General features: G+C 72.0%; 58 protein-coding genes, 1 tRNA gene and 1 riboswitch (2 of these 60 only partly in view). Of the genes, 15 read left to right on the top strand and 44 right to left on the bottom strand.

The features are described 5' to 3' along the window. On the bottom strand, positions 1-251 hold the start of the coding sequence (locus A4E84_RS35015; protein WP_062930395.1) for a cobalt-precorrin-6A reductase. The gene continues 490 nt to the left of window position 1, outside the view; the window shows 251 of its 741 coding nt (coding positions 1-251); it begins with the start codon at positions 249-251; its stop codon lies beyond the left edge, outside the window. Between the two features lie 108 nt (positions 252-359). On the opposite strand from A4E84_RS35015, the gene A4E84_RS35010 reads away from it, so the two are divergent. Then, the gene (locus A4E84_RS35010) at positions 360-1160 is read left to right on the top strand and encodes an HAD-IIA family hydrolase (RefSeq protein WP_062930394.1); all 801 of its coding nucleotides are present in this window, start codon (positions 360-362) and stop codon (positions 1158-1160) included. On the opposite strand, the gene A4E84_RS35005 is transcribed toward A4E84_RS35010, so the two are convergent. Both A4E84_RS35005 and A4E84_RS35000 read right to left on the bottom strand, forming a co-directional pair. Beyond that, positions 1146-1919, bottom strand: a complete 774-nt coding sequence (locus tag A4E84_RS35005; protein ID WP_062930393.1) for a sulfite exporter TauE/SafE family protein — start codon at positions 1917-1919, stop codon at positions 1146-1148. The two genes, A4E84_RS35010 and A4E84_RS35005, sit on opposite strands and share 15 nt — an antisense overlap. 73 nt (positions 1920-1992) lie before the next feature. Further along, positions 1993-3180 (bottom strand): thiolase family protein, encoded by a 1188-nt coding sequence (locus A4E84_RS35000; protein WP_062930392.1) that lies wholly within the window; start codon positions 3178-3180, stop codon positions 1993-1995. A gap of 144 nt (positions 3181-3324) precedes the next feature. Between A4E84_RS35000 and A4E84_RS34995 the strand changes: the two genes are divergently transcribed. From A4E84_RS34995 to A4E84_RS34980, 4 genes are read left to right on the top strand one after another with little or no spacing between them, the layout of a single operon-like run. Further along, entirely contained in the window at positions 3325-3621 is a 297-nt protein-coding gene (locus A4E84_RS34995) for a WhiB family transcriptional regulator (protein WP_062930391.1), read from the top strand. After that, on the top strand, positions 3618-4094 hold the full coding sequence (locus tag A4E84_RS34990; protein ID WP_062930390.1) for a Dps family protein: 477 nt from the start codon (positions 3618-3620) through the stop codon (positions 4092-4094). Before A4E84_RS34995 ends, A4E84_RS34990 begins: the two co-directional genes overlap by 4 nt. 53 nt (positions 4095-4147) lie before the next feature. Continuing rightward, positions 4148-4492: a DUF3140 domain-containing protein gene (locus A4E84_RS34985; protein WP_062930389.1), complete on the top strand. Its 345-nt coding sequence runs from the start codon at positions 4148-4150 to the stop codon at positions 4490-4492. Between the two features lie 3 nt (positions 4493-4495). Then, positions 4496-5143: an HhH-GDP family DNA glycosylase gene (locus tag A4E84_RS34980; RefSeq protein ID WP_062930388.1), complete on the top strand. Its 648-nt coding sequence runs from the start codon at positions 4496-4498 to the stop codon at positions 5141-5143. A gap of 24 nt (positions 5144-5167) precedes the next feature. Here the strand turns inward: A4E84_RS34980 and A4E84_RS34975 are convergent, their stop codons facing one another. From A4E84_RS34975 to A4E84_RS34945, 7 genes are read right to left on the bottom strand one after another with little or no spacing between them, the layout of a single operon-like run. Further along, complete coding sequence (locus A4E84_RS34975) at positions 5168-5857, bottom strand: SDR family oxidoreductase (protein WP_062930387.1); 690 nt, start codon at positions 5855-5857, stop codon at positions 5168-5170. Then, positions 5854-6735 carry a cupin domain-containing protein gene (locus tag A4E84_RS34970; protein ID WP_062930386.1) on the bottom strand — a complete coding sequence of 294 codons (882 nt, stop codon included), beginning with the start codon at positions 6733-6735 and terminating at the stop codon, positions 5854-5856. The genes A4E84_RS34975 and A4E84_RS34970 overlap by 4 nt, the downstream gene beginning before the upstream one ends. Next, positions 6732-8093, bottom strand: a complete 1362-nt coding sequence (locus A4E84_RS34965) for an amidohydrolase family protein (protein WP_062930385.1) — start codon at positions 8091-8093, stop codon at positions 6732-6734. Before A4E84_RS34965 ends, A4E84_RS34970 begins: the two co-directional genes overlap by 4 nt. Before the next feature lie 41 nt (positions 8094-8134). Next, positions 8135-9115, bottom strand: a complete 981-nt coding sequence (locus A4E84_RS34960; RefSeq protein WP_062930384.1) for an alpha-ketoacid dehydrogenase subunit beta — start codon at positions 9113-9115, stop codon at positions 8135-8137. Next, positions 9103-10080 (bottom strand): thiamine pyrophosphate-dependent dehydrogenase E1 component subunit alpha, encoded by a 978-nt coding sequence (locus A4E84_RS34955; protein ID WP_062930383.1) that lies wholly within the window; start codon positions 10078-10080, stop codon positions 9103-9105. The genes A4E84_RS34960 and A4E84_RS34955 overlap by 13 nt, the downstream gene beginning before the upstream one ends. Next, positions 10080-11477 (bottom strand): M24 family metallopeptidase, encoded by a 1398-nt coding sequence (locus A4E84_RS34950; RefSeq protein WP_062931733.1) that lies wholly within the window; start codon positions 11475-11477, stop codon positions 10080-10082. The genes A4E84_RS34955 and A4E84_RS34950 overlap by 1 nt, the downstream gene beginning before the upstream one ends. A 52-nt stretch (positions 11478-11529) precedes the next feature. After that, positions 11530-12171 (bottom strand): helix-turn-helix domain-containing protein, encoded by a 642-nt coding sequence (locus A4E84_RS34945; RefSeq protein WP_062930382.1) that lies wholly within the window; start codon positions 12169-12171, stop codon positions 11530-11532. Positions 12172-12634: 463 nt separating this feature from the next. Here A4E84_RS34945 and A4E84_RS34940 point away from each other — a divergent pair, with 463 nt between their 5' ends. The 5 genes from A4E84_RS34940 (at position 12635) to A4E84_RS34920 (ending at position 17003) form a co-directional block, all read left to right on the top strand. Continuing rightward, positions 12635-13450: a hypothetical protein gene (locus A4E84_RS34940; protein ID WP_062930381.1), complete on the top strand. Its 816-nt coding sequence runs from the start codon at positions 12635-12637 to the stop codon at positions 13448-13450. 148 nt (positions 13451-13598) lie between these two features. Beyond that, complete coding sequence (locus tag A4E84_RS34935; RefSeq protein ID WP_062930380.1) at positions 13599-14411, top strand: SAM-dependent methyltransferase; 813 nt, start codon at positions 13599-13601, stop codon at positions 14409-14411. A 47-nt stretch (positions 14412-14458) separates the two neighbouring features. Then, a complete protein-coding gene (locus A4E84_RS34930; protein WP_237305043.1) occupies positions 14459-15355 on the top strand; it encodes an amidohydrolase family protein in 897 nt (298 codons plus the stop codon). Between the two features lie 85 nt (positions 15356-15440). Further along, the gene (locus A4E84_RS34925; RefSeq protein ID WP_062931732.1) at positions 15441-15968 is read left to right on the top strand and encodes an NUDIX hydrolase family protein; all 528 of its coding nucleotides are present in this window, start codon (positions 15441-15443) and stop codon (positions 15966-15968) included. Positions 15969-16001: 33 nt separating this feature from the next. Further along, positions 16002-17003: a glycoside hydrolase family 43 protein gene (locus A4E84_RS34920; RefSeq protein WP_062930379.1), complete on the top strand. Its 1002-nt coding sequence runs from the start codon at positions 16002-16004 to the stop codon at positions 17001-17003. Between the two features lie 65 nt (positions 17004-17068). On the opposite strand, the gene A4E84_RS34915 is transcribed toward A4E84_RS34920, so the two are convergent. Further along, a tRNA-Pro gene (locus tag A4E84_RS34915) sits at positions 17069-17142 on the bottom strand. 135 nt (positions 17143-17277) lie between these two features. Here A4E84_RS34915 and A4E84_RS34910 point away from each other — a divergent pair. Continuing rightward, complete coding sequence (locus A4E84_RS34910) at positions 17278-17982, top strand: thiamine pyrophosphate-dependent enzyme (RefSeq protein ID WP_062930378.1); 705 nt, start codon at positions 17278-17280, stop codon at positions 17980-17982. A gap of 27 nt (positions 17983-18009) precedes the next feature. Continuing rightward, positions 18010-18921, top strand: a complete 912-nt coding sequence (locus A4E84_RS34905; protein ID WP_062930377.1) for a transketolase family protein — start codon at positions 18010-18012, stop codon at positions 18919-18921. Positions 18922-18934: 13 nt separating this feature from the next. Here A4E84_RS34905 and A4E84_RS34900 read toward each other — a convergent pair whose 3' ends face one another. The 12 genes from A4E84_RS34900 to A4E84_RS34845 all read right to left on the bottom strand — a co-directional run bounded on the left by A4E84_RS34900 (position 18935) and on the right by A4E84_RS34845 (position 30110). Beyond that, positions 18935-19291, bottom strand: coding sequence for an MmcQ/YjbR family DNA-binding protein (locus A4E84_RS34900; protein WP_062930376.1), 357 nt, complete (start codon positions 19289-19291; stop codon positions 18935-18937). Between the two features lie 30 nt (positions 19292-19321). Continuing rightward, positions 19322-19849, bottom strand: a complete 528-nt coding sequence (locus A4E84_RS34895) for a GNAT family N-acetyltransferase (RefSeq protein ID WP_062930375.1) — start codon at positions 19847-19849, stop codon at positions 19322-19324. Then, positions 19846-20418 carry a helix-turn-helix domain-containing protein gene (locus A4E84_RS34890; protein WP_062930374.1) on the bottom strand — a complete coding sequence of 191 codons (573 nt, stop codon included), beginning with the start codon at positions 20416-20418 and terminating at the stop codon, positions 19846-19848. The genes A4E84_RS34895 and A4E84_RS34890 overlap by 4 nt, the downstream gene beginning before the upstream one ends. 46 nt (positions 20419-20464) lie before the next feature. Beyond that, a complete protein-coding gene (locus tag A4E84_RS34885; protein ID WP_062930373.1) occupies positions 20465-21367 on the bottom strand; it encodes a LysR family transcriptional regulator in 903 nt (300 codons plus the stop codon). Positions 21368-21403: 36 nt separating this feature from the next. Continuing rightward, positions 21404-22597 (bottom strand): glycine C-acetyltransferase, encoded by a 1194-nt coding sequence (locus A4E84_RS34880; protein WP_062930372.1) that lies wholly within the window; start codon positions 22595-22597, stop codon positions 21404-21406. Between the two features lie 36 nt (positions 22598-22633). Continuing rightward, entirely contained in the window at positions 22634-23662 is a 1029-nt protein-coding gene (gene tdh / locus A4E84_RS34875; protein WP_062930371.1) for an L-threonine 3-dehydrogenase, read from the bottom strand. Between the two features lie 174 nt (positions 23663-23836). Continuing rightward, complete coding sequence (locus A4E84_RS34870) at positions 23837-24409, bottom strand: GAF domain-containing protein (protein WP_062930370.1); 573 nt, start codon at positions 24407-24409, stop codon at positions 23837-23839. Between the two features lie 61 nt (positions 24410-24470). Continuing rightward, positions 24471-25100 (bottom strand): GTP-binding protein, encoded by a 630-nt coding sequence (locus A4E84_RS34865; RefSeq protein ID WP_062930369.1) that lies wholly within the window; start codon positions 25098-25100, stop codon positions 24471-24473. Next, positions 25078-25449 (bottom strand): DUF742 domain-containing protein, encoded by a 372-nt coding sequence (locus tag A4E84_RS34860; RefSeq protein WP_062930368.1) that lies wholly within the window; start codon positions 25447-25449, stop codon positions 25078-25080. Before A4E84_RS34860 ends, A4E84_RS34865 begins: the two co-directional genes overlap by 23 nt. Before the next feature lie 2 nt (positions 25450-25451). After that, entirely contained in the window at positions 25452-25883 is a 432-nt protein-coding gene (locus A4E84_RS34855; protein WP_031135180.1) for a roadblock/LC7 domain-containing protein, read from the bottom strand. 68 nt (positions 25884-25951) lie between these two features. Further along, complete coding sequence (locus A4E84_RS34850; protein ID WP_062930367.1) at positions 25952-28210, bottom strand: ATP-binding protein; 2259 nt, start codon at positions 28208-28210, stop codon at positions 25952-25954. A 634-nt stretch (positions 28211-28844) separates the two neighbouring features. After that, positions 28845-30110, bottom strand: a complete 1266-nt coding sequence (locus tag A4E84_RS34845) for an MBL fold metallo-hydrolase (protein ID WP_062930366.1) — start codon at positions 30108-30110, stop codon at positions 28845-28847. A gap of 128 nt (positions 30111-30238) precedes the next feature. Between A4E84_RS34845 and A4E84_RS34840 the strand changes: the two genes are divergently transcribed. After that, positions 30239-31417 (top strand): Glu/Leu/Phe/Val dehydrogenase dimerization domain-containing protein, encoded by a 1179-nt coding sequence (locus A4E84_RS34840; protein ID WP_062930365.1) that lies wholly within the window; start codon positions 30239-30241, stop codon positions 31415-31417. A gap of 96 nt (positions 31418-31513) precedes the next feature. Then, positions 31514-32128 (top strand): TetR/AcrR family transcriptional regulator, encoded by a 615-nt coding sequence (locus A4E84_RS34835; protein WP_079129228.1) that lies wholly within the window; start codon positions 31514-31516, stop codon positions 32126-32128. 114 nt (positions 32129-32242) lie between these two features. On the opposite strand, the gene A4E84_RS34830 is transcribed toward A4E84_RS34835, so the two are convergent. The 4 genes from A4E84_RS34830 to A4E84_RS34815 all read right to left on the bottom strand — a co-directional run bounded on the left by A4E84_RS34830 (position 32243) and on the right by A4E84_RS34815 (position 37565). Further along, positions 32243-33028, bottom strand: a complete 786-nt coding sequence (locus tag A4E84_RS34830; protein WP_062930363.1) for an SGNH/GDSL hydrolase family protein — start codon at positions 33026-33028, stop codon at positions 32243-32245. Positions 33029-33173: 145 nt separating this feature from the next. Beyond that, a complete protein-coding gene (locus A4E84_RS34825) occupies positions 33174-33890 on the bottom strand; it encodes a DUF6250 domain-containing protein (RefSeq protein WP_062930362.1) in 717 nt (238 codons plus the stop codon). Between the two features lie 194 nt (positions 33891-34084). Then, positions 34085-35014 carry a LysM peptidoglycan-binding domain-containing M23 family metallopeptidase gene (locus tag A4E84_RS34820; RefSeq protein ID WP_062930361.1) on the bottom strand — a complete coding sequence of 310 codons (930 nt, stop codon included), beginning with the start codon at positions 35012-35014 and terminating at the stop codon, positions 34085-34087. A 4-nt stretch (positions 35015-35018) separates the two neighbouring features. Beyond that, a riboswitch (cyclic di-AMP (ydaO/yuaA leader) is annotated at positions 35019-35173 on the bottom strand. A 316-nt stretch (positions 35174-35489) separates the two neighbouring features. After that, positions 35490-37565, bottom strand: coding sequence for an alpha-galactosidase (locus A4E84_RS34815; protein ID WP_062931731.1), 2076 nt, complete (start codon positions 37563-37565; stop codon positions 35490-35492). 179 nt (positions 37566-37744) lie between these two features. Between A4E84_RS34815 and A4E84_RS34810 the strand changes: the two genes are divergently transcribed. Further along, positions 37745-38542, top strand: a complete 798-nt coding sequence (locus tag A4E84_RS34810) for a tyrosine-protein phosphatase (protein WP_062930360.1) — start codon at positions 37745-37747, stop codon at positions 38540-38542. An 18-nt stretch (positions 38543-38560) separates the two neighbouring features. Here the strand turns inward: A4E84_RS34810 and A4E84_RS34805 are convergent, their stop codons facing one another. The 17 genes from A4E84_RS34805 to A4E84_RS34730 form a co-directional block, all read right to left on the bottom strand. Next, positions 38561-38680 carry a DUF6126 family protein gene (locus tag A4E84_RS34805; protein ID WP_062930359.1) on the bottom strand — a complete coding sequence of 40 codons (120 nt, stop codon included), beginning with the start codon at positions 38678-38680 and terminating at the stop codon, positions 38561-38563. Then, positions 38677-39321, bottom strand: a complete 645-nt coding sequence (locus tag A4E84_RS34800; protein WP_062930358.1) for a helix-turn-helix domain-containing protein — start codon at positions 39319-39321, stop codon at positions 38677-38679. Before A4E84_RS34800 ends, A4E84_RS34805 begins: the two co-directional genes overlap by 4 nt. A gap of 64 nt (positions 39322-39385) precedes the next feature. Then, positions 39386-40801 (bottom strand): aspartate aminotransferase family protein, encoded by a 1416-nt coding sequence (locus A4E84_RS34795; protein WP_062930357.1) that lies wholly within the window; start codon positions 40799-40801, stop codon positions 39386-39388. Then, the gene (dxs, locus tag A4E84_RS34790; protein ID WP_062930356.1) at positions 40798-42693 is read right to left on the bottom strand and encodes a 1-deoxy-D-xylulose-5-phosphate synthase; all 1896 of its coding nucleotides are present in this window, start codon (positions 42691-42693) and stop codon (positions 40798-40800) included. The genes A4E84_RS34795 and dxs overlap by 4 nt, the downstream gene beginning before the upstream one ends. Positions 42694-42722: 29 nt before the next feature. After that, positions 42723-43880, bottom strand: a complete 1158-nt coding sequence (gene ispG / locus A4E84_RS34785) for a flavodoxin-dependent (E)-4-hydroxy-3-methylbut-2-enyl-diphosphate synthase (protein ID WP_062930355.1) — start codon at positions 43878-43880, stop codon at positions 42723-42725. Between the two features lie 4 nt (positions 43881-43884). Beyond that, entirely contained in the window at positions 43885-44907 is a 1023-nt protein-coding gene (hpnH, locus tag A4E84_RS34780; protein ID WP_062930354.1) for an adenosyl-hopene transferase HpnH, read from the bottom strand. Between the two features lie 5 nt (positions 44908-44912). Further along, positions 44913-45554, bottom strand: a complete 642-nt coding sequence (locus tag A4E84_RS34775) for a phosphorylase family protein (RefSeq protein ID WP_062930353.1) — start codon at positions 45552-45554, stop codon at positions 44913-44915. Next, positions 45554-47548 (bottom strand): squalene--hopene cyclase, encoded by a 1995-nt coding sequence (shc, locus tag A4E84_RS34770; protein ID WP_062930352.1) that lies wholly within the window; start codon positions 47546-47548, stop codon positions 45554-45556. Before shc ends, A4E84_RS34775 begins: the two co-directional genes overlap by 1 nt. Before the next feature lie 123 nt (positions 47549-47671). Next, positions 47672-48805: a polyprenyl synthetase family protein gene (locus A4E84_RS34765; protein ID WP_107308540.1), complete on the bottom strand. Its 1134-nt coding sequence runs from the start codon at positions 48803-48805 to the stop codon at positions 47672-47674. Beyond that, a complete protein-coding gene (gene hpnE, locus A4E84_RS34760; protein ID WP_062930350.1) occupies positions 48805-50217 on the bottom strand; it encodes a hydroxysqualene dehydroxylase HpnE in 1413 nt (470 codons plus the stop codon). The genes A4E84_RS34765 and hpnE overlap by 1 nt, the downstream gene beginning before the upstream one ends. Continuing rightward, a complete protein-coding gene (locus tag A4E84_RS45900) occupies positions 50214-50366 on the bottom strand; it encodes a DUF6380 family protein (RefSeq protein ID WP_418082276.1) in 153 nt (50 codons plus the stop codon). Before A4E84_RS45900 ends, hpnE begins: the two co-directional genes overlap by 4 nt. 35 nt (positions 50367-50401) lie before the next feature. Then, positions 50402-51352, bottom strand: a complete 951-nt coding sequence (gene hpnD, locus A4E84_RS34755) for a presqualene diphosphate synthase HpnD (RefSeq protein ID WP_062930349.1) — start codon at positions 51350-51352, stop codon at positions 50402-50404. After that, on the bottom strand, positions 51349-52251 hold the full coding sequence (hpnC, locus tag A4E84_RS34750; protein ID WP_062930348.1) for a squalene synthase HpnC: 903 nt from the start codon (positions 52249-52251) through the stop codon (positions 51349-51351). Before hpnC ends, hpnD begins: the two co-directional genes overlap by 4 nt. A 359-nt stretch (positions 52252-52610) precedes the next feature. Then, positions 52611-53390, bottom strand: coding sequence for an ABC transporter ATP-binding protein (locus A4E84_RS34745; protein ID WP_062930347.1), 780 nt, complete (start codon positions 53388-53390; stop codon positions 52611-52613). Beyond that, a complete protein-coding gene (locus tag A4E84_RS34740) occupies positions 53383-54312 on the bottom strand; it encodes an ABC transporter permease (protein WP_062930346.1) in 930 nt (309 codons plus the stop codon). Before A4E84_RS34740 ends, A4E84_RS34745 begins: the two co-directional genes overlap by 8 nt. A gap of 108 nt (positions 54313-54420) precedes the next feature. After that, entirely contained in the window at positions 54421-55293 is an 873-nt protein-coding gene (locus A4E84_RS34735; RefSeq protein ID WP_062930345.1) for a glycosyltransferase family 2 protein, read from the bottom strand. Between the two features lie 5 nt (positions 55294-55298). Further along, positions 55299-55328 carry the final stretch of a CDP-alcohol phosphatidyltransferase family protein gene (locus A4E84_RS34730; protein ID WP_079129424.1) on the bottom strand. It continues 750 nt past the right edge of the window, so 30 of the gene's 780 nt are visible here — the last part of the coding sequence; its start codon lies off the right edge, out of view — the gene reads right to left on this strand; it ends in the stop codon at positions 55299-55301.

The raw sequence follows: 55328 nt of genomic DNA, 5'->3' as shown, positions 1-55328 counted from the left end.
TTGGCCGTGATCGACTCGGCGAAGGGGTGCGTGGCGTCGACGAGCGCGTCCACGCCCTGCTCCCGTAGCCACCCGGCCAGTCCCCGGGCCCCGCCGAAGCCCCCGACGCGCACGTCCCCGTCGAGCACCCCCGGCCTCGCCGTACGCCCCGCGAGGGACGTCGTGACACGGACACCGGGGCGCTCGGCCAGCGCGGCGGCCAGGGCACGTGCCTCGGCCGTGCCGCCGAGGACCAGGACGTGAGGAGACACGACGTCGAGCGTACGAGGTGCCTCACGGCGGGCATGACGACGGGGGCCGACCGCCGGGGTGCCCGCGTCCGACCGGCGAGCGCGGCTCCCCCTGGCTATCGTCCTGGCATGGAGTCCGTGCGTGCCGTGCTCATCGACATCGACGGGGTGCTCACCGTCTCGTGGCGGCCGTTGCCCGGGGCCGTCGAGGCGTTGCGGGAGGTCAGGGAGGCCGGGTTCGCCGTCCTGCTGGTCACCAACACCACCTCCCGCACCCGGGCGTCGATCGCCGGGGCGCTGGCGGAGGCGGGGTTCCCGGTGTCCGCCGGGGACATCCTGACCGCGCCGGCCGCCACCGCCGCGTACCTCGCCGAGCACTGTCCCGGTGCCCGGTGCGCGCTGCTGAACAGCGGCGACATCGCGGAGGACCTCGACGGTGTCACGGTCGTCGAAGTGGGTGACACCGGGACCGTGCCGGAGGTCGTCCTGGTCGGCGGGGCCGGTCCCGAGTTCGGGTACGCGGAGCTCGACCGGGCCTTCGGGCATCTGCAGCGCGGGGCCCGGCTGGTGGCCATGCACCGCAACCTGTACTGGCGTACGTCCGAGGGGCTGCGGCTGGACTCCGGGGCGTTCCTGGCCGGGCTGGAGCGGGCCGCGCGGGTGGAGGCCGAGATCACCGGCAAGCCGTCGCGGGCGTTCTTCGCGTCGGCACTCGCCCTGCTCGGCGTCGGCGCACACGAGGCGGTGATGGTGGGGGACGACGTCGAGTCCGACGTGCTGGCGGCGCAGCGGGCCGGGGTGACCGGGGTGCTCGTGCGGACCGGGAAGTTCCAGCCGGAGACGCTGCGGGACGCCGACGGCACGCCCGACCACGTGATCGACTCCTTCGCGGACCTTCCGGCGCTGCTGCGGGGATCAGGGCAGCAGTAGCTGCAGGCCGCCCACGACGGTCGCCGCGATGACGAGCTGCTCGAACAGCCGCTGGTTGATCCGGTGCACGGCCCACTTGCCGAACAGCGCGCCGGGCACCACGAACGCCACGAGCGCCAGGTCCAGGAGCAGCGAACGGCCGTCGATCAACCCGAGGCCCGCGCTGAAGGGCAGCTTGGAGACGTTGACGATGAGGAAGAAGAAGGCCGAGGTGCCGAGGAAGCCGAGCTTGCGGAAGCCCGCGGAGAGCAGGTACATCGACATCACGGGGCCGCCCGCGTTGGCGACCATGGTGGTGAAGCCGCCGAGGACGCCGTAGGAGCGGGCCTTGAGGCGGCCCGGCCGGGTGGTGACCGACTCTGGTTCCTCCTCCTTGTCGGCCGTGCGCCGGCGCCACACCGTCACGGCCGCCATCAGCAGCAGGATCGCGCCGATCGAGGTCCGTACGACCGCGTCGTCCGCCCAGAGCAGGAACACCGTGCCGACGACGACACCCGCGGCGACCGCCGGGAACAGCCGCCACAGTGTGGGCCAGTGGGCGTGCCGCCGGTAGGTGGCGACGGCCAGGAGGTCTCCGGCGATCAGGATGGGCAGCAGCACGCCGGTGGAGGCGCGGGCGGGCAGCACCGCCGCGAAGATGGCGAGGCTGACCGTGTTGGCCCCGCTCACGGCGGTCTTCGAGAAGCCGACGAGCAGGGCCGCGAAGGCGAGGGCGGCGAACTCCCAGCCGGTGATGTGCCAGAGGGTCATGGTGTTCATGCGAACACTGATGCTATGTGCAACGAACAGATGCCCGTAAGCGCCGTCTCGCCTGGTGGGCCGTGCCGGGGCGTCAGGGCCGCTCGACCAGGACCGCGCTCCCCTGCCCGACCCCGACGCACATCGTGGCGAGCCCGCGCCCCGCCCCCGTACGCCGCATCCGGTGGAGCAGCGTCGTCAGGATGCGGGCGCCGGAGCAGCCGAGGGGGTGGCCCAGCGCGATGGCGCCGCCGCTGGGGTTGACCAGGTCGGGGTCGATGCCGAGCTGGTCCACGCAGGCCAGGGCCTGGGCGGCGAAGGCCTCGTTGAACTCGGCCTCCTCCAGGTCGCCGACGCTCCACCCGGCGCGGGTCAGCACCTTGCGGGTGGCGGGGACGGGGCCGATGCCCATGACGTCGGGGTGGACACCGGCGGAGCCGCCCGCGACATAGCGGCCCAGGGACTCCAGACCCAGTTCGTTCAGGGCCTCCTCGCTGACGAGGAGGAGGCCCGCTGCGCCGTCGTTCATCGGTGAGGCGTTGCCCGCGGTGACCGTGCCGCCGTCCCGGAAGACCGGCTTCAGCCGGGCCAGCTTCTCGACCGAGGTGTCCTCGCGGACGCACTCGTCGGTGTCGACGACCACGCCGTCGGGGCGCTCCACGGGGAGGAGTTCGTCGTCGAAGTGGCCGTAGTCGCGGGCCAGGGCGGCGCGCTGGTGACTGCGCAGGGCGAAGTCGTCCTGGCGTTCGCGCGGGATTCCGTACCGCGCGGCGACCTCCTCGGCGGTCTCGCCCATGGCCAGCAGGCCGTGCAGATCGCGCATCGCCGAGTTGACCAGTCGCCAGCCGAGGCGGGTGTCGGCGGTCTCCATGCGGTGCGGCAGGGCGTCGTCAGGGCGGGGCAGGACGAAGGGGGCGCGGCTCATCGACTCCGAGCCGCCCGCGATCACGATGTCCGCCTCACCGGCGGCGATGGTGCGGGCGGCCGTGGTCACGGCCTCCAGGCCCGAGGCGCAGAGGCGGTTGACGGTGGCGCCGGGCACGGAGTCGGGGAGGCCGGCGAGCAGCGCGGCCATGCGGGCGACGTTGCGGTTGTCCTCGCCGGCCTGGTTGGCGGCGCCCCAGTAGATGTCATCGATCCGGGCGGGGTCCAGGGCGGGCACGCCGGTGACCAGGGCGCGGACGACGGTCGCCGCGAGATCGTCGGGACGTACCGAGGAGAGGGATCCCCGCAGCTTGCCGATGGGGGTGCGGCGGGCGGCCGCGAAGTGGACGGGACGCACGAGAGGCTCCTCACGCCGCGCGCGAACGCGCATTAATTAGCACTGCTAGTTTCGGACTATAGCCCCTCGGCCCGCCGTCTGTGAAGATTCTGCGCCTTACAGACGTCCCGGCAGGTCATATCGCAGGCCGGACAACCTCGTGCGATGCGTTTGCACCAGGGCGCCCAGGGCACCCGCGCGTTCATGGAGTGGTTGCGGAGCGCCGCCTGCGTGGACGAGGACCCCGAGCTGTTCTTTCCGGTGGGCACCGCCGGACCCGCCCTGCGCGACGTGAGCGCCGCGAAGCGGGTGTGCGCCCGCTGCTCGGTGACCGACCAGTGTCTGGGTTTCGCGCTGAGCAGCGGTCAGGCCTCGGGCGTGTGGGGCGGCACCGGCGAGGAGGAACGCGACGCACTGCTCCGGACGACCAGGAACGACGCGAGAAGGAGAAGTGCCCTATGACGGCTGTGAGGAGCACACTGCCCGACGACGCCCGCAAGGTCTCCTGCGAGGCACTCCAGGACACCCTGGTGGATCTGCTCGGGCTCTCGCTGGTCGGGAAGCAGGCGCACTGGAACGTCGTCGGCCCCCGTTTCCGGTCCATCCACCTCCAGCTCGACGAGGTGGTCACGGCGGCACGGGACTTCGCCGACACCGTCGCGGAGCGGTCCGCGGCGCTGGGCGTCCCGCCGGACGGCCGGCCGGAGACCATCGCCAAGGCCTTCACGTTGCCCGCCCCGAAGGAGGGCTGGGTGCGCGACTCGGACGCCGTGCAGGTGATGGTGGAAGCGCTGCAGGACGCGGTCGGCCGGCTGCGCGAGCGCATCGACGCGACCGAGAAGGCGGACCCGGTCACCCAGGACCTGCTGATCAGCGTCACCGCGGAACTGGAGAAGCAGCGCTGGATGTTCGACGCCGAGAACTTCCCCCGCTGACCTGCGGGGCGACAGGCACAGGGCATCCGACGTACGTACGGAAGGGGCAGGCGATGACCGACGCCCTCGAACTCGACGCGCTGTGGGAGGACTTCCACCGCGTGGTGAACATGACCTCGCAGGAGCTCGCGGCCTGGCTGCGGGTCCGCGACGCCGACGAGGCCACCGAGCCGCTGCCGGACCAGGCCGGCTCGGCCACCGGGCAGCACGTCCTGGCGATCCTCCAGAAGCGGCGCACCGACCTGACCGAGGACGACCTGCGCGTGATGCGGAAGGTCGTGGACACGGTCACCGGCCAGGTGGACCTGGAGAACGAGCCCGAGCCGGAGGTGACGGCCGAGGACACCCGGCGCCGGCGCCGGCTGATGACGGTCGGGCACGACCCGCTGAAGGGGTAGACCGTGGGCCGCCCGGAGCGCGTCGTACGGGAACTCGTCGGCGCGCACGGCCGCACCTACGCCGAGGAGGCGGGCATCGGACTGAAGGACACCCCGCAGCCGCTGTACCGGCTGCTGGTGCTCTCCCACCTGCTCAGTGCCCGTATCCGCGGCTCGATCGCGCTGGCCACCGCCCGTGCCCTGCACGAGGCGGGGCTGCGCGATCCGCGGCGTATGGCGCAGGCCTCCTGGCAGCAGCGGGTCGACGCCCTGGGCCGGGGCGGTTACCGGCGCTACGACGAGCGCACGGCCACCCAGCTCGGCGACGCCGCCGGGCTGTTGAGCGAGCGATGGGGCGGCGATCTGCGGCGGCTGCGCCGGGAGGCGGACGGCGAGGTCTCCGAACTGCGCCGCCTCCTGAAGGAGTTCCCCGGAATCGGGCCTGCGGGTGCCGACATCTTCCTGCGCGAGGCGCAGGGCGTCTGGCCGGAGGTGGCCCCCTATCTGGACGCCAAGGCCCTCCAGGGCGCCGAGCGGCTGGACCTGCCGAAGGATCCGGAGCGCCTCACCGAACTGGCCGGTGACACCGACCCGGCCGTCCTCGCCGCCGCGTTGGTGCGGGCGGCGGTGGACAAGGAGGTCGCCGAGGACACGCTGCGGCGTGCCGGGTGACCGGCACCTTCGCCGGAAGGCCGCTCACCCGAGCAACCAGCCTCCGTCCACCGTCAGTTCGACGGCGTTGACCGACCGGTTGCGCAGCAGGAAGTCCACCGCGTCGACCACGTCCGCCATGGCGGCGAGCCGTCCCGTCGGGGTCTCGGTGCGCAGCGTGGCGAGCACCTTCTCCGGTTTGGCCTGCCAGTACGGGCTGTCGCCCACGATCCCGGGGTGCACGGTGTTGACCCGGACCGGAGCGAGTTCAACGGCCAGGGAGTTCATCAGGCCCCGCACCCCCGCGTTGACCGTCGCCACCGTCGTCGCGCCCGGGTAGGGGCGTTCCTTGGCCTGGCCGCCGAACAGCACGATGGAGCTGTCGTCGTGCAGCCGGCTCCGCAGCGTGTGCACCACCTCCGTGTAGCCGACCAGCTTCAGGGTGACCAGGCGCAGGGCGGCGTCGATGTCGTACTCGGTCACCTTGTTGTCGTCCCGGGTGACGCCCGCGATCACCAGATGGTCGACGCGCCCCAGGCCGGCCAGGGCCGCCGCGATCTCCAGCGGCCGGGCCAGGTCGAGGGCGAGTCCGCGGGCGCCGACCTCCTTCGCGATCGCTTCGGCCCGCCGGGTGTCGCGGCCGGTGAGGACGACGTCGTCTCCTTGCCCGGCCCGCGCCCGGGCGAACTCCAGCCCGATCCCGGACGTGCCGCCGACGACGAGCACACTGCTCATGACTTCTCCTCCAGTGCCGCGCGCAGGTAGTCCCAGTCCCGCGTGAACCGGTACGAGTGCCGTGACGGCGGTTGCGGCGCCTGTGTCTCCAGCCAGCGCAGTGTCCCCTGCCCCGCGTTGACGAATCCGTGCACGCATCCGGCGCCCGCCCAGGCCAGATCGCCGGGCTCCAGCCGGTACCGCTCGCCGTCCAGGGTGGCCTCGGCCACGCCCTCCAGGATCAGATAGGTCTCCTCGAAGGGATGGTCGTGGGTTCCGATGACCCCGTCGGACGCGTACTGCACCATGAACATCGTCGAGGCGACCGCGCCCAGATCGCCGTCGATCATCATCTTCACCGTGATCCCGCTGTAGACCAGCAGCGCCGTCCGCATGCTCGCCGTGACGGCCAGCAGATCCTGGGACTGCTTGCCGGGATCCATCTGGCCGGGCTCGAAGTGGCCGAAGAGGCGGGTGCGCGGGTCCCGGACGTCGACCCGGGCCGGCTCGCGCGCGGGCAGGTCCGGCACGGCCTGGGTGTCGTGCCCGTAGCGGGCGCGCGGCACCGGGGCCAGCATGTCGGCCCAGCGGCCGCCGGTACCCCCGGCCCCACGCCAGGCGTGCGGGACACCGGTCGGCAGCAGGCCGTAGTCGCCCGTCTCCAGCAGGTACGAGCCGTCCGGCAGGTCGAGGATCACGGCTCCGTCGAGGACGAAGAAGGTCTCCTCGTAGGAGTGCACATGGGCGGGCACCCGCCCGCCGAACCGCAGTTCGCACAGGCCGAAGCCGGTGTGGACGCTGCCGTCGTCCTCGCCGACCAGCGCCCGGCGCCGGTGACCGTGGCCGTCGCGGGGCGGCTCGGGCAGGTCGGCGGCGTGACGCACCAGGTGATTCGTCATGCCGGCGCCTTCGCCGCCTTGGCCTCCTTCGCGGCGAGGAGCCGGTCCCGGGATTCGCCGACGAGCCGCAGTGCACGGGCGGTGTCGCCGAGGAGCCGGCCGTCACGCTTGTGGATCACGCCGTCGACGAGGACCGTGTCCACGTTCGAGACGTCGGCGCACAGCGTCACCGCGGCCGTCGCGTCGTGCACGGGGGCGACGTTCGGGGCGGTGGCGTCGATCCCCACGATGTCGGCGCGCTTGCCCGGGGTCAGGGAGCCGGTGCGGTCCTCCAGACCGGCGACGTGCGCGCCGTTCACGGTGGCGATCTCCAGCATCTGACGTGCCGTCAGCATGGTGTCGGGGACCGGCATGTTGGCCTGCCAGCAGTCGGCGTTGACGCGTGCGCGCTCGGCGCCGAAGGCCGCACGGATCTGGGTGAACATGTCGCCGGGCACGGTGGTGACGACGTCGATGCTCAGCGACGGCCGCAGGCCGTGCTCGATGGCCTGCATCACGGGCGGCCAGCCGTGCCCCATCTGGAGCTCCACCTGCGGCGCGACCGACACCGTGCCGCCGCTGTCGGCGACCATCCGCCACTCCTCCTCGCTGAGGTAGCAGCTGTGGACGTAGGTGGTGTCCGGGCCGAGCAGTCCCAGGCCGTGAAGCTGTTTGACCATGCCGAAGCGGCCGGCGAGGCGCCCCATGGCCACGTGCACGGTGATGGGCAGGCCCAGCTCGCGCGCCATGGCCCATTCGGCGGTGACGACCTCGTCGACGCAGAAGCCGGGTCCGCGGGTGGCCAGGCCCATGGTGAGCAGGCCGTCGTCGGACGCGAAGTGCGCCGCCCGGATCCGCCGTACGTCGTCCGCCGGGATCGCGATCCTGCTCTCGAACCAGTAATCCGCGAGGGAGGTGTTGGCGCTGCCGTACGCGTACCGCGCCCGGATGCCGGACTCCGCCAGGCCCTGGATCGCCGCGTCGGGGTGCTCGGGGGTGTTGTTGATGTGCGACCAGTCGACGAGCGTGGTGATGCCGGCGTTGATGCACTCCAGGGCGCCCGCGAGGTTGCCCGCGTACACGTCCTCGGGGGTGTACAGCGGTGCGAAGGTGTCGAGGATGTCGACGAAGTAGTCGTCGAGGGTGGCGTCGGGGGCGACGCCCCGGATGGGGGCCTCCCAGGTGTGGCGGTGGGTGTCGACGAAGCCGGGGATCACGATGTGGCCGGCCATGTCGAGGACCTCGGCGTCGGCGCTGATCTCGGGTTCGACGGCCGCGATCCTGCCGTCCTCGACGAGGACGTCCCCCTGGGGCAGGTCCCCGATGTCCGGGTCCATCGAGATCACGTGACCGGAGCGCAGCAGTGTCCTGGTGGTCATCGCGCTTCCTCCCATGGGGTGTTCGGTGGCGGGTGTGCGGCTCAGTACGCGGCGAGCCTGCGGACCTCCGTGACGACCTTGTCGACGGTGGGGATGACCTGCTGCTCCAGCGTGTCGGCGAACGGCAGCGGGACGCACTCCCCCGCCACCCGCCGCACGGGCGCGTCCAGCAGGGCGAATCCCGCGTCGGCGACGACCGAGACGACGGTGGCGCCCCAGCCGCCCTGGTACGGGTTCTCCTCGACGGTGACGAGCCGCGAGGTCTTGCCCAGCGATGCGAGGACGGTCGCGGCGTCCAGCGGGACCAGGCAGCGCAGGTCGACCACTTCGGCCTCGATGCCCTCCCCGGCCAGGACGCCGGCGGCCTTCAGGGCCAGGGGGACCGTCGAGGCGAGCGCGACGAGGGTGACGTCGGCGCCCTCGCGGACGATCGCGGCCCGGCCGAGCTCGACGACGTGACCGGGCGGGGGCGGCGGCCCCTTGGTCGCGAGCAGCCCCTTGTGCTCGAAGAAGACCACCGGGTCCTCGCTGCGGATCGCCGCCGCCAGCATGCCGGTGACGTCGGCCGGTGTCGCCGGCGCCGCGATCTTCAGCCCGGGGACGGTCAGGGCCCAGTTCTCGGTGGCCTGGGAGTGCTGGGCGCCGAAGCCGAGGCCGCCGCCGTTGGCGGTGCGTACGACGAGGGGCACGGTCACCTGGCCGCCGGTCATGTAGCGGACCTTGGGGATCTCGTTGGCGAGGTAGTCCCAGCAGCAGGCCAGGAAGTCGGAGAACATGATCTCCGCGACGGGCCGCATCCCTGTCATGGCGGCGCCCATCGCCGCGCCCACGATGGCCTGTTCGGAGATGGGCGTGTCCCACACCCGGTCGGCTCCGAACTCCTCCAGCAGGCCCGTGGTCGTCTTGAACACCCCGCCGGCCGCGGCGATGTCCTCCCCGAGGCACACCACCGACGCGTCCCGCCGCATCTCGCGGGCGATGCCCTCGGCGACCGCGTCCCGGTAGGTGATCACGTCCGCCATGCGGCACCTCCGTCCGCCCACACGTCGGTCAGTGCCTCGCGCGGATCGGGCGGCGGCGCGGCCTTCGCCGCCTCCACGGCCCGCTCCACGACGTCCCGGGCCCGCTCGTCGGCACCGGCGACCGTCTCCTCGTCCACGCCCAGCTCGGTCAGGCGCCCCCGCGCCAGGTCCAACGGGTCGTGCTTCAGCCAGCGTTCGACCTCCTCGGCCGGGCGGTAGGCTGCCGGGTCGGCGCGGCTGTGCCCGAAGTGCCGGTAGGTCTCGGCCTCCAGCACGGCGGGCCCGTCTCCGGCCCGGGCCCGCCGCGCGAGCCGCCCCACCGCCTCCTCGACCGCCTCGACGTCGTTGCCGTCGACGACCTCGCCCGGGATGCCGTGGGCGGGGGCCCGGTCGGCGGCGGGGCGGGGCACGGCCGTGACGTCGGCGATCGGCGTGTACTCCATGTACAGGTTGTTCTCGCACACGAAGAGCACCGGCAGTTTCCACACGGCAGCGAGGTTGAGCGACTCGTGGAAGGCGCCGATGTTGGTCGCGCCGTCGCCGAAGAAGGCGACCGCCAGCTGTTCGGTGCCGCGCAGCCGGGCCGACCAGGCCGCGCCCACCGCCATCGGGAGATGGGAGCCGACGATGGCGTACGAGCCGAGCATGCCGGTGGCCGCCTTGGTCAGGTGCATGGAGCCGCCCTTGGCCTTGCACAGCCCCGTCGCCCGGCTCATCAGCTCGGCTAGGCACTCCTCGGGGGTGGCGCCCCGGGCGAGGGCGTGGTGGTGGCCCCGGTAGGTGGCGAAGACATAGTCGTCCGGGCGCAGGGCGGCGCTCGCGCCCACGGCGATGGCCTCCTGCCCGGCGGCCAGATGGGTGGTGCCCTTCACCAGGCCCCGCAGGAACAGGTCGTGGGCGGCCTTCTCCGTCCGGCGGATGACGTTCATCCGCTCGTACCGGTCGAGGAGTGCGGTGGCGTCCATCAGCTGTCCTGCTGCGTCGTTGGCCGGCGGTCCGTGGGGTGCGCGTGTGAGCGCTCCCCCCTGTCCGCCCTCGCGCGGTCCCCGGTGTTGAGGTGGGACTGTGCCTCGCGCCGGGTGTTCAGCTCGCCGCCCACCGTCCAGTACTTGCGCCCGGCCACCAGCAGTTCCTCGGCGGGGAACTTGGTGATGACCTCGCAGCCGTCGGCGGTGACGACCAGCTCCTCCTCGATCCGGGCGGCGGACCAGCCGTCGGCGGCCGGCCAGTACGTCTCCAGGGCGAACACCATGCCCTCTTCGAGGACTTCGGGGTGGTCGAGGGAGACCAGCCGGCTGAAGATCGGCTTCTCCCAGATCGACAGGCCCACGCCGTGGCCGTACTGGAGGGCGAACGCGGCGGTCTCGTCGGCGAAGCCGAACTCCTCGGCGCGCGGCCACACCCGGACGATGTCGGCGGTGGTCGCACCGGGCCGGACGAGCGCGATCGCCTCGTCCATGTACTCCCGGCAGCGCACGTACGCGTCCCGTTGCGCCCGCGAGGCGCTGCCCACGGCGAACGTGCGGTAGTAGCAGGTGCGGTAGCCGAGGTGGCTGTGCAGGATGTCGAAGAACGCCGGGTCGCCCGGGCGGATCAACCGGTCGCTGTAGACGTGCGGATGCGGTGAACAGCGTTCGCCCGAGATGGCGTTGACGCCTTCGACGTACTCGCTGCCGAGGTCGTAGAGCACCTTGCTGACCACGCCGACGCACTCGTTCTCGCGCACCCCCGGGCGCAGGTACCCGTACAGCTCCTCGTACGCCGCGTCGACCATGGCGCAGGCCTGGGTGAGCAGGGCGATCTCGTCGCCGGTCTTGATGCGGCGGGCCTCCAGGAAGACCTGCTGCCCGTCGACGACGTCGATGCCCTCGGCACGCAGCGCGGCGAGGACCGGCATCTCGGCGACGTCGACGCCGAGGGGTTCGCCCGCCAGCCCGTGGTCGCGCAGCTCGGCGGCGATCTTGGCGGCCACGTCCTCGGCGATCCCGGCGTCCGGGTGGAAGGCGCCGCGCAGCGTGGAGATGCCGGCCCGGGCGCCGGTGGGCGGGCCGCCCTTGCCGTCGCTGTAGTCGAGCCACGGGTTGTACAGCTGGTGGTGGCGGGCGGCGGAGCCGAAGTCCCAGACGACCGGTTCGCCGTCGCGCACCAGCAGGGCGAAGCGGATCAGCTTGTCCATCGCCCAGGTGCCGATGTGGGTGGCCGTCATGTAGCGGATGTTGGCGAAGTCGAAGCAGAGCACCGCGCCCAGGCCGGAGCGGTTCAGGGACTCGTGCAGCCGGGCCAGCCGCTGCCCGCGCAGCCGGTCCAGGTCGATGCGCTCTTCCCAGTCGACGGCGTTGGGGCCGTATGTGCGGATCGCCATGGCGACCACCCCCACTCCGGAGTGAACGCCCGTGCGCGATGGGTGTCAAGTGTCACTGAACATCGCCCGACACGAACCAGACGCCCACCGCCGGTACCTCTCCATCGTTGCGGTAGCGGTGGGGTGTCGTCGACTCGAAGCAGACGGAATCGCCGGGCCGCACCGTGTACTCCTCGAATCCGAGGGTGAGGACCAGCTCCCCGGAGGTGAGATAGCCGTACTCCGTGCCCGGGTGCCGCATCAGCGCGCCGGAGCCCGAGGAGGAGCCGCCGGGCCGGTACGTCACCAGCAGGAAGTCGGCCTGCGCGCCCGGCACCCGCCCGAGCCGCTCCCACACGACCCCCGAGTCCAGCTCCAGCGCCTCCCGCCCGCCCGCGCCGACCAGCGGCCCGATCCGCCGCCCCGGATCGGCGGCCAGGGCGGCCAGAGCGTGCGGCACGGTGCCCGGTGACGCACCGGGCGAGGACGCGACGGCGCTCTCCCGGATGTCGAAGAGGGACTCGACGGAGATGCCCAGGGCCGTCGTGATCGCGTACAGCGTGCTGACCGAGGGCTGGCTCTTGCCGGTCTCGATCTGCGACACGAGACTGGGCGACACGCCGACCTCCCGGGCCAGCGCGCGCAGGCTCGTACCGCGCTCCAGGCGCGCCTGCCGGATGCGCGCGCCGACAGGCGGCACGACGGCGGGTGACACGGGCGGCTCCTCCGCTCGAACGGCACGTGCAGTGTGTGCAGCCTCATTGAACAGCGGATGCGGGTGCCGGCGCCAGGAGTCGAGCCGTCCCCAGAGCCGTCCCCACGGCCGTCCCTGCTTCCCCGCCGGAAAACACAGCCCGCACCCGCCACCCGGCTCCCCCGCCGGCACGCGGCCCCGCGGGCAGCACGCCTCCCAGCGCCGTCACCCGTTCCGTGAGGCCGACGATGCCGAAGCCACCGCCGTGCGCGGCTTCCGGGACTGTCCGGCGTCCCGCTCAAGCCGGCCGCCCGGAACCGCGTCGGGATCGCGGCCCGGGCCTGGCAGAACGGGCACGCCCGGCCCGGAACGTGAGCCCCGGGCGCCCCGGCGGCGCTCACCCGAACGGTCCGGTGCCGGTGGTGGGCGCGCGGCGCCGGTGGTGCGCTGAGGACACGCGTCACGTTCTCAGGAGGCACTCCCGATGACCCGTCGTCCGTCCCGGCTCGTCCGCGTTCTCTCCCCCGCCCTGGCGGCAGGCACGCTGCTCTGCACCGCCGCCTGCTCGGACGACGGCGGCACGGACGGCTCGCGCGTCCGGGGCGTCACCGCGTCACAGGTCGCGGGAGAGCGGCAGACCCCCTCTCCCACCGCCACCCTCTCCACGGACGGCGCCCGGACCGCGCTGATCACCGAGGCGGACATCGAGGACGACTGGACGCAGGTGAAGGACACGGAGGCCGAGAACTGGCACGACAGCCTGCTCATCGGCACCGTCGACGTCTCCGACTTCCTCACCGCCAAGGCCCAGGCGTCCGACTGCCAGCGGCTCCTCGACTCGCTGTTCGACGACGATCTGCTGGGCAGGCCGTCGGGCGCGTCCGAGCTGCGCGGCTTCCAGCAGGGCGACTCCCGCCTGCTGTACCAGGTCGCCTCCTACGACCGGACCGACCCGCAGGACTCCCTGAACTGGCTGGGCACCCTGCCGGAGAAGTGCGACCGGTTCACCGTGACCGACGGCACTGAGAAGCGCACCGTCCAGGTCATCGAGATCTCCCTGCCCAAGGTGGGCGACGCCCGTCAGGGTCTGCGCGTGACGGTGCAGGGCTCGGCCGGCGGCGACGACGCGACGCTGACCCTGGACGTCGCCGCCGTGCGCGTCGGTGACGACGCGATCACCGTCACGGCGGGCGGGCTCGACGGGGACGAGAACGACTCCGCGCAGCAGGCCGTGCAGCAGGGCACCCAGCGGCTCAAGGACGTCCTGGCCGGGAAGTCCCCCGCCCCGAGCCCCAACTGAGCCGTCCGGCACGGCGATCGACCCTCTGCGAGCCGCCGGCGCCGACCGCCGTGCCCGCTCCGCCGATTCCCGGGACAGCGTGATCATCGGAGCGGCACAATGGCGGCGACGACCGGTTCCGGTCGGGCGTGCGAGGAGAGGACGAGTCGTGAGTGATGGCCACACCCCTTCGGGAGGGTCGGCGAGACTGAACACCGGTGTGGCGCACAACGCGCGCGTGTGGAACTACTGGATCGGCGGCAAGGACAACTACGAGGTCGACCAGCACGTCGGCGAGCACGTCGCCGGCATGTTCCCGATCATCCGGGACATCGCCCGGGCGGACCGCGACTTCCTCGGCCGGGCCGTGTCGTTCCTCGCCGGTGAGCGCGGGGTACGGCAGTTCCTCGACATCGGCACGGGACTGCCGACGGCGGACAACACCCACGAGATCGCCCAGCGGCTCGCGCCCGACTCCCGCATCGTCTACGTCGACAACGACCCCATCGTGCTGGTGCACGCCCGCACCCTGCTCACCGGCACCCACGACGGCGTCACCGCCTACATCGACGCCGATGTGCACGACCCGGACGCCATCGTCGAACGGGCGGGGCACACCCTCGACTTCACGCAGCCCGTCGCCGTGATGATGCTGGGCATCCTCAACTTCGTCCTCGACGTCGAGAAGGCCCGGGACATCGTGCGCCGGGTGATGGCCGCGGTGCCGTCCGGCAGCTTCCTCGTCCTCACCCACCCCACCTTCGACGACGAGCTCGGCGGCGCGGGCCAGATCCCGGCGATGAAGTTCTGGAACGAGAACGCCACTCCCCCGATCACCGCCCGCAGCGGCGCGGACATCGCCGCGTTCTTCGAGGGGCTCGAGGTGCTCGAACCGGGCATGGTGTCGTGCGGGCAGTGGCGCGCCGGGCCCGGATCGGCCGTGCTGGTGCCGCAGTACGGCGCGGTGGCCGTGAAACCCTGACGGCACCGCCTTCGCCGGAGAGGAACCAGGAGAACCGCGGAGGACGTATGACCACCCTGGCCGATCCTGTGCCCGGCGGCCGTCCCGGCGATGTCGAGCGGGCCACCGCGCTGAGCGGCGAGCTCGCCGGCCGGGGCGTGCACGGTGTGGTGCTGGCCTACGTCGACACCGCGGGCATCGGCCGGGTGAAGACCGTCCCGACGGCCCGGCCCGGCTCGCCGCCGCGGCGGCCTGGGGCGTCGGCATGTCCCCGGTGTTCGACACGTTCCTGGCGGACGACTCCGTCGTCACCACCGACGCCCTCGGCTCCCTTGACGGCGATCTGCGCCTGCTTCGGCCTGGACCCGGCCCGTCCCCCGGACGCGGAGGTCACCGAGGCGGCCCGGCGCTGGCTCGTACGGGGCGGGCGTCTCGACGACCCGGTCCTCGTGCGGCACCTGCTGTGGACGGCCGTCGATCTCGGCCTGCCGCTCCAGCTGCACACCGGGTTCGGCGACGACGACATCCGGCTGCACCGCGCCGACCCGGCACTCCTCACGGACTGGCTGCACCTCACCGCCGGCACGGTCCCCGTCCTGCTCCTGCACTGCTGGCCCTACCAGCGACAGGCCGCCTACCTGGCGGCGGTCTTCGAGCAGGTGTATCTCGACGTCGGCCTCACCCTGCACTACGTCGGCCCCGCCCGGGCCGGTGCGGTCCTCGCGGAGGCCCTGGAGATCACACCGTTCCGCAAACTCCTGTACAGCTCCGACGCCTACGGTGTGCCCGAGTTCCATCACCTCGGGGCGCTCGCCTTCCGGCAGGGCCTGGCGGGCCTGCTCCAGGAGCGGGTGGACGCCGACGAACTGGCCCTGCCTGACGCGCTGCGGATCGCCCGGTGGGCCGGGCGGGACAACGCCCTGCGGGTCTACCGGCTGCAGACCGACGGGCCGGAGGACGATTGAACAGGCGTGGGGCCGGTCACAGTTCTCCAGGAGCGGCTACCCAGGAAGTCCGAACGGCTGAAAGTATGATCAAGCAATGTCTGACATGACCGAAACCACGCCCGGCTGGCTGTCCTCCGACGAACTGGAGATGACACGCGCCCGCATGCCGATCCTGTACGTCGAGGCCGTCCCGGTCCGCGTCGACGACAGCGGCGAAGTCACCAGCGTCGGCCTGCTGCTGCGCATCGGCCCCGACGGTACGGTCAGCCGGACGCTCGTCTCCGGCCGCGTGCTGCACCACGAACGCGTCCGCGACGCCCTCCTGCGCCATCTGGAGAAGGACCTCGGCCCGGTCGCGCTGCCCCGGGTCCCGGCGTCGCTCCAGCCGTTCACGGTCGCGGAGTACTTCCCGACGCACGGCATCACGCCGTACCACGACCCGCGCCAGCACGCGGTGTCCCTCGCCTACATCGTGCCGGTGACGGGTGACTGCCGGCCCCGGCAGGACGCCCTCGACCTGGTGTGGTTCAGCCCGCAGGAGGCCGTCTCGGAGGCGGTGCAGAGCGAGATGCCGGGCGGGCACGGGGTGCTGCTGAAGCAGGCGCTGGCGCATGCGGGCTGCGTGATCTGACCGCCCCGGGCGGTCAGGAAAGGACCTCCGCCGATGCAGCTTCCCGACATGCCGCTGCACGACCCGTTCGTCGTCGCCGACGACGCGACGCGCACCTACCACCTGTACACGTCCAACGTTCCCTCGGTGTCGGGCGTGGACGGCACCGGCACGATGGTCTACCGCAGCCATGACCTGCGCGACTGGACGCCCCCGGTGGTGGTCTTCGTGACGGCCGGGCAGGAGGGCATCTGGGCCACGGACGGCGCGTGGGCACCGGAGGTGCACGCGTGGGACGGCAGGTACTACCTGTTCACGACGCTGCACAACGCGGACCGGCCGCTTCCGGTTCCGCCGCCGAACCAGTGGGGTGTGCCCTTCCGGACCCCGACCCACATGCGCGGCACGATCACGGCGGTCTCCGACTCCCTGCTCGGCCCCTTCCGGGTGCTCGACCCGTCGCGCCCGGTCCCGCCCGAACATCTCATGACCCTGGACGGCACGCTGTACGTCGACCCGTCCGGGCATCCCTGGATGGTGTACGCGCACGAGTGGCTGCAGACCATCGACGGAACGATGGAGGCGGTCCGTCTGACCCCGGACCTGTCCCGCACGGCCGGCGATCCGGTGTTCCTCTTCAAGGCCTCGGACGCGCCGTGGACCGCCGAGCAGATCCCCGCCGGTGTCCCGCACCAGCTCCCGCCGTACATCACCGACGGCCCTCAGCTGTACCGCACGCCCGAGGGCTCTCTGCTCATGCTGTGGTCGACCTACGAGAAGAACGTGGCCGGTCAGGACGGCACGGTCAGCGGCGGCTATGTGCAGACCTACGCCGTGTCCGGATCGGGGGACCTCGCGGGACCGTGGGAGCAGCGCCGTCCGCTGGTCCGCGACGACAGCGGCCACGGCATGCTCTTCCACACCTTCGACGGCCGGCTGATGATGATCCTCCACCGGCCTTTCGAGAACGCCCGCGGCAAGCTGTACGAGATGCGGCTCGACGGCCATGAGCTGGAGATCGTGCGCCGACGCGACGACCTGGACGGTGGCGGCTGACGTCGGCCGGCCCCCGACGCGATGAGCGGGCCCGCCGATACCGGCGGACCCGCTCATCGATTCTGTCGGGACGACAGGATTTGAACCTGCGACCCCTTGACCCCCAGTCAAGTGCGCTACCAAGCTGCGCCACGTCCCGTTGCCCGTCTGACCTGGGGATTCCCCCGGCCGAACGCGCAGGGAAACAATACCGCACTCGCACCGCTGATCGCGCATCCGTTTCCGGGGGACACCACTTGACCTCAAGTTTGATTGAGGTTGCACGCTCGTCGTCATGACCGACGCGACACTGACGCACACGTACACCTATGCCGATCTGCCGGGGCTGATGAGCCTGATGACCGGTGACGAGAAGCACGGCCCGGCCGCGACGTCCACGCTGGACGTGCTGTGGGTCCTCTACGACCGGGTGCTGCGGGTGAGCCCAAAGGGCCGGGAGGACCCGGGGCGGGACCGGTTCCTGCTGTCGAAGGGGCACGGCCCGATGGCGTACTACGCCGTGCTCGCCGCCAAGGGATTCCTGCCGGTGGAGTGGCTGCCCGGCTTCGGCTGCTACGACTCCCCACTCGGCCACCATCCCGACCGGACGCTCGTGCCGGGGGCCGAGATCGGCAGCGGATCGCTGGGGCACGGGCTGCCCATCGCCGTCGGTACGGCGCTGGGGCTGCGCGCCCAAGGGCTCGACGAGCCGCGGGTGTGGGCGCTGATCGGAGACGCCGAGCTGGACGAGGGCAGCAACCACGAGGCGATCGCCTTCGCCGGTCCGGCCGGGCTCGACCGGCTGCACACCGTCGTCGTCGACAACGCCTCCGCCGCCTATGCGCGGCCCGGCGGGATCGCCGCCCGCTTCGAGGCGGCGGGCTGGTCCGCGCTGACCGTCGACGGCCGTGACCACGACGCCCTGTACGCCGCCTTCACCGCGCCGCACCCGGGCCGCCCGCACGTGGTCGTGGCCCGGGTCGAGCCGAAGTCCGCCTGAACCCCGCACCGAAAGGAACCTCTCCCCATGGACACCATGCGTGACCGCTTCGCCCCTGTCGTCACCCGGCTCCTCGACGAGGATCCCCGTGTCGCCGTGGTCCTCGCCGCGATCGGCACGGACGGCTTCGCGGAGGCCGCCCGCCGCCATCCCGGCCGGGTCGTCGACGTCGGCATCCGCGAGCAGCTCCTGGTCGGGGCGGCGGCGGGACTGGCACTGACGGGACTGCGGCCCGTCGTGCACACCTTCGCCAGCTTCCTCGTGGAGCGGCCGTTCGAACAGGTCAAGCTGGACCTCGGACACCAGGACGCGGGGGCGGTGCTGGTGAGCGCCGCCGCCTCCTTCGACTGGCCGGCCGGGGGCTACACGCACATGGCGCCGGGCGACGTGGCGCTGCTCGACACCCTGGACGGCTGGACGGTGCACGTGCCGGGGCACCCGGACGAGGCCGAGACGCTGCTGCGGCACGCGGTCGCCGCGGGCGACGACAAGGTGTACGTACGGCTGTCCGTACAGGCCAACGGACAGGCGCTGCCGGTCGACGGCGAGCGCTTCCGTACGGTCCGCGAGGGACGCTCCGGCGTGGTGGTCGCCGTCGGGCCGATGCTCGACGCCGTACTCGCGGCCACCGAGGGGCTGGACGTGACCGTCCTGTACGCGACCACCGTCCGACCCTTCGACGGCGCCGCCCTGCGGCGGGCCACCGAGGCGGCCGGGACGGACGTCGTCCTCGTCGAGCCCTACCTGGCGGGCACCTCGACGGCCGCCGCGAACGACGCCCTGTCCGATGTGCCGCACCGGGTCCTCGGGCTGGGCGTTGGCCGTCAAGAGCTGCGGCGCTACGGGCAGTTGGAGGAGCACGTCGCCGCCCACGGTCTCGACGCCCGGTCGCTGCGGGAGCGCATCGGGGGCTTCGCCGGGGCAGCTGCCCGGGTGTGAGACCGGGCGGACGTCACTGCGCCGGCAGGCCGAGCCGGGGGTGGGCCTCCAGGAGCCGGGTCGGGGCCGCCTGGCGCCAGGAGTCGGCGAGGATGTCCCGCAACTCGCCCTCGTCCTCGATGGCTTCGAGCCTGGCCCGCACCCAGGCGAACTGGGATTCGTGGTCGGCGATCCAGAACTTCCCCGGCTCGGCGAGCACCAGTTCGTTCCGCTCCTCCTTGGGGCAGCGTACGGCGATGGAGGTCTCGTCCTCCGGCAGCGTGGCGAACATCTTTCCCGCGACCCGGAACGTGGGCATGCTCCAGGCGATCTTCTCCGTCGTGTCCGGCAGGGACAGGGCGATCCGTCGTACGTCTTCGGCATCCGGCATGGCAGGCACGGTATCGGTTCCCACCGACAATCACCTGGTGAGAGCGGTTGCCGGTACGTGCTTGTAGTAGATCGTCGTCGGACGCAGCACTCCGCCGGGGTCCGCCGCGTAGTCGGGGATCGCACCGGCCCGGGTCCAGCCGGCGGACCGGTACAGATGCTCGGCGGGGCTGCCGGTCTCGGTGTCCAGGTGCAGGAGGGTGATGCCGGCCGACTGGGCCGCGGCCTCCGCCGTGGCCAGGAGCCCGCGGCCCAGGCCGCGCCCACGGGCCTCCGGGTGCACCATCAGCTTCACGAGCTCGGCACGGTGACGGCTGTTGGCCTTGCCCGGGAAGGACAGGCTCACCGTGCCGAGCACCCGGTCCCCGTCGAGCGCCGCCCAGACGACGAGCCGGCCCGCCGCGACGTCCGCGGCCCGCTCCCGCCACCAGGCCAGGGCCTGCGCGCGGCCGAGCGGGGCGAGAAAGCCCACCGATGCACCACCGTTCACGGTGCCGGCCAGCAGATCGGCCAACTCCCCTGCGTGTTCGAGCAGTTGAGCTGCGTCCAGTCGGATCACGGCCGCACCACCGCCAGCAGGTACCGGACGCCCTCGGGATCCGCGCACCGGAACCGGGTCGGGCCCCACACCCGCATCCGCAGGCAGTCCCCGGTGCCGAGGCGGTGTTCGGTGTCCTGCTCGGTCACGTCGAGAGCCCCTTCCAGGATCCAGATGTGCTGCTCCAGCCCGGCCACGGGTGGACGGTCGTAGGCGATGTCGGCGCCGGGTGCGAGGCGGGCCTCGACCAGTTCGCCGCGCAGGGCGGGGTGCGGGGGTGACACGGACCGCCGGGCGAAGCCGGAGGTCCGGTCCTGCCAGACGGGCTGCCCGGCGGAGCGCACCACGGCTTCCGGTTCCGCCTCGACCTCGCTGAGCAGCTGGGACATGGTGCGCCCGTAGACGGCGCACAGGCGGTTCAGGAGCGCGGCCGTCGGGCTGGTCTCCGCCCGCTCGGCCCGGGACAGGGTGGACCGGCTCACCCCGCTGCGGTCCGCCAGCTCTCCCAGGGACCAGCCGTGTTCGGCCCGCAGCTCGGCCAGGCGTGCGCCCAGCCGCGCGTCGACGGGGTCCGCCTCGTCGTTTCTCACATCCGGGACGCTATCCCGGATATGAGACGAGCGCGTTACGCGCCGCTCACACCCGGGCCGCCGCGCCGAGCGCGTCCAGCACCGGGCGGATGAGGGGGTGCTCCTCGGCTCCCCTGCGTACGGCGGCGAAGACCCGGCGGGTGGGGGCCGTCCCGTCGACAGGGCGTACGACCACCCCGGTCAGGTCCATGCCGCGCAGCGCCGAGCGCGGCACCAGGGCGACGCCCGCGTCGGCCGAGGCGAGGGCGACGACCGCGCGGAAGTCGTCCGAGCAGTGCTCCATGCGGGGCTGGAATCCGGCGTTCTCGCAGGCCAGGATCACCACGTCGTGGCAGGGGTTGCCGGGGTACTGGCCGATCCACGAGTCCTTGGCCAGGTCGGCGAGCGACACCTCGCTGACGTCGGCCAGACGGTGGCTGAGCGGGACGACCGCGTCGAACGGCTCGGCGTACAGCGGTACGTGGGTCAGGCGGGGGTCGTCGGCCGGCGGAGCTCCGCGGTACTCGACGGCGACGGCGACGTCGACCTGCCGGTCCAGCACCATGGGCAGGCTGGCATCGCCCTCGGCGTCCTGGACGCGGATGCGGATGCCGGGCGCCGACTCGGCGAGGCGGGCCACGGCGGGCGCGACGACCAGGGCGATGCCGGTGGCGAAGGAGGCGACCGTGACGGTGCCGGCCGCACCCGAGCTGTACGCGGCGAGCTCGGCCTCGGCCCGCTCCAGCTGTGCGAGGACCGCGTTGGTGTGGCTGAGCAGGATCTCGCCGGCCGGGGTCAGCCGTACGCCCTTCGCGCCGCGCTCGACGAGCCGGTAGCCGGTCTCCTGCTCCAGGGCGGCGAGCTGCTGGGAGACGGCCGAGGGGGTGAGGTACAGCGCGGCGGCAGCCGCCGTCACCGTACGGTGGTCGGCCACCGCCCGGAGGATGTGGAGCCGCCGCGCTTCGATCATGCGATCGATTGTCTCAAATGTGCCGGGTGCTGCCGGTCAGCCCTCCAGCTCCGCCCGTGCCGCCACGAAGGCGTCGACGGCGCGGTTGACGTCGTCCGTGGAGTGCGCGGCGGACAGCTGGACGCGGATGCGGGCCTGGCCCTGCGGCACGACCGGGTAGGAGAAGCCGATGACGTAGACGCCGCGCTCCAGCAGCAGCTCCGCCATGCGTCCGGCGACCGCCGCGTCGCCGATCATCACCGGGGCGATGGCGTGGTCGCCGGGGAGGACGTCGAAGCCCTCCTCGGTCATGCGGCGGCGGAACAGGGCCGTGTTGTCGGCCAGTTGGACGCGCAGGTCGTCCGCCGCCTCCAGCAGGTCGAGGACCTTCAGCGAGGCCGCCGCGATCACCGGGGCGAGCGTGTTGGAGAACAGGTACGGACGCGAGCGCTGGCGCAGCAGGGCGACGATCTCGGCGCGGGCGGCGACGTAGCCGCCGGACGCGCCGCCGAGGGCCTTGCCGAGGGTGCCGGTGATGATGTCGACGCGGTCCATGACGCCGTGCAGCTCGGGCGTGCCGCGGCCGCCGGGGCCCACGAAACCGACGGCGTGGGAGTCGTCGACCATGACCATCGCGTCGTATCGGTCAGCGAGGTCGCAGATCTCGCGCAGCGGGGCCACGTAGCCGTCCATGGAGAAGACGCCGTCGGTGACGATCAGGCGGCGGCGCGCGTCGCAGGCCTCCTTGAGCCGGGCCTCCAGTTCGGCCAGGTCGCGGTTGGCGTAGCGCAGGCGGCGGGCCTTGGACAGGCGGATGCCGTCGATGATGGAGGCGTGGTTGAGGGCGTCGGAGATGACCGCGTCCTCGGGGCCGAGCAGCGTCTCGAACACGCCACCGTTGGCGTCGAAGCAGGAGGAGTACAGGATCGTGTCCTCCTGGCCCAGGAACGCCGACAGCCGCGCCTCCAGCTCCTTGTGCACCTCCTGGGTGCCGCAGATGAAGCGGACCGAGGCCATGCCGTAGCCCCAGCGGTCCAGGGCCTCGTGGGCCGCGGCGACGACCTCGGGGTGGTCGGCCAGGCCCAGGTAGTTGTTGGCGCAGAAGTTGAGGACCTCGCCGGGGCGGCCGCCCGCGGTGACGTTTACGGTCGCGGACTGCGGGGTGCCGATCACGCGCTCGGGCTTGTGCAGGCCGGCGGCGCGGATCTCGTCGAGGGTGGCGCGCAGGTCGTCGCGCACGGAGTCGAACATGGGAGAAGCTCCTGAGGTGCTTGCGGTGAGGGGGAGTTACGCGGTCCAGTCGAGGATGACCTTGCCGCCGCGGCCGCTCGCCGCGTCGGCGAACGCCGCCTCGAAGTCGCGGTGGCCGTAGCGGCCGGTGATCACGGGCGCGAGGTCCAGGCCACCCTCCAGGAGCACGGACATCGCGTACCAGGTCTCGAACATCTCCCGGCCGTAGATGCCCTTGATCGTGATCATCGAGGTGACGACGCGGGCCCAGTCGACCGGGAACTCCTGCGCGGGCAGTCCGAGCATCGCGATCCGGCCACCGTGCGTCATGTTGGCGATCATGTCGCGCATGGCCTCGGGGCGGCCGGACATCTCCAGGCCGATGTCGAACCCCTCACGCAGCCCGAGGGTGCGCTGCCCGTCGGCGATCGAAGAGCCGGAGACGTCGAGCGCGAGGCTGACACCGATCTTGCGGGCCAGCTCCAGCCGCTCCGCGCTGACGTCGGTGATCACGACGTTGCGGGCACCGGCGTGCCGGGCCACGGCAGCGGCCATCAGGCCGATGGGGCCGGCGCCGGTGATCAGGACGTCCTCGCCGACCAGCGGGAAGGACAGCGCGGTGTGCACGGCGTTGCCGAACGGGTCGAAGATCGCAGCCACGTCGAGGTCCACCGGGATCCGGTGCACCCACACGTTGGCGGCGGGCAGCGCGACGTACTCGGCGAACGCCCCGTCCCGGCCCACCCCGAGCCCCACGGTCGCCCGGCACAGGTGCCGGCGCCCGGCCAGGCAGTTGCGGCACTTGCCGCACACCAGATGACCCTCGCCGCTCACCCGGTCGCCGATGCCGATGCCGGTGACGTCCCGCCCGGTCTCGACGACCTCCCCGACGAACTCGTGCCCGAGCACGAGCGGGGTGTTGATCGCCTGCTGGGCCCAGCCGTCCCAGGCCCGGATGTGCAGGTCGGTACCGCAGATTCCGGTGCGCAGCACCTTGATCAGTACATCGCCGGGACCGACCTCGGGCTCCGGGACGTCCACGAGCCACAGCCCGGGCTCCGCCTTCTGCTTGACCAGCGCCTTCACCGCTATGGCTCCTGAGGGTGAGTCCCGGCTCCGGGCGTGCCGGAGGAACCCCTGGGCCGGGAGAGGAGTGGGATCGCACTGCAATCTGCCGTACGGCGGCCGACCGGTCCATCGAGGATTTCTTAAGCGCCGCCTCAGCTTTCCTTCACGCCCCCGGGGTCCCGCCGCCGGGCTTCAGTAGGGCGGCAGGCCGTCCCGGCTCTCCAGCTCCACGACGAGCAGCGCGGCGTGCTCCTTGATCGCCGTCAGGCCGGGCTTCCCCCACGGGCGCGGCTCGACGTCCGCGACGCTGACCGTGCCCAGCACCAGGCCGGTGCCGTCGATGAGCGGCGCCCCCAGATAGGAGCGGATGCCGAACTCGTCGACCACCGGGTTGCCCGCGAACCGCGGATAGTCGCCGACGTCCTCCAGGGCGAGGGCCTTGCGGCGTGCCACCACATGGGGGCAGAAGCCGTGGTCGCGGGGCAGGGCACGGCCGAGGCGCGGGCTGGTGCCGTCGCTGCGCACCACCGGCGCGACGGCCGGCACGAACAGACCCGCGTAGAACTGCCCGTGCTCGTCGGGGAGGTTGACCATGGCGTACGGCGCCCCGGTGAGCTCGGCGAGGCGGTGCGCGAAGGCGTCGAGTGCGGGTTCGGGGCGCTCCCCCAGTCCCAGTCGGCGCAGACGGCGAGTGCGGGCGGGAGCCTCCTTGTCCTCGGGGGTGAGCAGCAGACGACCGGCCGGGCGCGGCGGGTCGTAGGTCATGGGCGAGCTCCTGGGCAGTGGGCTTGCGTCATATATGAACTCCGTGGCGGGTGTGAGGGGATCACGTGTGGGCGCCATACTCCGTCGCGGGGGCCGGAGTATGTGCGATGAGATGGCGTACCAGGGTCAGCAGGGTCTGGACCCCGGAGCTGGAGATCCGAGCGTCGCAGCACACGACGGGAACGTCCGCGGACAGATCCAGCGCGCCGCGCACCTCCTCGGGGTCGTAGCGGTAGGCACCGTCGAACTCGTTGACGGCGACGATGAAGCCGAGGCCACGCTGTTCGAAGAAGTCGACGGCGGCGAAACACTCCTCCAGCCGACGGGTGTCGGCGAGGATGACCGCGCCGAGCGCGCCCTCGCACAACTCGTCCCACATGAACCAGAAGCGCTCCTGCCCGGGTGTGCCGAACAGGTACAGCACGTGTTCCGGGTCGAGGGTGATGCGGCCGAAGTCCATGGCCACGGTCGTCTCGACCTTGTTCTCGATGCCGTCGAGGTTGTCGGTCGCGGCGCTGACGGTGGTGAGCAGCTCCTCCGTGCTGAGCGGCGCGATCTCGCTGACCGCGCCGACGAAGGTCGTCTTGCCCACGCCGAACCCGCCCGCCACCAGGATCTTCAGCGCGGTGGGGAACGGGTCGGCGCCGTGGCCCGGTCCGTCGGTGTAGTCAGAGCTGTCGTCGTAGTCCATCGAGCACTGCCTCCAGAAGGGCCCGGTCCGTCGGGTTGTGGTGGAACGCGGGGGGCTTGGTGGTCAGCGCCCCGCAGTCGACGAGGTCCGCCAGCAGCACCTTGGTGACGGCCACCGGCAGTTTGAGATGGGCGGCGACCTCCGCGACGGCGACGGGCACCCGGCACCGTTCGAGCGCCTGCGCGTGTTCGGGGCCGAGATAGCCGAGGGGGGTCGCCCCGGTGGCCATCACCTGCGACACGAGGTCGAGCGCGACGGTCGGACGGGTGCGGCCGTTGCTGACCGTGAACGGCCGCACCAGCCGCCCGGCCGCGTCGTCGAGCCAGGGCCCGTCACCGGCCGCCGTCACGCTCAAGGCCTCATCGCCGGGGATTCGACGGACTGCCGGGGAGCGGTCACCAGGTAGGGGCGGACGCTCTTGACCAGCATGGCCATCTCGTAGCCCAGCACGGCCGCGTCGGCCTCGCGGCCGGCGAGCACGGCCAGGCAGGTGCCGGAGCCGGCGGTGGTGACGAACAGCAGGGTCGAGGCGAGCTCGACGACGACCTGCCGCACGTCGCCGCCGTCGCCGAAGCGGACTCCCGCGCTGCGGCCGAGGGAGTACAGGCCGGAGGCCAGGGCGGCCATGTGGTCGGCGCTGTCCGGGTCGAGGCCGTGCACGGATTTCACCAGGCCGTCGCAGGACAGCAGCACCGCGGCGCTCGTGTGCGGTACGCGCTGTACGAGGCCGCTCATCAGCCAGTCGAGATCGGAAACATGGGCGGTCGGCGCATCGCTCGCCATGGTGGATCGACTCCTTGGGGTACGAAGGTCTACGGGAGCGCTGGGGGGGGGGGTGGAGAGGGGGGTGGTCATCCGGCGGGTGCGCTCCCGTCCTGCCGGGTGGTGGTCGTGCGGTGGTCGGAACGGGACCCGGCCCCCGGCCTGGTCGAGGAGGACGGCTCCGAGGGGAGCGCCTCGAGGTGGACCGGCCGGACGGGCATCGGGTCCCGGTGTGCGGAGCCGGAGGAGACCGGGTCCGCGGGGGCGGAGTCCATGTTGGCGCGGCCCATGGGTGCGGAGCCCAGGTTGGAGGTGTCCATGGGTGAGGAGCCCATGTTGGAGGTGTCCATGGATGCGGAGCCCATGTAGGCGGACTCCGTGTAGGCGGACTCCGTGTAGGCGGACTCCGTGTAGGCGGACTCCGTGGGGGCCGCCTCCGTGTCGCCCCACTCCGTGTTCCCGGCCTCCATGTTCTGCTGGGCCTCCGCGAGACTGATGCCGCGTTGGAAGGCCGCCATCAGACCGGGGTCGTGTCCCACGAGGTGCTCGGGGTCCTGGCGTGGCGTCGGGCCGTCACGCAGCTGGGGCGCGATGTGCTCCTGGGCGCGGCGGCGGGGCAGTTGGGGTTTGCCCATGGTGCCGCGGACGGTGCCGTTGCGAGGAGTGGGCGGCTCGGTGACGTTCTCGGCGAGCACCCGCCGGTCGTCGGGACTGATACCGGGCCGTGCCTCGGCCGGGGTGGGGCGCTCCCTACGGGCCCCGCGCACGGGCAGGGGCGCGGGCCGGCCGCCGCCCTGCGCACTGTCGCCCGGACTGAATTCGGCATTCTGCTCGTGTCCTCGGGACGCCGCGGGAGGGGGGAGAGCGGCCGAGGTCCCTGCTCCGGACGCGGGCAGCGGCACGGACGAAACTCCGAAGTCGGCGCTCCCGAACGGGGCTTGCCCTCCGGACGCGCCCGGACCGGTGCTGCCGCCGGGGCCGCTCTCGGTCCCGTTTCGCCCGGGCAGGCCGGGCAGCCCGGCCTGCCCATCCGGCCGCCGCGGCGCGGCTGGATGCCCTGTACCGGCCGCTCCTGTCGCTCCTGCCGCTCCCGCCGTCGGCTGCCCCGCTCCCCCGGGCGTCCCCGCCCCCGGCTCCGCTCCCAGCAGCGCCTGCGGCACGACGAGCACCGCCTGCACTCCGCCGTAGATGTTGGTCTGGAGGCGGACGGTGATGCCGTGCCGCCGGGCGAGCTGGGAGACGACGAACAACCCGATGCGGCCGTCCGCGAGCAGCCGGGCGACGTTCACCTGGTCGGGGTCGGCGAGCAGCGCGTTCATCCGCGTCTGCTCCTCCAGGGGCATGCCCAGTCCGCGGTCCTCGACCTCCACGGCGAGCCCGGAGGTGACGAGGTTGGCGCGCAGCAGGACCTGGGTGTGCGGGGCGGAGAACACCGTGGCGTTCTCGACGAGTTCGGCCAGGAGATGGATGACGTCGGCGACGGCGTGGCCGCGCAGCTGCCCGTCGATCGGTGGCACCAGTTTGACGCGCGAGTACTGCTCGACCTCGGCGATGGCCGAGCGCAGCACCTCGGTCATGGAGACGGGGTTGCTCCACTGGCGGCGGGAGACGGCCCCGCCGAGCACGGCGAGGTTCTCGGCGTGGCGGCGGATGCGGGTGGCGAGGTGGTCGACGTGGAAGAGCCCCTTGAGCAGGTCGGGGTCCTCCATCTCGTTCTCCAGCTCGTCGAGGATGGAGATCTCGCGGTGCACCAGCGACTGAAGGCGCCGGGCGAGGTTGACGAACACCTCCAGCTTCTGTTCGCTGCCGGCCTGGCTGGAGAGCTGGGAGGCCTGCACCACGGCGGTGACGGCGCCGTCGTGCGCGCGGGACAGGTCGGCGGAGAGGAGGTCGAAGTCGTCGGCGTCCTCGGCGGGGCCGTCGGGCCGGCTCTGCAGTGCGAGTGGGGGCGGCCCGTCGCCGCGGCGCAGCGTCTCGACGAGGGTGCGCAGGTCGGCCTCGCGCCGGGCGGTGCTGCGGCGCAGCACACCGATGCGGTCGTGCACGGACCGGGCGGCCCGGTTGGCGGCGACCGCTGCGACCGCGATGCCGACGAGGGCCACGAAGACCGCGCCGCCGAGCACGGCCCACAGGATGAGGCCCGGCCGCGCTCCGGTGGACCGGACGGTGAAGAGGACGGCGGCGCAGCCGCTGAGAGCGACGGCGACCGGGGGCAGCACCGCGAGACGCAGCAGCTGGGGCCGTATGTGGGTCTCGGGCAGCGCGGGTGCGGTGCGGACGGCGGGCCGTCCGTGCCGCCCGCCCTCACGGCGGTCTGCGCGTGCGGCCGGGGCGCGGAGGTGAGACATCGGTGTCCTCGTACTGGTCCGTCGGGCCTGGGTGCCAGGGGGGCTCGCGGGGGTGCGTCCGGGTTCACGTGGCCGCTTGCGCGCGCCCCGGGCCGTACGCCCGGACTCCCCTCGCTTCCGCCCGGCCTCCGCGCCACCGGGGCCGGCGTGCCGGCCCGGGGCGTGGACCCCGGCACCACGAGCCCCGCCTTCCCCAACGCCCGCGCCACCGACGGCGGCAGCGGCCTCACCGGCCCGGCCGCCCGTGCCTGAGGCCTTGGCACCCAAGTCGGCGACCGCGCCCTGGTCGGCGTCGGTGGCGTGCGGGCAGCGGGGATCCCCGTCGCGTCGACTCCCTCGTCCGCCCTGCGCCTGCACGTGCCGGCCCCCGCTCCCTTGATCCGCCCTGTTTCCCGACGGCCACTGACAGTAGTCGCCAGCGCATCATGTGCGGTGGGCAGTTGACAAACTCATACGGTGAGCGTCCCGCTCTGGTATGAGGTCTCGTACGACAGACCGATAACACCGTCGTACATCCGACCGCGAACGAAGCGAGGTCGATCCGACCTGGTCAGAAGCGGTCACACAGAGGCGGCGAGGGCCGGGGAGCATCTCGCTCCCCGGCCCTCGCCACTGGCCCTTCGTACGCCCCGGGTCAGCCCGCCGGGAGCGTCTCGGGGTCCTCGGTGCCCCTGCCGACCCGACGAGTGTCGTCACTCAACGTGTCGGCTTGGGCCATGGCTGCCGCGTCCGGCGCGGTCTTGATGCCGGCTCCGGTCAGGGCCTGCGCGGCCGTGCGGCCGGCCGCCGGGGCGAGCGCCACCCCACGCCACCACGGCTCGGACGGGACGTTCTCCGCCGTGGGCTCGAAGGGCTCGCCGGGGCGGGGCAGGGCGACACCGGCGCCCACCGCGCGAGCGGCCGCGAGTGTCCCCTCGCCGGGGTCCGCCCACGGGTGCGTCGCCAGATTGAAGGTGGCCCAGTGGATCGGGAGCATCGGGCCGTGCTCCGGTCCGCCCTGGAGGTCGACGTGGGCGCGCATGCCCTCCTCGGGGGTCATGTGGATGTCGGGCCAGAAGTCGGAATACGCGCCGATCTGGATCATGGTGGCGTCGAACGGCCCGTGCTCGGCACCGATCTCCTTGAAGCCGTCGAAGTAGCCGGTGTCGCCGCTGTGGTAGATCCGGTGCTCGTCCCCGGCGACGACCCACGAGGCCCACAGGGTGTGCTGGGTGTTGCGCAGCCCGCGGCCGCAGAAGTGCCGGGCCGGGGTGGCGGTGAGGCTGAGCCCGTCGATCTTGGTGGTCTCGTGCCAGTCCAGCTCGCGCAGCCGGCCGGCGGACACGCCCCAGTGCTCCAGGTGCGCGCCGACGCCGAGGGGCACGGCGAACAGGGTGTCGGTACCCGCGAGCGCCTTGATGGTGGGCATGTCCAGATGGTCGTAGTGGTCGTGCGAGATGACCACTACGTCGACCGGGCCGAGCGCGGCCAGCGGCAGGGGCACGGGATGCAGCCGCTTGGGCCCGGCGAAGGAGAAGGGGGAGCAGCGCTCCCCCCACACGGGGTCGAACAGGACGCGCCGGCCGTCGATCTCCGCGAGGACGCTGGAGTGCCCCATCCAGGTCAGCCGCAGGCCGGTGGCCGGGGGCCCGGCGATGTCGGCGAGGGTGGTGGAGTGCACCGGGACGGTGCCCTTCGGGGTGCGGCGGGGCCGGGTGTCCTTGTCGAAGAAGACCTTGGCGAAGTCCAGGGTCGAGCCCGAGGGCCGGGTCCGCGCGGGACCGCCGGGGTTCTGGAAGACCCCGTCCTTGAAATGGGGCGATCTGCGGATGCGCGCCATGCGCTCACCGCTCGGGTCCGCGCCGAACGCCCCCGGCTGCAGCGCACGGAGCCCGGAGCTCAGGGTACGGAAACCGGCCACGGTACCTCCAGGTGGAGTCGGTCAGGCTTTCCATTATGGTCGGCCCCTCCGACACCACCGGATCACAGGGGCCCCACGAGAGTGGATACTGACCGATGATTCAGTATCCCGGCGGCGAAGGAACCCGTATGGCCACCCCCCTGCTGTCCCTGACCTGGACCGATCACCTCACGGGACGGCAGGGCTTCCTGGTCGTCGACCGGCTGGTGCGCGGGGTCGCCAGCGGCCGTCTGCGGATGCGCGCCGGCTGCACCCTGGACGAGGTCACCGGCCTGGCCCGCGGCATGACCGTGAAGGAGGCCCTGCACTACGACCCCGCGAGCCGCTACGTCCCGCTCGGCGGCGCCAAGGGCGGCATCGACTGCGACCCCCGGGATCCCGAGGCGTACCCGCTGCTGGTGCGCTACCTGCGCGCGATGCGGCCGTACATAGAGAGCTGCTGGACGACGGGCGAGGACCTCGGGCTCACCCAGGACCTGGTCGACCGGGCGGCGGCCGAGGCGGGGCTGATCTCCTCGATCCAGGCCGTCTACCCGCTGCTGGACGACGAGGCCGAGGCCCGGCGGCGCCTGCGGGACGCGTTCGCGGTCGAGGTCGACGGCATCGGCCTGGACGAGCTGGTCGGCGGCTGCGGGGTGGCCGAGGCGGCCCTGGCCGCCCTGGCCCGGGCCGGGGTGCCGTACACGGGGACGCGGGTCGCGCTCCAGGGGCTGGGCACCATGGGCGGGGCCACCGCTCGCTTCCTCACGCGCTCGGGGCTCACGGTCGTGGCCGTCGCCGACCTCAAGGGCACGATCGCCAACGGGGCGGGCCTCGACGTCGAGTCGCTGCTCGCCGCCCGGGACGCCCACGGCACGGTGGACCGCTCCGCGCTGCGCCCCGGTGACCGCGAACTGCCCGGCGACGCCTGGCTGTCGGCCGACGCGGAGGTGCTGGTGCCGGCGGCCGTGTCGTACGCGATCGACGCCGCGAACCAGGAGCGCATCACCGCCCGCTGGGTGGTGGAGGCGGCCAACATGCCCGTACGGCCGGAGGCGGAGCTGCTGCTGGCCGCGCGCGGGGTGACCGTGCTGCCGGACGTCGTGGTCAACTCGGGGACGAACGCCTGGTGGTGGTGGACGCTGTTCGGGGACATCGGCGCCGACCCCGAGGAGGCGTTCGCGTACACCCGCCGCTCGATGCGGGCCCTGGTCGAGCGGATGCTGGAACGCGCGCAAGTCGACGAGTCGACCCCGCGCGCCGCCGCCCACGCGATCGCGGCGGACCGGCTGCCGGTGATCGCGGAGCGGTTCGGCTGGTTCCGGTGAGGCACCCGCCCTCCGCGGCGGCAGCCGTCGCGGGCCCGGCCGGACAGGCCGAAACACCCCGTCGAGGGGCCGCACTCGCGTGGGTAGGGTGACGCCGTGACGAGAGTCCGGTTGAGTGTGGCCCAGCGGCGCGGGGATCTGCTGCGGGCCGCCATCGAGCAGATCGAGGCGCGGGGTGTGGCGGCGGTCAGGATCGCCGACGTGGCCTCGGCGCTGGGCGTGAGCAACGCACTGGTCCTCTATCACTTCTCGACGAAGGAGCAGCTGGTCGCCGCCGCGTTCCGGCACGCGGCGGAGGGCGACCTGGCGCATCTGCGCAAGCTGCTCGGCCGCCGTTCACCGGCGCTGCGCCGGCTGCGGTCGGCCGTGCGGTGGTACGCCCCGACCGGGCAGGCCAAGGGCTGGCGACTGTGGATCGAGGGCTGGGCGGCGGCGCTGCGCGACCCCGCGCTGCGGGAGGTCGCCCAGGATCTCGACCGGCAGTGGAAGGCGGCCCTCGCCGAGGTCATCGCGGAGGGCGTGGCGGCGGGCGAGTTCCGCTGCCCGGACCCGGCCGGCACGGCCCTGCGGCTCACGGCCCTCCTCGACGGCCTCGCCGTCCAGCTGACGTCCTACGCCGGCGCGGTGCCGCGGGCGCGGGTGCAGGAGTGGGTGGAGGAGGCGCTGGTCCGCGAGTTGGACCTGGCGGAGGAAGCGCGGCTGACGCCTTAGTCGCGGCCCCCGACCGGGATGGCGGGGCCGCCGAGGGGCTCCTGCCCACGGCTGCGACGCCTGCGGGCCGCGCCGGTTTCCGGCCGGCGCGGCCCGCAGGCGCAGGAGCCGTTCTCACGCCACCGGCGCGATCCGCATCCTGATGTCGTCCGGCGACAGCGCCCCCTTGGCCGTCACATGGTCACCCGACGACTCCCCGCGCAGCCGGCGCCCGATCCACGGCACGAGGAACTCGCGCGCCCAGGCGACGTTGTCCCGCCGTACGTCGAGAGCGCCGCGCGGGGGCAGCGCGGGCCACTCCTGCTCGGGGTCGGCCGGCACGTCGAGGCCGAGCACCTGGCCCGCGCGGAGCGCCACGCGCGTGTGCCCCTCGGGCGACAGGTGCAGCCGGTCGGCGTCCCAGGCCCTGCGGTCGCGCACACTGCGCAGGGACCACAGGTCGAGCACCGGGCAGCCGTACCGGTCGGCGATGGCACGGACGTGTCCGTTGTACGTGGCGATCTTGCCGCGCAGGTGCTTGAGCACGGGCACGCCACGGGTGTCGAAGCCGGTCGTCACCATGACCGTGCCGGACACGGCGGTGAGCCGGGCCAGAGCCCGCTCGAAGCGCTCGGCCACCTCGTCCGGGTCGGTGCCCGGCCGGATGATGTCGTTGCCCCCGGCACAGAACGAGACGAGGTCCGGGGCCATGTCGACGGCCCGCGGAACCTGGTCCGCCACGATCTGGTCGAGGAGCTTCCCGCGTACGGCGAGATTGGTGTACCGGAAGTCACCCTCGGGCCTGCGGTCGGCGAGCAGGACGGCGAACCGGTCGGCCCAGCCGACGAACGCCCCGTCGGGGCCGGGATCGCCGACGCCCTCGGTGAAGCTGTCCCCCACCGCCACGTACGACCCGATCACTGCTCTGCTGTCACTCTTCGAATCGTCTGCCACAGCAGCTCATGATTCACCTTCGAATGTGACCTACGCGACCGTAAGAAAGGGTTGACGGGCGGTGATATAGCCCACTCCTAAAGTGTTCGCCAACTCCGGAATACCCCGCTTGTCAGGGGTGTTCCGGGGTGAGCCGCCAGACCCGGAATCGACTGATCCGGAAATGGCTCCAGACGGTCCGGAAGGCGAAGTGGCCGCTCGTGTAGGGCTGCGGGTCGGTGTGGTCGAAGACGAGCCGCCCGTTGTTCCACCACTGGACCGTCGAGCCGTCGGAGACGATCCGGACCCGGTTGGGCTCGTTCGGGACCAGCAGCGGCTCGGTGTAGTCGAACACCAGGGGGCGGACGCCGGGCTCGCCGACGTAACGGCGCAGCCGGGTCGTGGTGTTGTAGTTGGCGCCGTATCCCGCGTAGTACGCCGTGAGGTGGTCGTACTCGTCGAGGGCGCCGCCGCGAGGAGTCGCGAAGAGGTCGCCCGGGGAGCGTACGTCGGTCGCGTTCCAGAAGTTGTTGAGATCCGAGACCCGGTCGTTGACCCCGCCCTCGGAGACGGCGGTCGCGGTGTACTCGAGGACGTACGGCCCTTCGAGCCGCTGCCTGAACCAGACGGTCGCGCCGCTCGGTACGTCGATCTCCAGGATGCCGCGGGAGGCGGTGACCGTGCCGCCGTCCTGGAGTTCGGTGGCCCACCGGCCGAGGCCGTGGCAGAAGTCGTCGCGGGCGACGAGGCGGCGGTGACGGGGCGCGGCGTGCGCGCCGGCCGTGGGGGCGAGGGCCGCCAGGGCGGCTCCGGCGGCCAGGGCTCCGAACGCTCTGCGGGTGGTCGGCACGGGACACAGCTCCTCGGGATCCGCCGGGAAGGCTCTGGAAAGCGCTTGCACTCCGGACGGGATCACTCTGTCCCAACTGCCGCCGCCTGTCGATCCCTTGACGCGGTCGGCGGCATGCGCACACACCGAAGGCCGGACCCGGGGATCGGGGTCCGGCCTTCGGCCGCGTGTCAGGCAGGTGGTCGTGCGGTCGGTCAGCCGACGGAGACGCCGTGCGAGCGCAGGAAGGCGACCGGGTCCACGTCCGAGCCGTAGTCCGGCGTGGTGCGGATCTCGAAGTGCAGGTGCGGTCCGGTCACGTTGCCGGTCGCGCCCGACAGGCCGACCTGCTGCCCGGCGGTCACGGTCTGGCCGGCCGAGACGGAGAGCTGGGACAGGTGGGCGTACTGGGCGTAGTGGCCGTCGTTCAGCTTGATGACGACCTGGTTGCCGTACGCGCCGCCCCAGCCGGCGGAGACGACGGTGCCGGCGCCGACGGCCTTGAGGGACGTGCCGGTCGGGACGACGAAGTCGACACCGGTGTGGTAGCCGCTGGACCACATGCTGCCGGACATCCGGTAGGGGGTGCCGACGGTGGCACCGGCCACCGGGAGGGTGTAGCCGCTCGCGTTGCTCTCGGCGGCGGGCTTGGCGGCGGCCGGCTTCGCGGCGGTCTCCGTCTTCGGGGCCGACTCGGCGGCGGACTGCTTCGCGGCCGAGGGCTTCGGGGCGGAGGCCTTCGGCGCGGACGGGGCCGAGGACTTCGGCGCACTCGCGGCCTGCTTGCCGATCGACAGCTTCAGGCCCGGGTGGATCAGCGACGGGTCCGAGCCGACGGCGTCGCGGTTGTCCGCGTAGAGCTTCTTCCAGCCGCCGCTGACGTTCTGGTCGTCGGCGATCTTCGCGAGATAGTCGCCGGCCCTCACGGTGTAGGTGCGGGCACCGGTGGCCTTTTCCGCGGCCTTCTTCTCGGCCGCGGGAGCGGACTGGACGGCCTTTTCCGGAGCCGCCTGCGGGGTGGCGGCATGGGCACCGGCGGCCCCCATGAGCGGCAGCGCGAGAGCGGCTCCGCCGGTTCCGGCGACGGCGATGGAGCGGGTGAAACGCTGGGTCTTGGGACGGCGGTGCTTACCCTTCGCGGGCATGGCGAATTCCTCTCCGTCGCCTGCGAGGTGAGCTGTCGGGTGCGGGCTGGAGATGCCCGGCCGCGCCGAGGCGCGGCTTAACCCCAAGCCGTTCCGGGAACCGGAACAGGCGTCTTACCTGTGGGTCCCCCGCTCCTGCCGTACGTCGGGTCAGTGTGTGCGGGCTCCGGTCGGCGGCAGGATTAGGCGTCCGTCCGGATTGGTGTGGAACGTAAGCGACCAGGACGCAGACGGACAAGCTTGCGGTTGCCCGTGACGGTGTTTTTCTTGACGCGTCGCCACATCTGCGGTCACCGAGCGTGGATTAGCGATCTCCCGCTTTCCTCAACCGACCTGAATAACGCCAGAATTACGTGAACATGGCGACAACACATCGTCACCAATATGACGATGGTCACGCACCCCGACCCCATCTCCTTTACGATCGGGGCACGTTATCCCTAAGCGGCTTAAGCGCCCCATTCGGACAGAACGGCTACTTCCGCTTAAGGCGGACGACCGCGGCGTCCAGATCCCCCCGCAGACCGACCCGCAGTCCGTGATGAAGCAGCACGGCCCCACGGTGAATTTCGCCGGTTTCGAGGCATTCGTACGATGCGACCGGGTCGAGGGCGCGCAAGCGGAGAGCCGGTACGGGCTCGCCGTAGCGCTGCGCCTGGAGCCAGGCGAGGACGACGGTCTCGTCGCCGAGGACGTACTGCACGGCGCTCAGTCCGCCCTGCGGGGGACGCAGCCGGTACTGGTCACCGCGTTGCACCACGGGCCGGATCTCCTTGTAGAGCTCCACCCACTCCCGCGCCTCGGCGAGTTCCTCCCGCGTCCACCGCGTGAGGTCGCCGCCGACCCCCAGCACCCCGGCCATGGCGCTGACGAACCGGAACCGCAGGGAGCTGGCCCGCTGGTTGAGCATGACGTTCGGGCTGTCGGTGACCCAGGCGGCCATGACCCGGGCCGGATGGATCTGACTGAAGCCGTGCTGGATGGCGAGCCGGTCGAGCGGGTCGGTGTTGTCGGAGGTCCACACCTGGTCCGTGCGGCTCAGCACACCGAGGTCGATCCGCCCGCCGCCGCCCGAGCAGGACTCGAAGGCCACGCCGGGGTGGGCGGCCCGCAGCCGGTCCAGCAGGGCGTACAGGCCGCGCACGTGGTCGACCCACAGCCGCTGCGGGTAGGGGTCGTCCGGCCACCCGGCGTCGGTGAAGCAGCGGTTGAAGTCCCACTTGACATAGTCGACGGGCGCGCTGGACAGAAGTCCGTGGAGCTGCTCCCAGAGGTACTCCCGGACGTCCTCGCGAGCGAGGTTGAGTACGAGCTGATTGCGGAACTCCGTCCGCTTTCGTCCCGTTTGATACTGCACCCAGTCGGGATGCGAGCGGTACAGGTCGCTGTCCGGGTTGACCATCTCGGGCTCGACCCAGATCCCGAACTGCATGCCGAGGCCGTGCACGTGGTCGGCGAGCGGCTTCAGCCCGCCCGGGAAGCGGTCGGGGTTCGGGGTCCAGTCGCCGAGCCCGGCCCGGTCGCTGGTGCGCGCCCCGAACCAGCCGTCGTCGACCACGAACAGCTCGACGCCCATGGCCGCGGCCCGCTCGGCGAGCGCCCGCTGCTGCTCCTCGGAGATGTCGAACTCGGTGGCCTCCCAGGAGTTGAAGAGCACCGGCCGGTCCCGGCCCGCGTCCGGGATCACATGCGCCCGCTGGTAGGCGTGCCAGGCGCGGCTCGCCCCGCCGAAGCCGCCGTCGCTCCAGAGCCCGGCGAAGACCGGGGTCGTGTACGACTCCCCCGTGCCCAGCGTCAGCAGGCCCGAGTCGTCATAGCCGGCGCCGCCGGTAATCTGCACGCGCGCGTCCGGGAGCTGGGCCACGGCGATGCGCCAGGACCCGGACCAGCCCAGGGCGCAGCCGTAGACCTCGCCGCGCTCCTCGGTGGCGTCGGTGTCCAGGGCGACCCACGGCAGGTGCTGGTGGGAGGTGTGGCCGCGACGGCTGCCGATGACCTTCTCGCCGTGGGTGAGGCCGGAGCGCGTCAGGCGGGACTCGGCGCCCCAGCGGCCGTGCAGCTGGGACAACCGCCAGGCGTCGCGGTCGGGCAGGGTCCAGGTCGCGGAGTCGGCGCGCAGCAGCTCGACGGCCGGCCCCCGGTTGTCCAGGGTCACCCAGCGCTCGACGACGTCCGTCGAGGAGGGCATCCGGTAGTGCAGCGTGACGGCCAGGCCGCCGTCACGGAACCGGAGCCGCAGCTCGCCGTCCTCGGCGTCGTGCCCCTCGAAGAGCCACTCGGTGCCGCGCCGCTCGGCCGTGCGCACGGAGAGGGCGGGACGGACGAAGCGGGGGCCGCCCTCGACCGGGTACTCCTCGCGTCCGTCGAGCGGGGACTCGAAGGGCCAGTAGTCCGGCAGCGGCCGGACGGCGAGGGCCTCGGCGTCGGCTAGGCCGATCCGGGGGCCCCAGTGCAGGTGCAGCAGCTCGTCCCGGTCGGTGACATGGACGGCGTAGCTGCTGACCGGCCCGGAGAGCACCCACGTACGACCGTCTTCGGAGATCTCCAGCATCATGCCCTCACAGATTCGAACAAGCCCGACCAGGTGCGACCAGGCGGCAACATCATCAAGGGCTGCGGGGGCTCCGGGCAACGCCTGTGGACAACTCATTGCCCCAGGCAGGCATGTCGTATCGTCGAGTGACGCCCGGCGACGAGCCGCGTCGGCGGCGCCGAAGGGGAGGAGCCCTCGTGACACAGCAGGTCCCGTCGACCGAGCCCGAGCTGGCCGGAGTGCGCAACTTCCGTGATGTGGGCGGACTTCCGACCGTGGACGGACGGCGGGTGCGCCAGGGAGTGCTGTTCCGCAGCGGCCACCTCGCCCACGCGACCGGGGAGGACGCCGCCTTCCTGAGCACTCTGAGCCTGCACACGATCTTCGACTTCCGCAACGCGGCCGACCAGAAGCTCGAGGGCCCGGACGTCGAGCTGCCCGGCGTGCGCAATGTGAACCTGCCGCTGAGCGACCCCGCCGACGGCGCCGAGTTCTGGAAGATGGTCCGCGACGGCGACCTGGAGCAGCTCCGCGCGATCCTCTCGGACGGCAAGGGCGCGGACCGGATGATCGCCTCGTACCGGATGATCATCAAGCACCGCACGGGTGAGCACTCCCAGGTGCTGCACGCGCTGGCGCAGGACAGCGTCCCCGCGCTGATGCACTGCGCGGCGGGCAAGGACCGCGCGGGTCTGTCCGTCGCGGTGACGCTGCTCGCGGTGGGTGTCGAGCGCGAGGCGATCGTCGACGACTACCTGAAGTCGAACGCCAAGCACCGCCGCTACAAGGTGCACCGCAGCAGCTCCGCCGCCTCGGCGTACTCCCCCGAGGTCATGGAGCTGCTCAGCCCCCTCTTCGACGCGCGCGCCGAGTACCTGACGGCGGCCTTCGACACCATCGAGGAGACCTGGGGCGGCGTCGACACCTACCTGGAGAAGGGGCTGAAGCTCACCCCGGAGACCCGGGAGCGGCTGCGCGAGCGGCTCCTCGACTGAGGCGAAACCGGGCGGGCGCTACTTCGCCCCGAGCTCGAACAGCAGGTAGACGAAGGCGGCGAAGACGTGGCCTGCGATGAGGTAGACGAACAGCCTCACCCACAGGGCGCGGGGGAACTTCTCCTCCATGTCCCTCATGACACGTCTCCAGGGGTGGGGCCCAGGCACAGGGCGGCCGTGGGGCTCTGCAGCAGGGTGTGGACGAAGAGCAGCTCGACGCCGTCGTGGTCCTCGGCGGCGATCCGGTGCGGGGTGAGCGAGTCGAAGTGGGCGCTGTCGCCGGCCGCCAGCCGGTGCGTGGTGTCCCCGAGCCGCAGCCGCAGCCGGCCGCGCAGCACATGGAGCCACTCCTCGCCGGGGTGGACGCGCACGATGTCGCCCTGGGAGCCGTGGGGGACGTGGACGCGCAGGGCCTGCATCCCGCGGCCGGGGGCGCCGGCCTGCCAGTAGGTCCAGCCGCCCGCCGCGGTGGGTTCCATGTCCGCCGCGCGGATGACGGAGTCCCGTTCGGCGACCGTCTCGCCGAGCAGCTCGGAAACCGTCGTACCGTAGACACGGGCGAGCGCGAGCAGCATCGGCAGCGAGGGCTGGCGCTGCCCGGTCTCCAGACGCGAGAGGTGGGCGGGCGACAGCCCGGCGGCGCGGGCCGCCGCTTCCAGCGTCAAGGAGGCCTGGCGTCGCAGCGCCCGCAACTGGGGCGCGACGGCAGGCAGCGCAGCGGCCGCCGGTTCGGCCGGCGCGGCGGCCCCGGAGGGCCGCTCGGTCTCGGAGGAGCTCATGCCTCCATTCAGCCGGAGCGTTGCCTCAGCGGCAAATTTCTTGCCTCACAGGCAAAACCGCCGTCTACCGGTTGTTGACCGCCTGCTTGACGAGCGTCTTCCCGAAGTCCCACACCAGCCCGCCGTTGTGCGCGTCGTCCATCACCGCCGTGAAGGCGTCAACGAACCGGTCCACCTCCCGCTCGCCGATGATCAGCGGCGGGATCAGCTTGATCACCTCCATGTGGTCGCCGGAGACCTGGGTGAGGATCCGGTGCCGCTGGAGCAGCGGCACGACAACCATCTGCGCGAACAGTCCCTTGCGGGCGGCCTGGAGCATGGCCCAGCGGCTGCGCAGCTTCAGCGACCTGGGCCGGCCGAACTCGATGCCGATCATCAGGCCCCGGCCGCGGACCTCGGCGAGCATCTCGTACTGGTCCGTGAGCGCGGCCAGCCGGGATCTGAGCCGCTCCCCGGTGGCCCGGGCGTTCGCGACGACCTGCTCGTTCTCCATCACCGACAGCACCGCGAGGCCCGCCGCCATGGCCTGCGCGTTGGACCCGAAGCTCGCCGAGTGGACCAGCACCCGGTCCATGGACGAGTAGACCTTCTTGAAGATCCAGTCCTTGCCGATCGTGGCGCCCACCGGCACATAGCCGCCGGAGAGCGCCTTGGCCACGCACACCAGGTCCGGTTCCACGCCGTCCTCGTGCTGGTAGGCGTAGAAGTCACCGGTCCGGCCGAGGCCCGTCTGCACCTCGTCGGCGATGAGCAGAGCCCTGTGCCGGTGCAGCAGCTCCTGCGCGGCCCGCAGCCAGCCGGGCGGGCCCTCCAGCACTCCCTTGCCCTGGATCGGCTCGACGATCAGGGCGGCGACGTCCCCCTTCTTCAGCTCCCTCTCCAGAGCGTCGAGGTCGCCCAGCGGTACGGCCGTGTCGGGCAGCAGCGGGGCGAAGCCGTCGCGGAAGCCGGACTCGCCGTTCACCGAGAGGGAGCCGGTGGTCAGCCCGTGGAAGGCGTGCGCGCAGTACAGGATCCTGGGCCTGCCGGTGACGAACCGGGCGAACTTCAGGGCGCCCTCGACGGCCTCGGTGCCGCTGTTGCCGAAGAACACCCGGTCCAGGTGGGGGCTGTGCGCGAGCAGTTTCTCGGCCAGCAGACCGGGCAGCGGCTGGCAGTCGAAGCGGGTGAGATCGGCCAGGCCGGCGTCCACCACGTCGTGCAGCGCCTTGCGCACCACGGGATGGTGGCGGCCCAGTCCCATCACCCCGAACCCGGCGAGCATGTCCAGGTAGTCGTTGCCGTCCGCGTCCCAGAAGTAGGCGCCCTCGGCGCGCTCGTAGACCTTGTCGAAGCCGATGGTGTGCAGCATGCGCGGGAGCTGGTGGTTGAGGTGGCGGGTGTGCAGCTCGTAGCGCTCTGCTCCGCGCTCGGCCAGCAGCTTGCCGACGTCGAACTCCCCGGCCTGCGACGACTGCGACGCGGACTCGGCGGTTGTCATTCCTGTGGCTCCTTGGACAGCTCTTCCTTGACGGCCAGGCTCGCGCTGATCCGTCCGGCGACCTCGACGGGTGTCAGGCCGATGTCGGCGAGCACCTCGCCGCGCTTGGCGTGCGCGAGGAACTGCTCGGGGATGCCGAACCGCCGTACCGGCACGTCGACATCGGCGTCGCCCAGGGCCAGCGCCACGGCCGAACCGACTCCGGCCGCACGGCTGTTGTCCTCGACGACGGCGACCATGCGGTGCTCGGCGGCGAGCCCCGGCAGCGCCGGGTCGACGGGCTTGACCCAGCGCGGGTCGACGACGGTGCAGCCGATGCCGCGCGCTTCGAGCAGCTCGGCGGCCTGGAGGCAGACCGGTGCCATCACGCCGACGGCCACCAGGAGAACCTGCGGCTCGGGGGAACGCCGCAGCACGTCCAGTCCGCCCACCCGGTCGAGCGCCGGGATCGACGGGCCGACGGACTCCTTCGGGAACCGCAGCAGCGTCGGCGCGTCGTCCACGGCGACCGCCTCCCGCAGCTGGGCGCGCAGCTGGTCGGCGTCCCGTGGCGCGGCGATCCTGAGCCCGGGCACGACCTGGAGGACGGACATGTCCCACATGCCGTTGTGGGAGGCCCCGTCGACGCCCGTGATCCCGGCCCGGTCCAGGACGAAGGTCACCCCGCAGCGGTGCAGGGCCACGTCCATGAGCAGCTGGTCGAAGGCGCGGTTGAGGAAGGTCGCGTAGACGGCGACGACCGGGTGCAGGCCGCCCGTCGCCAGGCCCGCGGCGGAGACGGCCGCGTGCTGCTCGGCGATGCCGACGTCCCACACCCGGTCCGGGAACCGCTCGGCGAACCCGCCCAGGCCCACGGGGTGCAGCATGGCGGCGGTTATCGCCACCACGTCCTGGCGCTCCTCCCCGATCCGGACGATCTCCTCGCCGAACACCGAGGTCCAGGAGGGACCGCCCGACGGGGAGAGCGGTGCGCAGGTCAGCGGGTCCATGACGCCGACGGTGTGGAAGTGGTCCTCCTCGTGTGCGAGGGCGGGCTCGTAGCCGCGGCCCTTCTCCGTGAGGCAGTGGACCAGCACCGGCCCGTGGAAGCGCTTCGCGCGCCGCAGCGCGGACTCCACGGCCCCGGTGTCGTGCCCGTCGATCGGCCCCAGGTACTTCAGCCCCAGGTCCTCGAAGAGGCCCTGGGGGGCGAACGCGTCCTTGAAGCCCTTCTTCGCGCCGTGCAGGGCTTCGTAGAGGGTGTTGCCGATCAGAGGCGTGCCCTGGAGCACGTCCTTGCCCCAGGCGAGGACCCGCTCGTAGCCGTCCGTCGTGCGCAGCGTGGCGAGGTGGTTGGCGAGGCCGCCGATGGTGGGGGCGTAGGAGCGTTCGTTGTCGTTGACGACGATGATCAGCGGCCGGTCCTTGGCGGCCGCGATGTTGTTCAGGGCCTCCCAGGCCATGCCGCCGGTGAGTGCCCCGTCGCCGATGACCGCGACGACGTGGCCCCTCTCGCCCTGCACCTGGCGGGCCTTGGCGAGTCCGTCGGCCCAGCCGAGGGCCGTGGAGGCATGGCTGTTCTCGATGACGTCGTGCTCGGACTCCTCGCGCGAGGGGTAGCCGGACAGGCCGCCCTTGCTGCGCAGCTTGGAGAAGTCCTGGCGTCCGGTCAGCAGTTTGTGGACGTAGCTCTGGTGGCCGGTGTCCCACAGGATGCGGTCGACCGGCGACTCGAAGACCCGGTGCAGGGCGATGGTCAGCTCCACCACGCCCAGGTTGGGTCCGAGGTGGCCGCCGGTTCTGGCCACCGCGTGCACCAGGAACTCCCGGATCTCTTCGGACAGTTCCCCCAGTTCCGCCTGGGACAGCGCCTTCAGGTCGTGTGGTCCCCGGATGCTCTCCAGAATCGTCACGCTCGGGCCCCCTTCGCATTCCGTGCTGCTCAGCTCACGGTGACGGCCGGCTCCCCCGACCCCACGCCGTCCTGCTCCATCTGCTCGGCGATCTTCATCGCCTCTTCGATCAGCGTCTCGACGATCTTGGATTCGGGGACGGTCTTGATGACCTCGCCCTTGACGAAGATCTGTCCCTTGCCGTTGCCGGAGGCCACTCCGAGATCGGCTTCCCGCGCCTCGCCGGGCCCGTTGACCACACATCCCATGACGGCGACCCGCAGCGGCACCTCCATGCCGTCGAGCCCGGCCGTGACCTCCTCGGCCAGCTTGTAGACGTCGACCTGGGCGCGCCCGCAGGACGGGCACGACACGATCTCCAGCCGCCGCTCCCTGAGCCCCAGGGACTGGAGGATCTGGATGCCGACCTTGACCTCCTCGGCCGGCGGCGCGGACAGCGACACCCGGATCGTGTCGCCGATGCCCCGCGACAGCAGCGCCCCGAACGCCACCGCCGACTTGATCGTGCCCTGGAAGGCCGGCCCCGCCTCCGTGACGCCGAGGTGCAGCGGGTAGTCGCACTGTTCGGCCAGTTGCCGGTACGCCTCGATCATCACGACCGGGTCGTTGTGCTTGACGGAGATCTTGATGTCGCGGAATCCGTGCTCCTCGAAGAGGGACGCCTCCCACAGGGCGCTCTCCACGAGCGCCTCCGGGGTGGCCCTGCCGTACTTCTGGAGCAGGCGCCGGTCCAGCGACCCGGCGTTGACGCCGATGCGGATCGGTGTGCCGTGGTCCTTCGCCGCCTGGGCGATCTCCTTGACCCGGTCGTCGAACTGCTTGATGTTGCCCGGGTTGACGCGGACCGCGGCACAACCGGCCTCGATGGCCGCGAACACGTACTTCGGCTGGAAGTGGATGTCCGCGATCACCGGGATCTGCGACTTGCGGGCGATGGTCGCGAGCGCGTCGGCGTCGTCCTGCGTGGGGCAGGCGACCCGGACGATCTGGCAGCCGGACGCGGTCAGCTCCGCGATCTGCTGCAGGGTGGCGCCGACGTCCGACGTCCGGGTCGTCGTCATCGACTGCACCGATACCGGGGCTCCGCCCCCGACCGCCACCGGACCCACCTGGATCCGGCGCGACGCGCGCCGCTCGGCGATCGGCCGGAGCGGCACCTCGGGGACGCCCAGCTCAATGGCGGTCATGGCGTCACTCCCGGTTCCCGGAGACCGTCTCGCGCATGGCGCGCAGGGACTCCTTCAGCGATCCCATGGTGGCGAGGACAGCGGTGGGCTCGTAGCCGCAGTGCGCCATGCAGTTGGCGCAGCGCGGGTCCTTGCCGCGGCCGTACTTGTCCCAGTCGGTGTCCTCGACCAGTTCCCGGTACGTCGGCACGTACCCGTCGCTCATCAGGTAGCAGGGGCGCTGCCAGCCGAAGAGCGAGTAGTTCGGGATCGCCCACGCGGTGCACGGGAAGTCGACCTTGCCCTCCAGGAAGTCCAGGAAGAGCGGCGAGTGGTTGAGCCGCCAGCGCCGCCGGTTGCCGCCGGAGAAGGCCTTCTTGAACAGCTCGCGGGTCTGCTCCACGCCGAGGAAGTGCTCCTGGTCGGGGGCCTTCTCGTAGGCGTAGGCGGGCGAGATCATCATCTCGTCGACCTGGAGGTCGTCGTTGAGGAAGTTCAGCACCTCGATGATGGTCTGCGGGGTGTCGGTGTTGAAGAAGGTCGAGTTGGTGGTGACCCGGAAGCCGCGCCGCTTGGCCTCCTTGATCGCCTCCACGGCCTCGTCGAACACGCCCTCCTTGGCGACCGACTCGTCGTGCCGCTCGCGCAGCCCGTCGATGTGCACCGCGAAGGCGAAGTAGGGCGACGGCGTGAACTGGTCCATCTTCTTGCGCAGCAGCATGGCGTTGGTGCAGAGGAAGACGTACTTCCGCTTGGCCACCAGCTGACGCACGATCTCGTCGATCTGCGGGTGCATCAGCGGCTCACCCCCGGCGATGGACACCATCGGGGCGCCGGACTCCATGACCGCCCCCACGGCCTGGGCGACGGGCATCCGCTGCTTCAGCACCCCGGCCGGATGCTGGATCTTGCCGCATCCCTCGCACTTGAGGTTGCAGGCGAACAGCGGCTCCAGCTCCACGATCAGCGGGAACTTGTCCCGTCGGCGGATCTTCTGTTCAGCCAAGTATGTAGCGACCTTGATGGACTGTCGGAGCGGCATGGCCATCTGGCTCACCTCCTGGGGAGCAGCAAGGAACGGTGCCATTCGAAGAAAGCGGGAAGGACGGAACGAAGGACACGGAAAGCTGATATTCCACCGCGCACCGTGCCGATCCGGACGAGTTCATGTTCAGGAGCGTCCACGACCACCCGGACGGCCGCAACCGGGCGCTCGCCCGCACGCACGGCGCTCAGAAGCGTGACGGCGGACTCCATGTCGACCGCGATCGCGCCGGTCGCGCGCAGAGCGGACCGTTCCGGGCCGCGCACGACGTGGCCGGAGCCGGTGAGCGGCCCGGTGTGCACGGTCCGCCCGGGCAGCGCGCGGGCCAGCTCCTTCACCAGCAGCTCGGTCCCGACGCAGGGCGTCGTGCCGCGCGCGTCGCGGGTCTCCTCGGCGACGACCAGATCACCGGGGTGCATGCCCGGCGCGAGCCCCGCGCAGAAGCCGGTGGCCAGGACGGCGGCGTCGCGCAGGGCCGGGTCGGCCAGCACGCGGGTGACGGCCCGCTCGGCGGCCGCAGGCCCCATGCCCGTCCGCAGTACCGTGACCGGCCCGCCGGCCCCGCCCCGGCCACCCGCGCGCAGGGCGAACTGCTCGATGCCGAGCGCGCAGGCGATCAGCAGCGGGGCCGGGGAGGGCTGCGCGCTCATCAGCTCCCCTTGAGCCGGTCGGCGAAGGGCTCCCCGTGGACGTACCGGCCGAGCGCCGTGAGCGGGAACACCTGCCGGTAGAGGTGGTAGTTGATCGAGAAGTCCCACGGGAAGCCCGTCCCCGTGAAGTACGGCTCGTCCCAGGAGCCGTCCTCGCGCTGGGTGGCGGCGAGCCACTCGACACCGCGTTCGACGGCCTTGGAGTCGCGCTCCCCCGCCGCGAGCAGGGCCATCAGTGCCCATGCCGTCTGCGAGGCGGTCGAGGCGCCCCGGCCGCTCCACTGCCGGGCGTGCTGGTAGGAGCGCAGGTCCTCGCCCCAGCCGCCGTCGTCGTTCTGGACCGACTCCAGCCAGGCGACGGCCCGCCGGATCGCCGGGTGCGCGGCGGGAAGGCCGGCCGCGGTCAGGGCGGGGACGACGGAGCCGGTGCCGTAGACGTAGTTGACGCCCCAGCGCCCGAACCACGAGCCGTCCGGCTCCTGCTCGGCCAGCAGCCACTCGATGCCGCGCCGGGTGCGCGGGTCGTGGGCGAGGCCCTCGACGGCGAGCATCTCCACGACGTGCGCGGTGACGTCCGCGGAGGGCGGGTCGATGACCTCGCCGAAGTCGCAGAACGGCAGCCGGTTGGGGAAGGGGCTGGTGTTGTCGACGTCGAACGCCGCCCACGCGCCGTTCTTCGACTGCATGCCGAGCGTCCAGCGCATGCCGCGGACGATGGCCCTGTCGAGCCGCTCCGGGTCGTGGTGGGCGATCCGGCGCAGCGCGAGGATCACCTCCGCGGTGTCGTCGATGTCGGGGTAGTTGTCGTTGTGGAACTCGAACGCCCAGCCCCCGGGCGGCAGTCCGGGCCGCTTCACGGACCAGTCGCCGGGCCGGACGATCTCCTCGCCCAGCATCCAGTCGGCCGCCTTCACCAACTGCGGATGATCGGGAGGCAGTCCGGCGTCGACGAGGGCGATCGCGGCCAGACATGTGTCCCACACCGGCGACTGGCAGGCCTCGATCATCCGGGCCCCGTCCTCGCGCCATACGGCGAACCGGTCCAGGGAGGCCAGCCCCTCGCGCATCACGGGGTGTCCGAGGTCGTAGCCGAGCAGGTGCAGGGCGATGATCGAGTACACGGCCGGGGGCTGGATGCCGCCCCAGCAGCCGTCGTTCTCCTGCCGCTCGATGATCCAGCGGGCGGCGCTGTTCATGGCGGCTCTGCGCAGCCTGCGCGGGGTGACCTTCCGCAGGGCGTGCAGACCTTTGTCCATCCGCTGGAACGCCCCGTCCCAACTGAAGGGTGAGGACGGCGGCTTGGGCGGATTGGGCCGGTCGGGGTCGGTGTGCAGCTCGTCGAGCGCGAAGGGCGCGGGGCGTACCGGCCGCTTCGCGGAGACGATCGTCAGCGGGACGATCGTCTGCCGCGCCCAGCAGCCGAAGTCGTAGATGTTGAGCGGCACCCACTTCGGGAAGAAGACGAGCTCCGGCGGGAGTTCGGGCAGGTCCTGCCACTTCCACCAGCCGAACAGGGCCAGCCAGATCCGGGTGAAGACCCGGGCGGCGGCGATGCCGCCCTGCGCGCGGATCCAGGCGGAGGCCTTCGCCATGTGCGGGGCGTCGGGCGCGTCACCGGCGAGGCGGAGGGCGACGTACGCCTCGATGGTGGCGGACAGGTCGCCCGGTCCGCCGTAGAAGGTGGCCCAGGTGCCGTTCTCGCCCTGCTCGCCACGGATGAAGAGGGCGGCGGCCTGTGTCGTCTTCTCGTCGCGGATGCCGAGGAACTGACGGAGCAGCAGGTCCTCGGCGTCCATCGTGACGTTGGTCTCGAGGTCGCCCTTCCACCAGCCCTGGGCGTCCTGGAGGGAGAGCAGGAAGTCGGTGGCGCGCCGGGCGGCGCGTGCGGCGGCTTCCGGTACCCCGGCCGCCCCGGGGGCGTGCGTGTCGGTGTCGCTGGCCGCGGCGGCGCGGGGTGGCAGGGCCCCGGTGCTTCCGTCGGTCGTCGCTGTCATGGCTTCCCCTTCTTGCAGTCCTGCATGGCGTGCATCTGCTGTGGGTCCGCCGTCGGCCGGTGCTCCGTGATGAACTCACGGCACCGGCCGGCGACTACGCGAGGGCTATTCGGCCGATAGTGATCATCTCTTTCGTACGACGACGAAGTCCGCGAGGGCCGTGAACTGTGCCCGCACCCGGTCGGGCATGTCGACGGCGTCGAGGGCTTCGATGGCGATGGTGTGCTGACGGCGTGCCTCGTCGGCGGTCCACTCGCGGCCGCCGGCCTCCTCGATGAGGGCGGCGCGGGCCGCGAACTCCTCCTCGGAGAAGGTCTCGACGTCGCTGCTCTTGGCGTCGGCGGCGAGGATCTCGCCGAGCCGCTCGGAGGCCGGGCCGCCAGCCGCGAGGGCGGCCACGACGGGCAGGGACTTCTTGCGCTGGCGCAGGTCGCTCCAGGTCTGCTTGCCGGTGGAGACCGGGTCGCCCCAGATGCCGAGCAGGTCGTCGACGGCCTGGAAGGCCAGTCCCAGGTGGTAGCCGTACTTCTCCAGGGTGTCGGCGGTGTGGTCGTCGGCGCCGCCGAGCACCGCGCCGATGGAACTGGCGCAGGCGAGCAGGGCGCCGGTCTTGTTGCCCTCCATCTCCAGGCACTCCTCGACGCTGACGCGGTCGCGGTGCTCGTAGGAGATGTCCTGGGCCTGGCCGTCGATCAGGGCCCGGGTGGCGGTGGTCAGGCGGCGGGTGGCGCGGCCGGCCTCGACGGTGCCGAGTTCGAGGAGGACCTCGTTGGCGAGGGCGAACAGGGCGTCGCCGACCAGGATGGCCTGGGCGGGGCCGTGCACCTTCCAGACCGTGTCGCGGTGACGGCGCTGCTCGTCGCCGTCCATGAGGTCGTCGTGGAGGAGGGAGAAGTTGTGGACGAGCTCCACGGCGACGGCGCCGGGGATGCCGGTCTCGGGGGCGGCGGACATGACCTCCGCGGACAACACCGCGAGGGCGGGACGCACGGCCTTGCCGCCGTCCCCCTCGGCGGGCCTGCCCTGGGCGTCGATCCAGCCGAAGTGGTAGGCGGCAACAGTGTCCATGGGAGGTGCCAGGCGGTCGACGGCCGCCCGCAGTACCGGAGTGGCCAGGGTCCGGCCGCGCTCCAGCAGCGCGGTCACGTCCACCGCCTCGGCAGTCTTCGAGGCCGGGGGCACAGTGGGCACAGTCTCTCCTCTTGTTGCGGTACCGGGGGTGCGGGGGCCGCCTGCCGCGCCGGTCTGAGCCGGCATCATGCCGCCTCCTCGAACTCGAAGAGGGCATGCGGACGGGGCCGGCCCAGGGCGCCCAGCACGGCGTCCGCCGCGCTCACACCACTGCGGACCGCACTCTCCATGGTCGCGGGCCACCCGGTGGCGGTCCACGCTCCGGCCAGGTAGAGGCCGGATGCCTTGGTGCGGGCGCCGGGCCTGAGCCGCCCGACGCCCGGGCTGGGAGCGAACGTCGCGGTGCGCTCCCGGGTGACGAAGAAGTCCCTCACTTCGGCGCCGCGGGCCGGCGGCAACAGCCGCTCCAGCTCGGGCAGGTACCGCTCGCGCAGCACCGCGACGGGCGCGTCGATCTCCTCCTGCGCCGCCGACTGCGACACCGCGAGGTACTGCCCCTCGCGCAGCCCGGACGCCTCGGTCCGGTCGAAGACCCACTGCACGGGGCTGCCGAGGGCGGTGAAGAACGGCCGGCCGAGGACCTTCCGGTCGTACACCACATGGATGTTGAGGATGGGCGCGGTACCGATCTCCAGGAGCCGTTCGGGCGCGTCGAGGGCGCCCGCGGGCAGCAGATCGTGCGCCTCGCGCTGCGGTACGGCGAGGACCACGGCGTCGGCCCGGAGCGTCTCGCCGGGAACCTCGACGGTCCACTGCCCGTCTTCGTCCGGGGAGACGGAGGTGACGCGGGTACGGAGCTCGGTGCGCACGCCCGCGGAGTCGAGCGCCTTGCGGGCCAGCCGGTCGTGCAGCTCACCGAGCGGGACACGCGCCCAGCCGATGTCGGCCGCGCCGGGGTCGGACAGCAGACCGGTCTTGAACACCATCGCGGCGAGCGCCAGGGAGGCGTCGCCCGCGACCGCGTTGAGGGTGGCGACCCCGACCAGGTCCCACAGGGCCTCGACGGCGCGCGCCGACTGGCCGTGCGCGGCCAGCCAGCTGCCGAAGTCCTGTGTGTCCAGCGCCGGGTCGGCGAGGTCGAGTCCCCTGAGCGCGAGCGCGGCCCGGCCCACCCTGGCCCGGTCGGCGAGCGACAGGTGCGGATAGGTGGCGAGGCTGCGCCCCAGGTGCAGCGGCACGGGGAGGGCGTCGCGGCGCAGCCTTCCCAGGCGGCGTCCCTCGGGCCGGGCGAGGTCCAGGACGGGTACGTCGAGCCGCTCCTGGAGCGGGGCGAGTGCCGCGCCCTCGACGCGGTCGAGGAACCAGCGGTAGGCGGTGCAGCAGCGCAGGTACACGTGCTGGCCGTTGTCGACGGTGAGAGCGCCGCGCCGGAACGAGAAGGCCAGGCCGCCCAGTCTCGGCCTGCCCTCCAGCAGGGTGACGCGCACCCCGGCGTCGGCGAGCGCGAGCGCGGTGGTGACACCGGCCAGCCCGCCGCCCACCACGACGGCGTGCCGCGCCTGTGCCGCCGGTCCCCCGGACCGTGTGCCGTGGGTCATCGCGCACCCTCTCCCATCGCCGGAGCGTGCTGCTCGAACGGTGCACGACCGGCCGTCTCCGTCAGGGACGCGGCCCCGCACCTCAGGGTTGCCCGCCGGTTGTCTCCGACGGCTCGGCCGAGAGGCGCCTCGCACCCGCGCCCGGCCACCCGCGCCGCACCGCCGGCGGCGGCCTCTGTGCCGTTCACACACGCCTCCTGACGGTCCGCCGGGTCGCATGCCGGGCGTCCAGGCCGGACAGGCCGCGCACGGCGACGTACGCCTTCTCCCGGCCCGGCAGGGAGACCCGGCCGCGCAGCACGGCCTCCGGGTCGCGTTCGATGCGGTCGAGGAGACGGCGGTAGATGCCGGCCATGGCGGCGACACAGGCGCCGCTGCGCCGGTCGAGCATGGGCAGCAGCCGGTAGCCCTCGGCGAACAGAGCGCGGGCCCGTCGCACTTCGAAGTGCACGAGGCCCGCGAAGTCGGAGCCCTCCGGTGGCCGCCGCCCGCTGAAGCCGGCCGAGCAGCCGAACTTGGCGAGGTCGTCGGCGGGCAGATACGTGCGCCCGCCCTCGGCGTCCTCGCGGACGTCTCTGAGGATGTTGGTGAGCTGGAGCGCGAGCCCGAGCGTGTCGGCATACTCCGGCGCGCGGTCCGCGCCGCGCGCCCCCGGTTCCGTGCCGAAGACTCCGAGGGAGAGACGCCCGATCGCGCCCGCCACGCAACGGCAGTAGACCTTCAGGTCGTCCCAGGTCTCGTACGTCTCGCCGCGGACGTCCATCAGGACGCCGTCGATGAGCTCGTCCAGGCCGCCGAGCGGGATCGGGAAGGCCCCGGCGGCGTGCGAGAGGGCGACGGCGACCGGGTCGGTGTCGTCGTCGGCGACCTCGTCCTCGCGGATCCGGGTGAGCAGCGCCCGGGTCTCCTCCAGCCTGGCCACCTTGACGTCGTCGTCGAGCGCACCGTCGCCGATGTCGTCGACCCGCCGCGAGAACGCGTACAGCGCCGACATCGCCCGGCGCTGGGGCGTCGGCAGCAGCCGGATGCCGTAGGCGAAGTTACGGGCCTGGCGCCCGGTGACGGCCTCGCAGTAGCTGTAGGCGGCGAGTACCGGTGGGGACGCGTGTGGTTCCGACTCCACTGTCCGGATCACCCCTCTCCTCGCAGAGTCACGCCCACCTCACGCAGCAACCGGACCTTGCCGGGCTTGGGCGGGCCGGGAAGTACGTCGTATTCGGCGGCGGCGATCGCGTCGACGGCCGCCCTTCCCCCCGCCACGAACCCCGCGAGCAGCAGTTTCAGCCTGCCGTGGACGCTACCCACCAGAGGGGCGCCTTCATTCAGCAGATCCCGGGCCCTTTGCGCTTCGTACGCAATCAGCGCACGGACCGACGCTCCGGCGGATGTGGTGGCGAGATCCGCTTCCTGGACGTGGAAGCGTTTCATGTCGGCCGCGGGCAGGTAGACGCGGTCGCGGGCGAGGTCCTCGGCGACGTCCTGGAGGTGCTCGACGATCTGGAGGGCCGTGCAGATCATGTCGGAGCGGCGGATCCGCTCGGGTGTCGAGGTGCCGGTGACGGCGAGGACGAGACGGCCGACGGGGTTGGCGGAGAGCTCGCAGTAGGCGAGCAGATCGTCGTAGGTCTCGTAGCGGCCGACCAGCTGATCCTGGCGGTTGGCGGCGATCAGGCCGAGGAAGGGCTCGGGGGTCAGCGAGCAGCGGCGCACGGTCGGCTGGAGGCGGCGCAACAAAGGATGGCGCGGGGTCGCGTCGAAGACCCGGCGCAGGTCGGCCTCGAAGGCGTCCAGCAGGACCAGCCGGTCCTCGGCCTCCCGCGGGGACACACCGAGCAGCCGGGCGTCGGCGCCGCCGGGGGCCAGGTCGCCGTCGCCGATGTCGTCGACCAGGCGGGCGAAGCCGTAGACGGCCATGAGGTCGGTGCGCCAGGCCCGGGGCAGGAAGAAGGGGGCCACCGGGAAGTTCTCGCCGGCGGCCTTGTCGAGCGTGCCGCGCTCCGGATCGAGGGGGCGCGCCGTGCCGGATCCCGTCACCGCCGGCTGCCCGGCGCGGGGACGGCACGTGCTGCGTGGAGCTGGGGAGTTTCCGAAGCCATCGCCGTCACATCTCCCGTTCTACACTGCCGACCCAATACGCACTATTTCGGACACGCCGCCCAGCCGTCCGCACGGTGGCCCGACGGGCGGTGTCGCGCATTATTACCCTGATTGCCGTGTTTCGGGACCGGTACAGCTTACGTTGTACAACGCGCCACGGATCGTCAGGGTGTACCGCACATCACGAGAACACACCGATTGACCCCAAGATTCCTGAGATGGGCCGGAGTTGACGTTTCCTTTGCAGACGCGGGGCCCCGCCGGAGCAGTTCCGTCGGGGCCCTGGCCGAATCGGGCTACTTGCCCGTGAACTTCTCGTACTCCTTGAGCACCTCGTCGGTGGGGCCGTCCATGCGCAGCTCGCCGCGCTCCAGCCACAGGACGCGGTTGCAGGTGTCGCGGATGGACTTGTTGTTGTGGCTGACCAGAAACACCGTGCCCGCTTCCTTGCGCAGCTCCCGGATGCGGTCCTCGGAGCGCTTCTGGAACTTGCGGTCGCCGGTCGCCAGGGCCTCGTCGATCATCAGGACGTCGTGGTCCTTGGCCGCGGCGATGGAGAAGCGGAGCCGGGCCGCCATGCCCGAGGAGTAGGTGCGCATGGGCAGAGTGATGAAGTCGCCCTTCTCGTTGATGCCGGAGAAGTCGACGATGTCCTGGTAGCGCTCCTTGATCTCCTCGCGGGACATGCCCATGGCCAGCCCGCCCAATATGACGTTCCGCTCGCCGGTGAGGTCGTTCATCAGGGCCGCGTTGACGCCGAGCAGCGAGGGCTGGCCGTCGGTGTAGACCTTGCCCTGCTCGGCGGGCAGCAGTCCGGCGATGGCCCGCAACAGGGTCGACTTGCCGGAGCCGTTGGAGCCGATCAGGCCGATGGCCTCGCCGCGGTACGCCACGAAGGAGACGCCGCGCACGGCGTGCACCTTGCGCACGCCCCGCTCCTCGCCCCGCTTGATGATGCGGCTGAGGGCGGCGGTGGCACTGCCCTTGCCGGTCTTGGCTCCGTTGACGCGGTAGACGATGTGCAGGTCGTCCGCCACGACGGTGGGGATGCGCGCGTCCTGCTGCTGCTCAGCCACGGCCGTACCTCTCCTCCGCCTTCCAGAAGTACACGAAGCCGCCCAGGGCGAAGAGCACGGCCCAGGCGCCGGCGGCCGCCCAGACGTGGTCGGGCAGGAACTTCTGGTCGTAGTCGTCGATGAGGGCGAAGCGCATCAGGTCCATGTAGATCGCGGCCGGGTTCCACTGCAGGACGTTCGCGATCCAGGCCGGCTTGTCCGCCAGGAAGATCGGGATGGAGAACATCACGCCGGAGGCGTACATCCACGTCCGCATCACGAACGGCATCAGCTGCGCGAGGTCCGGGGTCTTGGCGCCCGCCCGGGCCATGATCAGCGCGAGGCCCGTGTTGAAGCAGAACTGCAGGACCAGCACCGGCACGATCAGCAGCCAGGACAGGTCCGGGTAGTGGCCGAAGCCGATCGTGACGGCGAACAGCACGATCATCGAGAACAGCAGCTGCTGGAGCTGCTGGAGCGCGAAGGAGACCGGCAGCGAGGCCCGCGGGAAGTGCAGGGCCCGGACCAGGCCGAGGTTGCCGGAGATCGCGCGCACGCCCGCCATGACGGAGCTCTGCGTGAAGGTGAACACGAACACACCCGTGACCAGGAACGGGATGTACACCTCCCGGGACATGCCCCGGTCGGCCTCCAGCAGCAGGCCGAAGATGAAGAAGTACACGGCCGCGTTCAGCAGCGGCGTGGCCACCTGCCACAGCTGGCCGAGCTTGGCCTGGCTGTACTGGGCGGTCAGCTTCGCGCGGGAGAAGGCGAGGATGAAGTGCCGCCGGTCCCACAGCTGACGGACGTACTCGATGAGGGACGGCCGGGCGCCGCTCACGGTCAGCCCGTGCCTGGCGGCGAGTTCTTTCGCCGTGAGGCCCTCGTCGGGCGCCGCGGGCGCGCTCACCGCGACCGTGGCGTCGTGCGTTGTCTCACTCACTAGTGGAAACTTTCGTCTTCGAGATGCTCGGCCTGTGCCGGGGTTCCGGCATGAGCCGGGGCCAGGGTACGGCCCGGGGGCTCCCGGGTATCGCCGGATACGAGCTTGTCAGATGACGGGGGGCCGGCCCAGCCGGGTCAGCCGCCACACCGTACGCCACTTCATGGGCCGGCGGGGCCCGCACGAGGTGGTCCAGCCTTCGCGGAATCCGCCGAACCAGGCCCGCAGCGCGCTGCGGGAGGGACGGCGCAGCAGGGTGAGCAGCAGCCACACGCCGAGGTAGACCGGGACGAGCGGCGCGGGGAGGTTGCGGCGGGCCAGCCAGACGCGGTTGCGGGCGACCATGCGGTGGTAGACCGCGTGCCGTGAGGGAGCGGTCGTCGGGTGGTACAGCACCATGTCGGACCGGTAGTCGATCATCCAGCCCGCGTCGAGGGCCCGCCAGGCCAGGTCGGTCTCCTCGTGGGCGTAGAAGAACGCGTCCGGGAGGCCGCCGACGTCGGCGAAGACCCGGGTGCGGACGGCGTTGGCGCCGCCGAGGAACGTGGTCACGCGCGAGGAGCGCATCGGGTCGGAGGCGCGCAGCCGGGGGACGTGGCGGCGCTGGGTGATGCCGGTCTCGGGGTCGGCTATGCGAAAACTCACGATGCCGAGCTTCGGGTCGGCCTCGAACGCCTTGCGGCACAGCTCGGCGGTGTCGTGGCTCGCGAGCAGTCCGTCGTCGTCCAGGAAGAGCAGGATGTCGACGTCCCGGCCGGCCGGGCCGAAGGCCTCGATGCCGACGTTGCGGCCGCCGGGGATGCCGAGGTTCTCGGGCAGTTCGATGGTGCGGACGCCCTCGGGGACGTCCGGGACGGGCGAGCCGTTGCCGACGACGACCACCTCGACCCGGTCGCCGTCCTGCTTGGCGACGGAATCGAGCAGGGCGCGCAGCTCCTCGGGCCGGTTGCCCATGGTGATGATGACGGCGCCGACCTTCATGCCGCTCACTTCAGCCTGCTGGAGGCGAGGATGGA

This window comes from Streptomyces qaidamensis, assembly GCF_001611795.1.
GTDB lineage: Bacteria > Actinomycetota > Actinomycetes > Streptomycetales > Streptomycetaceae > Streptomyces > Streptomyces qaidamensis.
Note: the sequence above shows the minus strand (reverse complement) of the source record. Positions and strands in the feature narration are given on the sequence as shown.

Excerpts from the sequence above, each read along its gene's own strand:
- A4E84_RS35010 (WP_062930394.1), top strand. The coding sequence starts at position 360 with ATGGAGTCCGTGCGTGCCGTGCTCATCGACATCGACGGGGTGCTCACC.
- A4E84_RS35005 (WP_062930393.1), bottom strand. The coding sequence starts at position 1,919 with ATGAACACCATGACCCTCTGGCACATCACCGGCTGGGAGTTCGCCGCC.
- A4E84_RS34995 (WP_062930391.1), top strand. The coding sequence starts at position 3,325 with ATGCGTTTGCACCAGGGCGCCCAGGGCACCCGCGCGTTCATGGAGTGG.
- A4E84_RS34990 (WP_062930390.1), top strand. The coding sequence starts at position 3,618 with ATGACGGCTGTGAGGAGCACACTGCCCGACGACGCCCGCAAGGTCTCC.
- A4E84_RS34985 (WP_062930389.1), top strand. The coding sequence starts at position 4,148 with ATGACCGACGCCCTCGAACTCGACGCGCTGTGGGAGGACTTCCACCGC.
- A4E84_RS34975 (WP_062930387.1), bottom strand. The coding sequence starts at position 5,857 with ATGAGCAGTGTGCTCGTCGTCGGCGGCACGTCCGGGATCGGGCTGGAG.
- A4E84_RS34970 (WP_062930386.1), bottom strand. The coding sequence starts at position 6,735 with ATGACGAATCACCTGGTGCGTCACGCCGCCGACCTGCCCGAGCCGCCC.
- A4E84_RS34965 (WP_062930385.1), bottom strand. The coding sequence starts at position 8,093 with ATGACCACCAGGACACTGCTGCGCTCCGGTCACGTGATCTCGATGGAC.
- A4E84_RS34960 (WP_062930384.1), bottom strand. The coding sequence starts at position 9,115 with ATGGCGGACGTGATCACCTACCGGGACGCGGTCGCCGAGGGCATCGCC.
- A4E84_RS34955 (WP_062930383.1), bottom strand. The coding sequence starts at position 10,080 with ATGGACGCCACCGCACTCCTCGACCGGTACGAGCGGATGAACGTCATC.
- A4E84_RS34950 (WP_062931733.1), bottom strand. The coding sequence starts at position 11,477 with ATGGCGATCCGCACATACGGCCCCAACGCCGTCGACTGGGAAGAGCGC.
- A4E84_RS34940 (WP_062930381.1), top strand. The coding sequence starts at position 12,635 with ATGACCCGTCGTCCGTCCCGGCTCGTCCGCGTTCTCTCCCCCGCCCTG.
- A4E84_RS34930 (WP_237305043.1), top strand. The coding sequence starts at position 14,459 with ATGACCACCCTGGCCGATCCTGTGCCCGGCGGCCGTCCCGGCGATGTC.
- A4E84_RS34925 (WP_062931732.1), top strand. The coding sequence starts at position 15,441 with ATGACCGAAACCACGCCCGGCTGGCTGTCCTCCGACGAACTGGAGATG.
- A4E84_RS34920 (WP_062930379.1), top strand. The coding sequence starts at position 16,002 with ATGCAGCTTCCCGACATGCCGCTGCACGACCCGTTCGTCGTCGCCGAC.
- A4E84_RS34910 (WP_062930378.1), top strand. The coding sequence starts at position 17,278 with ATGACCGACGCGACACTGACGCACACGTACACCTATGCCGATCTGCCG.
- A4E84_RS34905 (WP_062930377.1), top strand. The coding sequence starts at position 18,010 with ATGGACACCATGCGTGACCGCTTCGCCCCTGTCGTCACCCGGCTCCTC.
- A4E84_RS34900 (WP_062930376.1), bottom strand. The coding sequence starts at position 19,291 with ATGCCGGATGCCGAAGACGTACGACGGATCGCCCTGTCCCTGCCGGAC.
- A4E84_RS34885 (WP_062930373.1), bottom strand. The coding sequence starts at position 21,367 with ATGATCGAAGCGCGGCGGCTCCACATCCTCCGGGCGGTGGCCGACCAC.
- A4E84_RS34880 (WP_062930372.1), bottom strand. The coding sequence starts at position 22,597 with ATGTTCGACTCCGTGCGCGACGACCTGCGCGCCACCCTCGACGAGATC.
- A4E84_RS34870 (WP_062930370.1), bottom strand. The coding sequence starts at position 24,409 with ATGACCTACGACCCGCCGCGCCCGGCCGGTCGTCTGCTGCTCACCCCC.
- A4E84_RS34865 (WP_062930369.1), bottom strand. The coding sequence starts at position 25,100 with ATGGACTACGACGACAGCTCTGACTACACCGACGGACCGGGCCACGGC.
- A4E84_RS34855 (WP_031135180.1), bottom strand. The coding sequence starts at position 25,883 with ATGGCGAGCGATGCGCCGACCGCCCATGTTTCCGATCTCGACTGGCTG.
- A4E84_RS34850 (WP_062930367.1), bottom strand. The coding sequence starts at position 28,210 with ATGTCTCACCTCCGCGCCCCGGCCGCACGCGCAGACCGCCGTGAGGGC.
- A4E84_RS34840 (WP_062930365.1), top strand. The coding sequence starts at position 30,239 with ATGGCCACCCCCCTGCTGTCCCTGACCTGGACCGATCACCTCACGGGA.
- A4E84_RS34820 (WP_062930361.1), bottom strand. The coding sequence starts at position 35,014 with ATGCCCGCGAAGGGTAAGCACCGCCGTCCCAAGACCCAGCGTTTCACC.
- A4E84_RS34815 (WP_062931731.1), bottom strand. The coding sequence starts at position 37,565 with ATGCTGGAGATCTCCGAAGACGGTCGTACGTGGGTGCTCTCCGGGCCG.
- A4E84_RS34805 (WP_062930359.1), bottom strand. The coding sequence starts at position 38,680 with ATGAGGGACATGGAGGAGAAGTTCCCCCGCGCCCTGTGGGTGAGGCTG.
- A4E84_RS34800 (WP_062930358.1), bottom strand. The coding sequence starts at position 39,321 with ATGAGCTCCTCCGAGACCGAGCGGCCCTCCGGGGCCGCCGCGCCGGCC.
- A4E84_RS34795 (WP_062930357.1), bottom strand. The coding sequence starts at position 40,801 with ATGACAACCGCCGAGTCCGCGTCGCAGTCGTCGCAGGCCGGGGAGTTC.
- ispG (WP_062930355.1), bottom strand. The coding sequence starts at position 43,880 with ATGACCGCCATTGAGCTGGGCGTCCCCGAGGTGCCGCTCCGGCCGATC.
- hpnH (WP_062930354.1), bottom strand. The coding sequence starts at position 44,907 with ATGGCCATGCCGCTCCGACAGTCCATCAAGGTCGCTACATACTTGGCT.
- A4E84_RS34775 (WP_062930353.1), bottom strand. The coding sequence starts at position 45,554 with ATGAGCGCGCAGCCCTCCCCGGCCCCGCTGCTGATCGCCTGCGCGCTC.
- shc (WP_062930352.1), bottom strand. The coding sequence starts at position 47,548 with ATGACAGCGACGACCGACGGAAGCACCGGGGCCCTGCCACCCCGCGCC.
- A4E84_RS34765 (WP_107308540.1), bottom strand. The coding sequence starts at position 48,805 with ATGCCGGCTCAGACCGGCGCGGCAGGCGGCCCCCGCACCCCCGGTACC.
- hpnE (WP_062930350.1), bottom strand. The coding sequence starts at position 50,217 with ATGACCCACGGCACACGGTCCGGGGGACCGGCGGCACAGGCGCGGCAC.
- A4E84_RS34735 (WP_062930345.1), bottom strand. The coding sequence starts at position 55,293 with ATGAAGGTCGGCGCCGTCATCATCACCATGGGCAACCGGCCCGAGGAG.